Origin of the sequence: Stenotrophomonas sp. GD03819 (assembly GCF_029841665.1) — a bacterium.
Lineage (GTDB): Bacteria > Pseudomonadota > Gammaproteobacteria > Xanthomonadales > Xanthomonadaceae > Stenotrophomonas > Stenotrophomonas geniculata.
This window is the reverse complement of the sequence record NZ_JAOCEW010000013.1, coordinates 1-54,050: the sequence shown is the minus strand read 5'-3', so window position 1 is coordinate 54,050 and position 54,050 is coordinate 1. Positions and strand designations below refer to the sequence as shown.

Sequence of the window (54,050 nt, the reverse complement as noted above, 5' to 3'; positions counted from 1 at the left end):
GCGATGGCAAGTCATGGATCGAAGGCTGGATGGTGTGGGATGACACCAACGGCAATGGCGGCTTCGATGCCGGGGAGGCCGTCCTGCGTTACAGCGAGCCACGCGCAGCGATGTCCGGAGTTGATGTGAACGCGGTGTCGGTGGCGTTCGATCCTCGTGGGCGCAGTCGGGCCGCTACGGCCACCGACATTACTCTTCGCCCGGACAAATGCGGTGACCAGCCACTTCAACGGCGTCTAACGGTGTCCCTGACGGGCCAGCTCAGGTTGCACAAGGAGGCCTGCAAATGAATCGTCGTCGCATCCAGTGGAAGGTGGCGCGCCATGGCGCGCAGAAAGGGTTCAGCCTGATTGAAGTGCTGATCGCCATTCTTGTGCTCGGCATCGGGCTGCTTGGCTTTGCACTGCTTCAGACCATGAACGTACGCTACGTACAGAGTGCGAACTACCGCACCCAAGCCACCAACCTCAGTTATGAGCTGCTCGATCAGGTCCGTATCAATCGCGTAGCTGCCGCGTTGTATGTAGGTGACTACTCAGCGACTACAAGTGAGTGCAATCCGCCGATCGGCAAGGACATTGATCAGGCAGCCTTCATGAAAGATTGGCGTTGCCGGCTGGGCAAAGCGCTCGGCGACAACGCCAGTGCATCAGTTACCCGCAACAACAACGTGGTCACGGTGCGCGTCAGTTGGGGAGATGAGCGCTGGAGTGCAGATGCTGATGACACTACCTTCAGTGCGAGTACACGCCTGTGAGCACGCTTCGTTCCCGTCGTTATCTGGCTGGTGTGTCGATGATCGAGCTCATGATTGCGCTCGCCATCGGCCTGATCATCATGCTCGCCGTGATCCAGGTGTTCGCCGCCTCCCGTGCGGCCTATCAGTTGTCAGAGGGTATGGCGCGCGTGCAGGAAAATAGCCGGTTCGCGATGGATACCCTGCAGCGCGAACTGCGGATGGCCGGCCATTTCGGTTGCGTCAACGACCAGTCGCACGATCTTTCCGGATCGCTGCACAGCACTTTGACTGCCAGCGCGCATCCAACCCTGGACTTCGGCCGTTCCATCCAGGGCTATGAAGCTGTCGGGACCGCGCCCGGCAAAGATGTCACGATCAGCGCAGATCCGCCGACGGGCGGCGTGGACTACCTCCCCGTGCTGCCGAAGGAGATCGCTGATGCCCTGCCGAACCGGGTCAACGGTAGCGATATCGTGGCAATGCGCTACCTGATGCCCGACGGTGTTCCGGTAACCCTGATCGGCGGCACCGCGTCCAAGCCGATCTTCAGTTTCGACGCCAAGCGCGTAGCGGTGCTCAACAGTGGTGTCAGCAATCCGGGATTGTTCGGTGTCGCAGATTGCATTTCCGCGACCACGTTCCAGGCCAATGCAGTGAATGCCGCTGCCGGTACCGTGACCTTTGACACCGCGCCGAACAACACCGGCACTTTCAGCAGCGTCTATACCGAAGGGCAGACCATGTTGCATCGCGCCGAAAGCGTGGTGTTCTACGTCGGTAAAGATGCCGACAGGGAGCAGACCTCGCTGTACCGCGTCCGCTTCGGTGCTGCTCCCAATGGTGCATTCACTGCCAGCGCGCCCGAAGCGCTGGTCGAGGGTGTGGCCAACATGCAGCTGCTGTACGGGCAGGATCGCGGCCTGACGCGGACCGCACCAACCGGTTTCATCGACCGCCAAGGCACCGCTGATGACGTGGAGAAGTCATTGACCGATACCGCGCAGGCCTGGCGGCGTGTGGGTGCCGTGCAACTGGGTCTGGTCATGTCCAGCCCCGACCCGGCCGCAGCTACCCAGGCCAAGGACGGGGCGGCACTCACTGCGCTGGGGGTGACCTTTGCCGCGCCCAGTGATGGGCGCATGCGCTCCACCTACCAGACGACCATCGCAATCCGTAACCGCCTGTTTGGCAACTGAGGCATCCCATGGCTCTACGCGCGCCCCGCTGGCAACCTCCTCGCACTCAACGGGGTGCGGTGCTCTACGTTGCCCTGATCATGCTCATCCTGCTGGCTCTGATCGGCATCGCAGGCATGCAGGTAACAGGCATGCAGGAGCGCATGGCGGCCAATTATCTACGGACCAACCTGGCGTTCCAGAACGCTGAGCAGAATGCCCGTCAGGTTGAGGACACCATTGCCACCACCATCGAAGGTGGTGGGTTGTACGCTGCGGCGCAGGAGGCCTGCAGCCCAACCTACGACCCACTGACCTGGGCTAATGGAGTTTCCGCCAATTCGGCGCAGTACACCCGTCGGATCGACAAGTGCTTCCCATCCTCCAGCCGTCGCGTGGGTGCGAAGTTGAACGAAGACACCGGCAACATCTATCAGGTCACTGCCCTGTCCAGTGATGCCACCACCAACGCTTCGGCCAGCGCCGTCATCGATACGGTTTTCATTCCATGAACACTCCGCGCCGTTTCCTCCGCCTCACTCCGTCCCAGTGGTTGCGATGGGGTACCGCTGGTGCTGTCGTCGCTGCTGTCGCCGCGCTGGTGATCCCGCTACGTGCGGCCATTGGTGACTTCGATATCGCCCAGGAGCCGCTGTACAGCAAGCAGAGCCAGCCACCGCTGATGATGATGGTGATGTCGCGTGACGAACAGCTGTTCAACAAGGCATACAGCGACTACACCGACATCGGTGGCGGTCCTGATGGCAGTGAGGACGGCATCCTCGATACGACCTATCTGGATGCATTCGAGTACGGCGGCTACTTCGACTCCAAACTCTGCTACTCGGTGACAGGAACTGGAGCCAACGCACTGTTCAAGGCTGCCGCGAAGGGCGGTGGCAATAACGGTCACAGCTGCACGGGCCAGTGGTCCGGCAACTTCCTCAACTGGGTCACCATGAGCAGGCTGGACGTCATGCGTAGCGTGCTTTACGGTGGACTGCGCACAACAGACAGCCTGACCCAGACCATCATCGAGCGCGCGCGGATTCCCAATGATCTGCACGCTTGGGTGAAGGTGTATACCGGTTCAGACATCGGCAGCTTCGCACCGCTGACGGCGAACTCCACCGGCTGGTCATTCTGCAATGGCAACACATCTGCCACCAGCGGGTCGCTGATGCGGGTGGCCTCGGGCAACTGGTCCGAGTGGGCAGCGACGGCCAGTTATCAGTGCGGCGTCGGCCGTACCGATACCGACGGCAAGCGGGACGTGCCCGGATCGGCAGCGGACTATGCTGTGCGCCTGGATGTCTGCGCGGGAGGCACTGACGCCTTGCGCGAAAGCTACTGCCGCAAGTACACCAGTGGCAATACCGATCGTTACAAGCCGGCCGGCCTGCTGCAGACCTATGGTGAGAGCGGGCGCCTGCGTTTTGGCCTGATTTCCGGTACATATGCCAATCCGCGTGATGGTGGCGTATTGCGCCGGAACATCGGCAAGCTGGCCGGCAATGGTGACAGCTTCTGCGGCGCGGGTGACGAGATCGATCTCTCCACCGGACAGTTCTGCTACATGAAGTCCGGCGCGACCGCCAATGGCGAAGGGGTGATCAACACGATCTCCAACTTCAGCATCGACCAGTGGAACTGGAAGGATAACTGGACCGACTGCAACCAGTACGGCATTCTTAATCGTGTAGGCACCGATAAATCCAAGATTCTCAACAACCCCGGCTCAGGCAGCCAGAAGTGCAGCGCCTGGGGCAATCCGCTGGCGGAGATGTATGCAGAAGCCCTGCGCTATGTGACGGGTGGAAGCAAGGTTTACAGTGATTCTGGTGATCTCCCTACGCTGCCAACCGGCATTGCCTGGGTCGACCCCTATCGGGACCCGGCCAAGGGCGGCAACTCCTATTGCGCTACCTGCAACATTCTGGTCATGTCATCTGGTCTGCCGTCGTTCGACAGCGACAACATTGGTACGTTGCCCGCTTCGATCAACGCGACTACCGCGACCAACGATATCGGAACCGCTGAGGGCATCGCCGGTAAAAGCTGGATGATCGGTCGCGTGGGTGCGACCCCGAGTCCGAGCGGCACTCCGCTCAATACCCACGAAGATATCTGCCAGGGGCGTACCGTCGACAATCTCAGCCTGGCGCGTGGCATCTGTCCCGACATTCCTTCGATGGAGGGTAGCTATCTGGTGGCAGGCATGGCCAAGGCTGCAGCGGCTACCGATCTGCGCCCAGGCGTACAGAGCAAGCCAGCCAGTTACAAGATCTCCGCCACCACCTATACCGTGGCGATGGCCGAGAACCTGCCGAAGTTCGAGATCAAGGTCGGCGGCAAGACCATCAGTCTGGCGCCGTTGTGCCAGGCCAACAACGACGGTTGGCTGGAAATCAAGGACGCCGGTTGGCGCAGCTGCTTCCTGGGTTCGGTTGGTGTTGGAGTAAAATCCGGTGTCAACAACAACAAGTACGGTCGGCCGTACGCGAATGACGCGAGTTCGGGCAGCTTCTCGCTGGTATGGGAGGACTCATTGTGGGGCAATGACCACGACAATGACGTTGTGGCGATGATGAGCTATTGCGTAGGGGCAGCCTGCAACACTGTGCCGCCGGGTGCCAATGACATGTGCTGGCGTGCTGATCCGACCCGCAGCGTGGTTGCCAATACCACCACCACCCTGTGCAACCGCGATCAGTCCAGCCGTGGTACCACCTTGCGCAGCACCGTGGCGGCCGACGAAGTGTTGATCCGAATCGAGAACCTGTCCGCCTTCGCCGGCAACGCAATGCTGACCGGCTATACCATTTCCGGCTCGAACGCCGCCGATACGGTGCAGCGTCTGACCCTGCGCAAGGGTGATTACCAACGGGGCACCAGCGGTCCTGCGCGCAATGGTTCCGTCATTACCCAGTCCGATGATTTCCCTAGTACGTGGGATCGGCCGGTGGTGATCAAGTACAAGGCCTCAAGTGGTGTGGCAGCCGGCCAGCTGGAAAGCCCGCTGTGGTACGCCGCCAAATACGGCGTGCCGGCTGGCAAGAAGTGGGACAGCAAGAAGCCCGGAGTACCCGACAACTATTTCCTGGCTCGCAATCCTTCCAAGCTGCGCCAGGCGCTGGATGACATCTTTGCCAGTGCTGCCGAGGGCGACGCGCCGGTCGGTGGCAGTGGCTCGGGTGCACGCATCACTACCGGCTCGTTCACGGTAGGCTCGCATTACAAGGTTACTGCCGGCTCAAATGACTGGACGGGTGACGTGGTGGGAACCCAGGTGTTGCCCAGCGGCGCCGATGGTGATGAATTGTGGCGTGCATCGAGCAGGATGGCGGGCGCCAACCGCAAGATCTTCATGGCGACATCCGCCAACATGCAGGACACCAAGGATGTGGTCACGCCTGTAGCTGCAGCTGCGTTCACGGCGTCCGCCATTCCAGGCAGCACCCGCGCGCAGAAGCTGGCGGTGATGGGCTTCAGCACCACCCCGACACCGATCCCGGCCTGGTTCGGTAGCACGACTGTCGACCAACTGGTCAACTATCTCAGCGGCAGCGCAGTGCCTGGGCTTCGGACCCGCACCTCGCCTCTGGGTGACATCATCAACTCCACTACTGAAATCGTGTCCAACCGCGATGATTTTGGCTATGGGGGCTGGACGGCGCAGAGCGTTGCGTGGAAGCAGACGCTCGGCAGTGCCTACAAGACCTTCCTGAATGCAAAGCGTGCGGCCAATGGACCACCAACCATGGTTTATGTCGGTGCCAACGACGGCATGCTGCACGGCTTCAATGCCAGCACCACAGCGGCGGCGGGCAGGGAGGAGTTTGCTTTCATTCCGTCCACATCACTGCAGCACATTGCCGAACTGGCGAACCCGAAGTATGGCCACCGCTACTATGTGGACGGTCCGGTGACATCTTCGGATGTCTATTACGGTGATTCCTGGCATACCGTGGTGGCGGCGACCACCGGCGCCGGTGGCGCGAGCAAGGCGCCGAATGCGGCAAGCGTCGGCAATGGCTCGGTATTCGCTCTGGATGTCAGCGATCCGAGCGGGTTCGACGCCAGCAAGGTGCTGTGGGAAGTATCCGGCAAGAACGAATCAGATCTTGGTTTCGTGCTTGGCAAGCCAGCGATCGTTCCGTTGACCAGCGCCACCAGTGGTGGAGCACCGCGTTTTGTCGCGCTGTTCGGCAACGGTGTGAACTCGTCAGGTGGCAAGGCTGTGCTGTACGTGGTCGATATCCAGACCGGCAAGGTGCTCAAGCGCTTGAGTCCGGCTGATTCCAAGTACGTGGGCCGCAATGGCCTTATGAACATCGTGCCGGTGGCGCTGAAGAATGCGGATGGGGTGACCGATACAGTGTATGGCGGCGACATGAAGGGCAATCTGTGGAAGTTCGATCTGTCCAGCAATGATCCGGCCAACTGGAACGTGGCCTATAGCGGAGCACCACTGTTCACTGCGACCCGCAACAACGTGGCGCAGCCCATCACCGGAAGCATCGAAGTCAGCAGCGGTCCGGCCGGCGGCATCAGTTTGTTCTTCGGTACCGGGCAGTACTTCGCGGCCGACGACAACACCGTCAATGCGAATACCGGCGTGCAGACGCTGTATGGCGTATGGGACGATCTGAAAACACCGATCGCCGACCGCACCAGCCTGGTCCAGCAGAGCGTCTTGGTTGGCACCGACAGCAATGGCTATGAGACCCGCGACATTACCTCCAATCCGGTCAGCTATACGAACAAGCGTGGCTGGTACGTAGACCTGACCGTCGATTCAATCGTTGATGGCGAGCGTTTCATTGCAACGCCGACGATTCAGAGTGGCCGTGTGTTCTTCCTGACCTATGTTCCCGGGAGCGCCATCTGTGGCAGCGGGGGGGTCAACTGGCGCTACGGTGTGTACCTGCTGACCGGCGGGGGAGGCATGTCTGGCCTCAGCGACAAGCCCGGCGGTGATTCGATCTGCACCGGCAATTGTGGCGGAATCAAGCTGACCAAGGGGGGCAAGGGCAGCCAGGGCGGACCGATTACCAACAACAGTGTGTTTGTCCCCAAACTGACACCCTGCGACCCCAGCAAGACCAAGTGCAAGGTGGATGAGTTGCTGGAACCATGCACCTATATGCTTGGTACCCAGGGGGCTGATGGCATGTATCTGCCACGGCCCTGTGGGCGCCAGTCATGGCGGCAGATTCGATGAACTGTTTGCAATCCGGGAAGCCTATGCGCATGAAATCACCATTTCGTACCGTCCGTGGTTTCACTCTGATCGAGCTGATGATCACCGTTGCCGTAGTTGCGATTCTTGCCGCTGTTGCCATGCCGGCTTACACCGAGCACGTGCGCAAGGCCCGGCGCGCCCAGGCCAAGGCCGATCTGGTGGAACTGGCGCAGGTGCTGGAACGCAATCACACCACTCAGAACACCTACGCCGGTTTGACTCTGCCGTTCACCAGCTCGCCGCGTAACGGCACCTCGTTCTATGCGCTGTCCTTGAACGGTGATGCGACTGCGGCCACGTTCGAGTTGCAGGCGGTACCGGAGAATGGTCAGGAAGATGACAAATGCGGGACACTGACCCTGGATCAGGCCGGACGAAAGACGCCGAATGCCAGCGAGGGCCCCGGATGCTGGTGAAGGGCAGGCCGTTTCGCCACATCGCATAAAAGGCTTGCACTCCCCTGCAAACGCTGGCTAAAATGCGCACCCCGCCCGAATAGCTCAGCCGGTTAGAGCACTTGACTGTTAATCAGGGGGTCGTTGGTTCGAGTCCAACTTCGGGCGCCAGATTCGAAAAAGCCGCGAGAAATCGCGGTTTTTTTCGTTTCCGCGATGGCATTTCAGTTTTCAGCAGGGGATCGGCCTGCGCGGGCGCTGGCTCCTGACCCGCCCGGGGACGCTGATGATGACGCGGCTGTGCTCCTGTCCATTCATGCACAGCACGATGGACTGGTTGGTGCCGGCATTGCGGCCGTCGGGCCGGAACCGGATGTCGGGCCGATGATCGCTGGTGCGCAGGTCGACATGACGCCGGCGTGCCCTGTGCACGCGGAGTTCCCTTGCGGCGCCGGTCGCGCTGTTGGCCGGTTCGACCTGCACCCGCCAGCCCTGGCTCCATGCCTGGTCACATCTCATGCCATCCGACGAACCGCAGACCGTCACACGGCGGCGTTCGGTGATGGCGGCGTTGCGTGCCATCGACAGGCTGGCGACCAGTTCGGCGCGCAGCGTTTCCGCCTGGAAGTGCCGCAGCGTGCGTTGCCAGGGACCCCACGCCAAAGCCAGCAGGACCGACAGCACCATGACAGCGATCAGCAGCTCGATCAGATGGAGGCCGCGGTGGAGCCGGGCAGGGCGAAGATGAAGGGACATGCCTCCAGCCTCGTTCCGTGCTCGCGCATTCACCATCGGCCAACGCCGCGGCTGCCTGCCCGGAAACCCCTCAGCCGGCCGTCACCGCTTGCCCCGTATACTCACCCTTCCCGGGAACTGGCAACACCATGAGCGACCGTTTTGAACTCGTCTCGCCGTATTCGCCGGCGGGCGACCAGCCTGATGCCATCGCAAAGCTGACCAGCAACTTCGAAGCGGGCATCGCCAAGCAGACCCTGCTGGGCGTCACCGGCTCGGGCAAGACCTACACCATCGCCAACGTCATCCAGAACGTGCAGAAGCCGACGCTGATCATGGCGCCGAACAAGACGCTGGCGGCGCAGCTGTATGGCGAGTTCAAGGCGTTCTTCCCGCACAACGCGGTGGAGTATTTCGTCAGCTATTACGACTACTACCAGCCGGAAGCCTACGTGCCGTCGTCGGACACCTTCATCGAGAAGGACAGTTCGATCAACGAGCACATCGAGCAGATGCGACTGGCGGCGACCAAGACCCTGCTGTCGCGCCCGGACGCGATCGTGGTGGCGACGGTATCGGCGATCTACGGCCTGGGCGCGCCGGAAGACTACCTGTCGTTGCGCCTGATCCTGTCCAAGGGCGAGCGCATCGACCAGCGCGACCTGATCAACCACCTCACCCAGCTGCAGTACACGCGCAACGAGTACGAGCTGCAGCGCGGTACGTTCCGCGTGCGTGGTGAAGTGATCGACGTGTTCCCAGCCGAGTCGGACAGCGAAGCGCTGCGTCTGGAACTGTTCGATGGCGAGGTCGAGAAGATCACCCTGTTCGACCCGCTCACCGGCGAGACGCTGCGCAACATGCAGCGCTTCACGGTCTACCCGAAGACCCACTACGCCACCACGCGCGAGCGTGTGCTGGCAGCGATCGAGACGATCAAGGTCGAGTTGAAGGAGCGGCTGGAGCAGCTGTACGCGCAGAACAAGCTGGTCGAAGCGCAGCGCCTGGCGCAGCGCACCCAGTTCGACCTGGAAATGATGGCCGAAGTCGGCTTCTGCAACGGCATCGAGAACTATTCCCGGCACCTGACCGGCAAGAATGCCGGCGAACCGCCGCCGACCCTGTTCGACTACCTGCCGGCCGACGCGCTGCTGGTGATCGACGAATCCCACGTGACCATTCCGCAGATCGGTGCCATGTTCAAGGGCGACCGTTCGCGCAAGGAGACGCTGGTCGAATTCGGGTTCCGGCTGCCCTCGGCGCTGGACAACCGGCCGCTGCGCTTCGAGGAGTGGGAGGAGCGCTGCCCGCGCAGCATCTATGTGTCGGCCACGCCGGGCCCCTACGAGTACCGCGAGGCCGGTGACGAGATCACCGAGCTGGTCGTACGTCCCACCGGCCTGATCGACCCGGTGGTGGAGATCCGCCCGGTGGGGACCCAGGTCGACGACCTGATGAGCGAAGCCAACGCGCGCATCAAGGCCGGTGACCGGGTGCTGGTCACGACGCTGACCAAGCGCATGGCCGAGAACCTCACCGAGTACCTGACCGAGCACGGGATACGCGTGCGCTACCTGCACTCGGACGTGGACACGGTCGAGCGCGTGGAGATCATCCGCGACCTGCGCCTGGGCAAGTTCGACGTGCTGGTGGGCATCAATCTACTGCGCGAAGGCCTGGACATGCCGGAAGTGTCGCTGGTGGCGATCCTGGATGCCGACAAGGAGGGCTTCCTGCGCTCGACCGGCTCGCTGATCCAGACCATCGGCCGTGCCGCGCGCAACGTGCGCGGCAAGGCGATCCTGTATGCGGACAAGATCACCCGTTCGATGCAGGCCGCGATCGATGAGACCGACCGTCGTCGCGCCAAACAGGTCGAGTACAACGAGGAACACGGCATCGTGCCGCGCTCGGTGGCGCGCCCGATCGTCGACGTGCTGGAAGGGGCGCGTTCGGACGCCGCCGAGAAGGAAGCAAAGAAGGGCAAGGGCAAAGGCAGGCCCGGCGTTGCCGAGGAGGGGAGTGACTATCGATCGCTCAGCCCGGCCCAGCTGGCGTCCCGTCTCAAGGCACTGGAACAGCAGATGTACCAGCACGCCAAGAACCTGGAGTTCGAGGATGCCGCCCGCGTGCGTGACCAGATCCGGCAGCTGAAGGAAGCGAGTCTGGGCTGAACGCGGCAGTGCAGCATCTTCTTCACAAAAGTGTTGCGCTTCACGGCCGGCATCCGTAATATACGCGGCCTGCACCGACGCAATCGCGGACGTTCAGAAGCAAAAACGGGCGGTTAGCTCAGCGGTAGAGCACTACCTTGACATGGTAGGGGTCACAGGTTCGAACCCTGTACCGCCCACCACGAAGTCTCCGGAAGGGGGCTGTCGTGAACAGCAAAGCCCGGCCCTGGCGCCGGGTTTTTACGTAGCAAGGCCAGCTTTCGGGCGGCAAGAACAAGATGGGCGGTTAGCTCAGCGGTAGAGCACTACCTTGACATGGTAGGGGTCACAGGTTCGAACCCTGTACCGCCCACCACCTGGCTCCCGGCATTGCCGGTGCAGCGGTGGATCACGATGGAAGCCGGCCCTGGGCCGGCTTTTTTCGTTTTAGGCATCGACCATGGTTCCACATGGTCAGCGTTGCACGGCCAGGTCTTCGACGCTGATCATCCGTTGCAACTTCCAGTGGCCGTCCACGCGCTCCCAGAGCTGGGCAACGCGAACCGTCGCACCACGCGTGGGCTGGGCATCGGCGGGTTCGCGTTGCACGGGCTGGTTGGCCAGCCTCAGGACCCGGTCCTGGCGCAGCCGGTAAAGCAGCAGGGAGGGCGAACCGCAATCCTGTCGTACGGCTTCCGGCCGCTGGGTTTCGGCAATCAGGATCTGGCTGCGAAGGGCCTCTTCAGTGGGCTCGTTGCCAGCGCCGAACAGGCTGGAGAGCAGCAGCATCAGGGCAAGCATCGGCATGGCACGGTGCTCCAGCGGGAAAGTGCACGCAGGCTGGCATGACATGTGGGGTGCTGCAGCCGGTCTGCGACGAAGGCCGGAATTGAGCCGCCAAAGACGGCCGGGGGGCGATGAATCCGGGCCGTGCAGGCGTAGACTTCGGTCTACCGCGCGCCGTCACTGCAAGGAGCTGCCGCATGAGCGATCACGTTCCGGTTTCCCGGCCCAATCCCATCCTCGAGCTGCTGTTCGGCGGCAACATGCTGGAGGGTACCTTCAAGGCGGTGATCTGGGTGGCCCTGCTGGCGGCCGTGCTGGCGTGGACCACATTCCGCTGAGTCTTCCCGCTGCCCTGCAGCGCCGGCAGCGTTGCTGGCCTGCGCTCAGGCGCTGAAGGCCTGGCGCAGACTGCGCAGGGTGGCCTGGCGATGTTCCTTTGCGGTTGCTTCGCCCATCTCAAGTTCCTGCAGGCGCAATCCCACCAGCATCATCGACAACGCATAGCCGCGTGCCGCATCGGCAGCACGCGAAAGGCCAAGTGCGCGGCGCGTCAACGCGTTCACGTGTTCCAGGTCCGGCAGCAGCCCCAGGTAGGCGCGCTCGGCGCTGTCCAGGTCCGGGGCACGCAGGATCGCGTGCGCTTCAGCAGCAGGGGAGACGGAGGCCATGGGGGGTCCTTGTCCGTTGCGGGCGCTCGATCAGAACGAGCGCATCAGGGAAATGAAGGCCGACGTCTGCGTGCCGCGACGGGCCATCGGGCTGTCCTCTACGGCATCGCCGAACCACTGGTTGGCGACGACGCCGGTCGCGCGCCACTTCGTGCCCAGGGGCGTGCTGACCGCGATCTGCAGGTTCGGTGATGTCGCGCTGCCCGGGTTGTACGCGGCAAGTCCCGAGCGCAGCGCTTCTTCGTCGGTGATGCCGTAGTAGTAGTCGAGCAGGCGCGCACTGGAGTGCACCACGCCGACCTTGGGCACCCAGGTGAAGCGACCGGCCTGGATCGGATAGCTGTAGTGCAGGCGCGATTCCATGCCACCTCCGTGGCCCGTGACCTCGCGCATCACGCTGGCCTCGACGATGCCCCAGTCGGCGCTGTATTCACCATTGATGCCGGCCATGGCGGACATCTGCCGGCTGTGCAGGCGACGCAGCTGAGGATCGTTCACGTCGTCGGTCTTGAAGCGCAGCGTGTAGGGCGTGACCGCCGCCGACAGGCGCAGGCCTTCGCGCTTGTACAGGTACATGCCCAGCGAGCCCGGGCTGGCGAAGAAGCGCTCGCCCTGCCAGGCAATGGACGGTACGACCAGCGGCTTGACGTCGTAGTGGGCGTAGGCCCCTGAGGTCGCGCCGGCACTGATACCGGCCTGCACCCCCGGGTTCCGGTCGGCGGCGTGGGTGATCAACGGGAGGCCGATGGCAGCGGAGAACAGCAACGGGCGCAGCAGGGTCGGGGACAGCGACGGCATCGATCAGCCACTTTGCGGGGGATGGCTGTGCATGGTGCGGCCACAACATTGTCAGAACATTGCGCCTTGGCATTCGGCACGCGAAGGCGCCCAAAGCCGGCGCCAGGCACTATGATCGGCACCGTTTCCGGTAGCCGAGCCCCTGATGCGCATCCTCCTGGTCGAAGACGATCCCGATCTGTCCCGTGCCCTGCAATCGGGCCTGGAGCGGCAGGGCGTGGTCGCCGACGTGGTCGGCAGCCTGGCCGAAGCCGCGATCGCGCTGCGCGAGCCGGTGCACCAGCTGATGCTGCTCGACCGCCAGCTTCCCGATGGTGATGGCGTGGCTTTCGTCGCCACCGCGCGCGCGCTGCGCCCGAACCTGGCGGTGATCATGCTGACCGCCAAGGGCACGCTGTCGGACAAGGTCGAGGGCCTGGATGTCGGTGCCGATGACTACCTGGTGAAGCCGGTGGCGATCGAGGAACTGATGGCGCGGATCCGTGCGGTCTCGCGCCGGCCCTCGGCAATGGTGACGCCAAGCCTGCATCTGGGCCGGCTGGAATTCGACTTCGAATCGCTGCAGGCGCAGGTGGAGGGCCAGCTGCTGGCGCTGCCCCGGCGCCAGGTACTGGTGCTGCAGGCGCTGGCGATGCGCCAGGGGCGCACGGTCACCCGCAGTGCACTGGAGGCGGCGGTGTACGGTTTTGATGATGAGATCCAGTCCAATGCGCTCGATGCGCACATTTCCAAGCTGCGCAAGGCGTTGCAGCAGGCCGGGGCCGGTGTGGAGATCCACGTGATCCGCGGCGTCGGCTATCTGCTGGCGGAGGCCTGAGATGGCGCGTCCGACACGTCCGATCCGTTCCATCACGTTGGGGTTGGCCTGGCGGTTGTTCCTGGCGCAGGCCTTCACCGTGCTGTTCGCAGTTGTTGCGCTGATCCTGACCTGGGGCGACAAGGACACCTGGGGCATGGACATGTTCATGGCCGAGGCGGTGGCCAAGGCGGTGCACAGCGATGGTGGCCGCCTGGTGCTGGACCAGGCACGCTGGGAAAAGCTCGATGCCAGTGCCGGCGGCAACCTCTGGTTCGCGGCAGTCGACGACAAGGGGGTCTGGTTGGAGCGCGGCACGATTCCGGCGATCCACGCGCCGCTGCTGGCGCGGTTGCCGACGCTGGGCGCGACCGAACTCGGTTCGCTGGTGCCGCCCTACCTGGATGTGGCGCGGGTGATGATCCGCAACGAGGACGGGCGGCGCATCACGGTGATGGTGGGCGGGGCACCGAAGGGCGGGCTGCTGGACGGCGCGCTGATGGTGCTGCGCCTGATCGGCCTGTGGTTCTTCCTGCCGCTGATCGTGGTCACGCTGCTGGTGATGCCGACCGTGATCCACCGCGCGATGCGTGGCGTGCGCCGCTCCGCGCAACAGGCCAAGGAGCTGGATATCGGCCAGCCGGGTGCGCGGCTGGATGCGCAGCTGGTGTCGACCGAGGTCGCGCCGTTGGTCGAAGCCTTCAACGACGCGATCGACAAGGTGCAGCAGGGCTATGCAGCGCGTGACAAGTTCCTTGCCGATGCCGCGCACGAGCTGCGTGTGCCGATTGCAGTGGTGCAGGCGCGCCTGTCGCAGCTGCCGCAGGGCGAGCTGAAGTCGCAGCTGCTGACCGACGTGGCGCGGCTCGGCAACGTCGCCGAGCACCTGCTTGACCTGCAGCGACTTGATCGCAATGTCGGCGCACTGCAGCGGCTGGATCTGGCGCTGCTGGTGCGTGAAGCGGCCGCCGATCTGGCGCCGCTGGTGGTCGGTGCCGGCTACGGCTTCGAAGTGGATGCACCTGAGATGCCGGTGTGGATCCACGGCGACAGCCTGGCGCTGGGCCGGGTGATCGCCAACCTGGTGCACAACGCCATCGTCCACGGCGGTGGACGCGGCACCATCTGCGTGCGCCTGGATGCACGTGGCCTGCTGGAAGTCAGCGATCAGGGCGCCGGTATTCCGGTGAGCGATCGTGAAGCGATCTTCGAGCCGTTCCATCGCCTGCGCGCGGCGGGCAGTGGTAGTGGCCTGGGCCTGCATCTGGTGAAGGAAATCGTGCAGCACCACGGCGGCTCGGTCAGTGTCGGCGAGGCCGCCGGCGGTGGTGCCAGCTTCCGGGTCAACTTCCACCGCGGCACCGTCCGGCGCTGACAGCCACGCAGGGAAAATCCCGATAGGCAACCTGTCGCGCCCGGCGGCAGGCTGCTGGAATGGTTTCCGAACGTTCCGCGCCGGCCCTGTTCGGCCCCGGCTGCGCCGCCGGCCTGGTGCTGGGCGCGCTGGCCTGCGTGCAGATGCCGGCGTTGCTGCCGCTGTGGCTGAGCGTGCCGATGGCGGTTGCAGGCGGCGCGGGCTGGCTGCTGCGCTGGCGAGGCCGCACCTGGGCTGCAGTCATGCACGGCCTGGCATGGGCAACAGTGCACGGGCAGTGGGCCCTGCACGACCAGCTTCCACCCGACGCGCCGCCGCAGGATGTGCAGGTGCGCGGGCGGGTGGCCGATCTTCCGCAGAGAGGCCCCGGTTACACGCGTTTCGTGCTGCACGTGGAGGAGGCCGATACGCTGCCAGTGCTGCGCGGCAAGCGCCTGCAGGTCACCTGGAACGACCCGTGGCGCGGATCGTCAGCGCACGAGGCCGGCGGGCGCCATGCGGTTCGTGCCGGGGCGCATTGGCAGTTGTCGCTGCGCGTGCGTGCGCCACGCTCGCGGATCAATCCCGGCGGCTTCGATGGCGAACGCCATGCATTGCTGCGTGGTATCTCCGGCAATGGCACGGTGCGCGACCCGGGCGCTGCCCGTGAGCAGGCGCCTGCGCAGGGCCTGCCGGCCTGGCGCGAGCGCAGCAGTGATGCCATCGCCACGCAGGTGGCACATCCTGCCGCGCGGTTCGTGCAGGCCTTGGCCCTGGGCGACACCCGCGGCCTGTCCGATGCCGACTGGGAACACCTGCGCGCGCTGGGCCTGACCCATCTGGTCGCCATTTCCGGGTTTCACGTGGGCGTGGTGGCGGGTTTCGGCGTGCTGCTGTGCCGCGTGTCGTGGTGGCTGTGCCCAGTGCTGGGACGGTACTGGCCACGGCCGCAGGCGGCGGCATGGGGCGCGGCGCTGGCCGCAGCCGCCTATGCCGTGGCAGCCGGCGGCGCGCTGCCAACGGTCCGTGCGGCGCTGATGATCGGGCTGGTGGCACTGGCCCGTGCCGGACGTCGCCCGGTGGGTGCGGGGCAGGGGCTGGCCCTGGCCGCGATGGTGATGCTGCTGCCGGCGCCGCTGTCGGTGCTGTCGGCCGGCTTCTGGCTCAGCTTTGGCGGCGTGCTGTGGCTGCTGTGGTGCCTGCCGCGAACCGGGCCGGAGGGCGCCGGTGGGGGCCTGCGTGGCTTCCTGGCCGCGCAGGGCGTGGCCAGCCTCGGCCTGTTGCCGCTGTGCGTGGCCCTGTTCGGCGGCACCGCGCGCTTGGGGCCGCTGGTCAATCTGCCGATCATTCCGTGGTGGACCCTGCTGGTGGTGCCGTTGTCGTTGCTGGGTACCGCGCTGCAGGTGCTGCACGACGGTGCCGGGCGCTGGGCCTGGCGTGCCGCGGCCTGGCTGTTCGAGCTGAGCTGGCAGGCGCTGCAGCCACTGGCGCTGCACCCGCAGGCGATGTGGTGGTTGGCTGAGGCGCCGCGCTGGGCGGTATCGGCGGCACTGGCCGGGGTGTTCTGGTGGCTGCTGCCACGCGGCGCCGGCGGTGGCCTGGCGGGCCTGCTGCTGTGCCTGCCGCTGCTGTGGCCCGCCCGGCATGCACCGGCCGAAGGAGAACTGGAGCTGCTGGTGCATGACGTAGGGCAGGGCACTGCGGTGCTGGTGCGTACGGCGCGGCACGCGCTCTGGTACGACGTGGGGCCGCCGACCGGCGGCGAAGGCAACGAACGGATTCTGGTCCCGGCCCTGCGCGCGCTCGGCCAGGGGCCGCCCCGGCAGGTGATGCTCAGCCACGACCATCTTGATCACACCGGCAGCCTGTCCAGCCTGCGACGGCAGCTGCCCGGACTGCAGCTGCTGGCGTCACCGGGCAGCACCATCGCTGGCGCCACGCCCTGCCAGCAGGGGCTGCGCTGGCAGTGGGACGGGGTAGATTTCCAGGTCCTGCACCCGGCGCCTGGCAGCCGTCAGGCCGAAAACGAGGACAGCTGCGTGCTGCGCATCGCCAGCCGCCACGGCGCGGTCCTGCTGCCGGGTGACATCGGCCGGCCGGCCGAGCGGACGCTGCTGGAGGCGTCTCCGGCAGCGCTGAAGGCGGATGTGGTGCTGGTGCCCCACCATGGCAGCGGCGGCAGCTCCAGCGCGCCGTGGGTCGAGGCTGTGGCGCCACGGCTGGCGGTGGTCTCGGCCGGGCACCGCAACCGCTTCGGGCACCCTCGCCAGGACGTGGTCCAGCGCTGGCAGGCGCAAGGGGCCGAGGTACTGGCCACGGCCGATTCCGGGGCGATCCGCATATGGCTTGGCGCACAAGGGCTGCAGCTGCGTGAACAGCGCATCCACGCATCCCGCTGGTGGGATGCCGCTGGGCGGGCGCGGTCGGCTGCTATCCTATCGCCGATCGAACAAGCGGCCGTTGGGCCGGAGGGTTGAAACGTGTGGGAACTGGTCAAGGCCGGTGGCTGGCCGATGGTGCCGCTGCTGCTGTTGGGCGTACTGGCTTTGGCGATCATCCTGGAGCGTTTCTGGTCCCTGCGGCGTACTGAAGTGCTGCCGCCCGGCCTCGGCCAGGAAGTGCGCAACTGGGCGGCACGCGGCAAGCTCGACCCGGCCCACCTGCAGACCCTGCGCGCGAACTCGCCGCTGGGCGCGCTGCTGGCTGCCGCACTGGAAGCCCGCAACCGCCCGCGCGACCAGATCCGCGAGCGCATCGAAGACACCGGCCGCCACCTGGTGCACCGCATGGAGCGTTTCCTCAACGCGCTGGGCACCATCGCTTCGGCCGGACCGCTGCTGGGGCTGCTGGGCACGGTGATCGGCATGATCCAGATGTTCCTGGGCATCCTCGACCACGGCGTGGGTGATGTGAACCAGCTGGCCGGTGGTATCGGCAAGGCGCTGGTGTGCACCGCCACCGGCATGATCGTCGCCATTCCGGCGCTGATGTTCCACCGCTACTTCAAGGGCCGCATCCACGGTTACGTGGTGGAGATGGAGCAGGAAGCCAGCGCGCTGCTGGATACGCTGGATGGCCGACCCGGGGTGATGAACCCTGCTGCTGCCACGCGCCCGGCCGGCGCGGCGACGGCGAAGGCCTGATCGATGCGTATCGGCAACGACCGATCCCAGGATGAGCCGCATATCGACCTGGTGCCACTGATCGACGTCATCCTGGTGTTGATCATCTTCTTCGTGGTCACCACCACCTTCGACGCGCGCTCGACACTCCAGGTGGAGCTGCCCACGGCCAGCCAGCAGCCCAGCAATGAGCCACCGCGCTCGTTGAGCGTGCTGATCAACGCCGAAGGCCGCTACTTCATCAATGACCAGGAAGTGCTGCGCAACGACGTCGAGTCGGTCAAGCAGACCATCGCGGCCGTTGCCGGCAGCGACCGCACCCAGCCGGTGCTGTTGCGTGCCGATGCCCGCACGCCCTATCAGGCCGTGGTGACCGCGCAGGATGCGCTCGGTCAGCTCGGCTTCCGCCGTATTGCCATTGCAACAGCACCCGAGGTGCGTCCATGAGTTCCAAACACGCGCCGGTGTGGCCGATCTACAAACGTCTGCTGGGATACACCCGTGCCTACTGGGGCATGATGGTCGCCGCTGTCATCGCCATGGCGGTGGAGTCGGTGGCCGGCTACCACTTCACCAAGCTGATGGAGCCGCTGGTCAACCGCGGCTTCGTCAATCCCGAACCGAAAATGGCGGTGATCCTGCCGCTGACCATCCTTGGTTTGTTCCTGATGCGCAGCGCCGCCACCTGGGTGAGCGACTACGCGCTGGCCAAGACCGGTCGCAGCGTGGTGCGTGACCTGCGTGAACAGGTGCTGGCCAAGTACCTGCACCTGCCGTCCTCGCATTTCGATACCGAATCGACGCCGGTGATGGTCAGCCGCCTGAACTTCGATACCGAGCAGGTCACCCAGGCCAGTGCCGATGCGCTCAAGACCGTGGTTGCCGACACCCTGACCATCATCGCCATGCTGGCGGTGATGCTGCAGATGAGCGTCAAGGTGACCGTGGCCATGCTGGTGGTGGTGCCGATGATCGGCGTGATCGTGTCCTACGTCGGTAAGCGCTACCGGCGCATCAGCCGCGGCATCCAGGACGGCATGGGCACGATGGCGCAGACTGCCGAGCAGTCGCTGGCGGCCCAGCAGGAAGTGAAGGTGCACGGCACGCAGCAGCACGAAATGTCGCGCTACTCGCGCCTGGCCAACCGCATGCTGGCGCTGAACATGAAGGTGGAAATCACCCGTGCCGGTGCCTCCAGCGTGGTCCAGTTCCTGGCCGCGCTGGCGCTGGCGGTGATCGTCTGGGTGTCGACCCGCGAAGCACTGGCGGGCCGCCTCAATGCCGGCCAGTTCATGGGCCTGATGATCTCGATGACGGCGATCATCCCGTCGCTGCGCCGCCTGACCAGCGTGCAGTCCTCGATCTCCCGCGGTGTGTCCGCCGCCGAGCGCCTGTTCGACATCCTCGACATGCCGGTCGAGCGCGACGATGGCCGCAACACGGTGCAGCGCGTGCGTGGCGAACTGGCCTTCGAGCACGTCATGCTGCGTTACCGCGAAGACAGTGGCATCGCCCTGGACGACATCAGCTTCGTGGCCAAGCCGGGTACGGTCACCGCCATCGTCGGTCGGTCCGGCAGTGGCAAGACCAGCCTGATCCGGCTGGTGCCGCGCTTCTACGAACCCAGCGGCGGGCGCATCACCCTCGATGGGGTGGCGCTGGATGACTATCCGCTGGCCGACCTGCGTCGCCAGGTGGCGATGGTCGGGCAGAAGGTCATGCTGTTCGATGACACCATTGGCGCCAACATCGCCTATGGCATGGACGCGACCGATGAACAGATCCGAGCGGCGGCCGAAGCCGCAAACGCCTGGGAGTTCATCGCGCGCATGCCGCAGCAGCTGCAGACCCCGGTGGGCGAGAACGGCGCGCTGCTGTCCGGCGGCCAGCGCCAGCGCCTGGCGATCGCCCGCGCGATCCTGCGCGACGCGCCGATCCTGATCCTCGATGAAGCCACCGCAGCGCTCGACAACGAATCGGAGCGCCTGGTGCAGGACGCGCTGCAGCGATTGATGCCCGAGCGCACCACGCTGGTCATCGCGCACCGCCTGTCGACCATCGAGCATGCAGACCAGGTGCTGGTGATGGACCACGGTCGCATCGTCGAGCGCGGTACCCACAAGGAGCTGCTCACCATGGGTGGCCTCTACCAGCATCTGCACAGCATGCAGTTCCGCGAAAGGCAGGACTGATGGCCGGCAAGGGTACCCAGACCCCGCCGTACTGGTACGACGGCAGCCCGGTTCCGTGGGCGATGCGCCTGCTGGCGCCGCTGTATGCCGGCGTCACCGCGCTGCGCCGGCGCGCCTATCGGCGTGGCTGGCGCAAGCGCTACACGCTGCCGGTGCCGGTCATCGTGGTTGGCAACATCACCGCCGGTGGGACTGGCAAGACGCCGCTGACCATCGCGCTGGTGGAGCGCCTGCGTGCCGCCGGCTGGAAGCCGGGCGTGGCCAGTCGTGGCTACGGCCGCGAAGATGCCGACAAACCGCTGTGGGTGAAGGCCGATACGCCGACTGCCAAGGGCGGTGACGAACCGGTGCTGATTGCCTGGAAGACAGGCGTGCCGGTGCGCGTGGACCGTGATCGCGTTGCTGCCGGCAAGGCGCTGATCGAGGCCGGCTGCGATGTGATCGTCTGCGACGACGGCCTGCAGCACTATCGGCTGGCGCGCGACATCGAGATCGAAGTGGTCGATGCGCAGCGTCGCTACGGCAATGGCCGGATGATTCCGGCCGGACCGCTGCGCGAGCCGGTCAGCCGCGCCAGCGAGTGCGATTTCCGCGTGGTGAATCTCGGCCAGGCCGATGAGGAATCTGCGGCCCAGGCCTGTGGTTTCGGCCAGTGGCCGATGGCCCTGCACATCGACAGCGCGCAGCCGCTGGCCGGTGGCCGTGCTCGTCCACTGTCGTACTTCAAGGGCCAGCGTGTGCACGCCGTGGCCGGCATCGCCCACCCGCAGCGCTTTTTCGACATGCTGCGCGCGCGAGGCATCGGCGTGGTGCCGCACGCCTTCGCCGACCATCAGGCCTATCAGCCGCAGGACCTGTCCTTTGGCAGCCAGCTGCCGGTGCTGATGACCGAAAAGGACGCGGTGAAATGCCGGGCGTTCGGCAATGACTGGCACTACGCGGTCCCGCTGCGCGCCGAGCTGCCTGCCGCGTTCTGGGTGGCGCTGACCGACCGCCTGGACAAGCTGCGACCGAACTGAGTGGCACGGCGGCGCTTGCATTCATGCGCCGCCGGCCGCATTCCCGTTGTAACGAGCCTGCCGAGTACCGCCCCATGACCGAATTCGTCGTCGCCATCCCGGCCCGCTATGCCGCCTCGCGGCTGCCGGGCAAGCCGCTGCGCCTGCTGGGCGGTGAGCCGCTGGTGCTGCATGTGGCGCGCCGCGCGCTGCAGGCCGGTGCCGGCGAGGTCTGGGTCGCTACCGACGATCAACGCATTGCCGACGCACTGTCCGGCCTGGCCGAAGTGAAGGTGGCAATGACCGCCACCTCGCATGCCTCCGGCACCGATCGCCTGGCCGAGTGCGCGCGCATCGCCGGCTGGGCCGATGACACCGTGGTGGTCAACCTGCAGGGCGACGAGCCGTTTGCACCCGCTGCGGGTATCCGTGCGGTGGCCCAGGCGCTGGTTGACGGCAATGCGCCGATGTCGACCCTGGCGACCGCCGTGGAGGATGCAGAAACCCTGTTCGATCCGAACGTGGTGAAGCTGGTGCGCAACGTGCGCAACGAGGCGATGTACTTCAGCCGCGCGCCGATCGCCTGGCATCGCGATGGCTTCGCACGCAGCCGTGACACGTTGCCGGCCGGTCACAACTGGCTGCGTCACATCGGCATCTACGGCTATCGCGCCGGTTTCCTGCAGCAGTTCGCGGCGATGCCGCCGGGCCAGCTGGAGCAGGTCGAATCGCTGGAACAGCTGCGCGTGCTGGAAGCGGGCTTCCCGATCAGCGTGGCGATCTCGCCCGAACCGTTCCCGCCGGGCATCGACACGCCCGAGGACCTGGAGCGGGCCGAAGCACTGCTGCAGACGCTGGCGGCACGATGAAGCTGCTGGTCGTCTGCCTCGGCAACATCTGCCGTTCGCCGATGGCCGAAGGTGCGCTGCGCGCACGCCTGGAGGCCTCGCCGCTGGCCGGACGGGTGCAGGTGGATTCGGCCGGCACCGGCGACTGGCATGTGGGCGAGCCGCCGGACCGGCGTGCGATCGCCTGCGCGGCCGGGCACGGCGTGGACATCGGTGGCCTGCGTGCACGCCAGCTGCAGGCTGTGGATTTCGAACGTTTCGACTGGATCCTGTGCGCCGACGAGGCCAACCTGCGTGATGCCGGCCGTATCGCCACGCCGGCCCAGCGCGAACGCTTGGCACTGTACCTGCCATGGTCGGGCGGAGAGGGCCGGGTGGCGATCCCGGATCCCTACACCGGCGGCAGTGATCATTTCGAACAGGTCTGGACATTGGTGGACAATGCTGCAAAACGTGCCGTGGCACGACTGTTGCATGACGCCGACTCCGGCATAATCGGGCCATGAACGTCCAGCCCGTCCCGGACCTGCCCGAGTTCGCCACCTGGCTCAATGCCACCCCCTGCACCCTGACCGAACTGCGCGGTCGGCCGGTGGCGCTGTTGTTCGTCAACGCCGCCTCCGCCTGGAGCGCGCAACGCCTGGCCGAGTTCGGCCAATGGCTGTCGCGCCACCCCGGCAAGCTGCAGCCGCTGGTGCTGCAGGTGCCGCGCTTCGACTTCGAGCGCGACGCCGGTGCCGCACTGAAGCTGTTGCGTCGCCAGGGCCTGACGATGCCGGTCCTGCTCGATGCGGACTGGGATGGCTGGCGCCGCTTCGGCGTCACCGCCTGGCCAACCCTGGTGCTGCTGGATGCGCAGGGCCGCGAACAGCAGCGGCTGGTCGGGCAGGGCGCACCCGGCGAACTGGAGCGTGCCTTGAATGCGCTGTGCGAGGGTGCGCCGTCGGCGCCGCCGCGTGGCGGTAGCGAGCTGCATCCGGAGCCCCGCCAGGCACTGTGCTTCCCGCTCGGCCTGGCGGTCAGTACCGAGCGCCTCTACATCGCCGACAGCGGCCATCACCGCATCCTCGAATGCAGCCATGGCGGCCGCATCCTGCGCCAGTTCGGCCTCGGTACCGCCGATTTCATGGACGGCAACCTCGCCGAAGCGGCGTTCCACCGCCCGCAGGCGCTGGTGCTGGAGCGCGATGCGCTGTACGTGGCCGACACCGGCAACCACGCCGTGCGCCGCATCAACCTGCTGACCGGCATCGTCGACACGCTGTGCGGCAATGGCCGCCCCGGTGCGCCGGTGGAAGGTCCGGTCGCGCAGGCCCGGCAGGTCTCGCTGGACCATCCGGTCGGCCTGGCCATCGCCGACAACCAGCTGCACATCGCCATGGCCGGCGACAACCGCATCTGGAGCTACCACCTGGGCCAGCGCAGCCTGCAATGGCGCGCCGGCAGTGGTTCCATCGACGAGCGTGATGGCAGCGGCCATCTGGCCGCGTTCGCCCAGCCGACTGCGCTGGCCGTAGTGCAGCAGGTGCTGTACGTGGCCGATGCACTGGGTTCCTCGATCCGTGCACTGCAGCTGCGCGGCGACCTGGTGCAGACGCTGGTCGGGCAGGGGCCATGGCGCTTCGGCAGCGAAGACGGCCCGCGCGCGGACGCCAGCCTGCAGTTCCCGCAGGCGATCGCGCTAAGCCCGGATGCGCCGCTGTTGTGGATTGCCGATACCGGCAACGGTCGCCTGCGCACGCTGCGCCTGGGCGGTGGCGAACTGACCACCCAGCCGCTGCCGCGCCGCCTGCATGGCCCGGCTGGACTGGCGGTGGGCGCAGGTGCGGTGTGGATCGCCGAGACCGACGCCCATGCCGTGCTGCGCTTCGATCCCGACAGCGGCGTGCTCAGCGAAGTGCCGATCAGCGAATGACCGACGTTCCCGCTCCGGTCTTCGACGGCAAGGCCTTCGCGGCCCAGCTCAGCACCGCTCCCGGCGTGTACCGCATGTACGCGGCCGACGACACCCTGCTGTACGTCGGCAAGGCCCGTGCGCTGCGTAACCGCGTCGGCAGCTATTTCAACGGCAGCCCGAAGAACGCACGGATCATGTCGATGATCTCACAGATCACGCGCATGGACGTGACCGTGACGCGCTCGGAAGCCGAGGCGTTGCTGCTGGAAAACCAGCTGATCAAGTCGCTGTCGCCGCGTTACAACGTCTCGCTGCGCGACGACAAGACCTATCCGCATGTGCTGCTGACCCGCGAGGACTGGCCGCGCATCGCCCTGCATCGCGGCCCGCGCGCCATTCCCGGTCGCTATTTCGGGCCGTATCCCGGCGTCACTGCGGTGCGCGAAACGCTGAACCTGATGCACAAGCTGTTCAAGCTGCGCAGCTGCGAGGACAGCGTGTTCCGCAACCGCTCGCGGCCGTGCCTGCAGTACCAGATCGGCCGCTGCAGCGCGCCCTGCGTGGAGCTGGTACCGGCGCCGGACTACGCCGAGTCGGTGCGCCGCGCTGCGCTCTTCCTCGAAGGCAAGAGCGACGAACTGACCCGCGAGCTGGGCGAGCAGATGCAGGCCGCCAGCGAGGCGCTGGAGTTCGAGCAGGCCGCGCGCCTGCGCGACCTGATCTCCTCGCTGCGCAGCATGCAGACCCGCCAGTACGTGGACGGCCGCGCCGCAGATCTGGACGTGCTGGCGGTGGCCATGCAAGGGTCTCAGGCCTGCGTGCTGCTGCTGGCCTTCCGCGATGGCCGCAATCTTGGCACCCGCCCATTCTTCCCGCGCACCAACGGTGAGGAGAGCCCGGAGGAAGTGCTGGCCGCCTTCGTCTCGCAGTACTACATCGAATTCGAGCCACCGCGCGAGATCCTGCTGGATCGCGAGATTCCCGACGCCGATCTGCTGGTCGCCGCGCTGTCCGCCTCGGCCGAGCGCAAGGTGCAGTTGAAGTGGAACGTGCGCGGCGAGCGTGCCGGCTACGTGGAGCTGGCCAGTCGCAACGCGCAGCTGACCCTGGCCACCGAGCTCAACAGCCGCAACGCGCAGCACGCGCGCAGCGATGCACTGCGCGACATGCTGGGCCTGGCCGAGCCGGTCAAGCGTGTCGAGTGTTTCGATATCAGCCACACCCTGGGCGAGGCCACCGTGGCCTCATGCGTGGTGTTCGACGCCGCCGGTCCGGTGCGCGCGCAGTACCGCCGTTTCAACATCAGCGGCATCGAGCCGGGCGACGACTATGCCGCCATGCGCCAGGCCATCGACCGCCGTTTCCGCCGCGCGGTGGAAGAGCAGGGCGTGCTGCCGGATGTGCTGCTGATCGACGGCGGCGCCGGCCAGCTGGCACAGGCGCAGGCCGCACTGGCCGACCTGGGCGTGGAGGGCGTACTGCTGGTGGGCGTGGCCAAGGGCGTGGAGCGCCGCGCCGGCCACGAGGCGCTGGTGATGCCCGACGGCCGCGAGCTGCGCCCGGGCGCGGCCAACCCGGCGCTGCAGTTCATCCAGCAGGTGCGCGACGAGGCGCACCGCTTCGCCATCACCGGCCACCGCGGCCGCCGCCAGAAGGCGCGGATGACCAGCAAGCTGGAGGACATCCCCGGTATCGGCCCCCGCCGCCGCGCCAGCCTGCTCAAGCATTTCGGCGGCCTGGTGGGCCTGAAAGCCGCTGGCGAAGCGGAAATCGCCAAGGTGGAAGGCATCAATGACGCCCTCGCGGCACGTATCTACGCTAACCTGCACGGGTTGGCCACGCCTGATGCGGCCGAGTAGAGAGAGAAGCACGCAAGCATGAAGTTGACCCTGCCCACCTGGCTGACGTTGTTGCGGATCGTGATGATCCCGGTGCTGGTGCTGGTGTTCTACCTGCCCTACACCTGGACCAACTTCGCTTCGGCGGCGATCTTCGGCCTGGCCGCGATCACCGACTGGCTCGATGGCTGGATCGCACGCCGTTACCAGCTGGAGTCGGCCTTCGGCGCCTTCCTCGACCCGGTCGCGGACAAGCTGATGGTGGCAGTGGCGCTGTTCCTGATCGTGCAGGGCCACCCGACGCCGTGGATGGCGTTCTGGGCGGCGGTCATCGTCGGCCGCGAGATCGCGGTGTCGGCGCTGCGCGAATGGATGGCCGAGCTGGGCCAGCGCGCGAAGGTGCGCGTGGCGATGATCGGCAAGGTCAAGACCACCGCGCAGATGGTCGCGCTGCTGTGCCTGCTGTATTCGGTGGCCCCGAACGTGCCGGTGGAAGACATCTGGATGGGCTGGCCGGTGTTCCACATCGGTGACTGGACTTTGGCGATTGCCGCCGTACTGACCCTGTGGTCGGGCCTGCAGTACCTGCACGCCGCCTGGCCGAGCCTGCGCGATGACGAGCGCGCCGCGCGCGAGCGTGCGCGGCAGAAGAAGCTGGGCAACTGACCCCATCGATGCGCGTATCCACGCATGGCGCGGATACGCGACGCCGGGCACCTCGTAGATCCTGAAAAAAGCGCTTGACGGCATCCTTGGAATAGGTAAAATTTCGCCTCCCAAGCGGGAATAGCTCAGTTGGTAGAGCGCAACCTTGCCAAGGTTGAGGTCGCGAGTTCGAGTCTCGTTTCCCGCTCCAGATTCAAGAAGGACGCTCCCGCAAGGGGGCGTTTTTCGTTTGCGTAGAACCCGCTTCATCCCCACTTCACCGTCACTCCTTCGCCTCACCACGCGGCAGTTCGAAGCTGCATCTCCGTTCCTCCAGGACGATGCAGCCATGCTCCACACTCCTTCCGCCTACGATCACGACGTGGTCATCGTCGGCGCCAGTTTTGCCGGTGCCGCCTGCGCACTGGCTGCTGCCCAGTACGGCCTGCGCGTCTGCGTGCTGGAACGCAAGGCCGACCCCGGCGAGCGCCTGCACACCACCGGCATCGTGGTGAAAGAGGCGATGGAGCAGACCTGGCTGGGGCGCATGCCCGAACATCTCGTGCAACGCGTCGCAAACGTGCGCCTGTATGCGCCGAATCTGCGCAGCGTGTTGCTGGCCGCGCCGGGCTATTACTTCCTCACCACCGATACGCCGAACCTGATGCGCTGGCTGGCCAGCGAGCTGCGCGCGAACGGTGTCGACCTGCGCCTGCAGCAGTCCTTCACCGATGCACATCGCAATGGTGACGGCTGGCTGGTGGATGGGGCGGGGCGATGTGCCTATCTGGTTGGCGCTGATGGCGCACGCTCACGTGTGGCACAGCGCACCGGGCTCGGCCAGGTGCGTGACAACCTCTACGGCGTCGAACGTGAGTTCGCCGGCCTGCATGTCGCGCAGGGCGACGCGCTGCATTGCTTCGTCAGCAAGCGCTACGCGCCGGGTTACATCGGCTGGGTCGCGCAGAATCCGACCGGCCTGCAGGTCGGGTTGGCGTTGCGTCATGACCCGCAACAGGTGCGGCCGCCGGATATTGAAGGTTTCCTCGGCCACGTGCGCGATGGGGTCGGCATTCCGCCTTCGGCGCGTCCCTCGGCCACCCGCGCCGGACTGGTGCCCTGCGGCCGGCCGGATGGGCCGATCACCGGCCAACGCGTGATCCTGACCGGCGACGCGGCGGGCATCGTCTCGCCGCTCTCCGCCGGGGGCATCCACTCCTCGTGGCGGCATGGCTGGGCGGTCGGCGAGGCGATGGCCCGCCATCTGCGTGGGCAAGGACCGGAAGCGGAACGGGTGGCGCGGCAGGTGGCTCCGGCGTTCCATGGCAAGCGCCTGCTGCGCTGGGCGATGGATCATCTGCAGGCCGATTGGCCGCTCGATGCACTGCTGCATACAGCGGCCATGCGCCGCATCGCCGAACAGGTCTACTTCCATCGCCGCGGGCTGCGCACGTGAAGGGAACAGGCAGGCGCGCCTGAACGCCATCCTTCACGTCACGTGAAAATTCCTGTTGACGCCGTGCATCAATATCGACACAATAGCGCTTCTTCGACGCAGGTCGAACGGAATCTGCGGGAATAGCTCAGTTGGTAGAGCGCAACCTTGCCAAGGTTGAGGTCGCGAGTTCGAGTCTCGTTTCCCGCTCCAGATTCAAGAAGAACGCTCCCGGAAGGGAGCGTTTTTCGTTTGTCACACTGGTTGCACCACCACCGCGCTGGCGTGCCTTGCCGGGCAGGGCGCTGCACCAGGTCCGGGCATTCTGCCGGTCGAAACCGGGGCAGCGGTTGTCCTGCGGGATGTAGACGTAGGGAACGTCATCCTCGTAGGTGAAGTGGTAGTAGTAGGTGCGGTCCTTCCCATACAACCAGTAGTTCGACGAGCCGTCGTTGATCGCATACGGCTCGAAGGTGAGGATCGAGGATTCGGCGGGAATGAAGTTGCTGCGCTCCATCAGTAGCAGCAGGGCGTTCGAGACCAGTGGGGTGGTCAGGACGAGCACGATCACACCGACAGTCGCTGTCGTGATCGAGCCAATCAGCAGCCAGCGGCGAGGGTGTTTCACGGTCGGGCAGCATCGAAGCAAGGAATTGCCGCAATGTGCAATACGCCGTGAAAGTCGTCCAGTGTTCCGTGCTGGGAACGCATTGAAAGCGTAGTGAAAGGCTGGGTCGGCGTTGCCTGAACCGCACGCGTGCTGTGACCTTTTTCGGACCATTTCTCCATGTTCGCTCCACAATCGCACGGTAGCCTTCATGCTCCTTCTACACGTTGGCGGGCTGGTGGTCAGGCGTATCACTTCAGTGGCAGTGCCCAGGACAGGGCGTGGACTCTCCCTGCAGGCAGTGCTGCGCCCCGGCGCGTTGTTGGCAACCCTGGCCTTGGCCGGTTGCATGTCGGTGTCCGTCCCGGACTTGCCTGATCGCACACCCAGCGCCTGGACCCAGGTGCCGCAGGGGCAGGGTGTGGCGGTGGACGCCAGGCAGTGGTGGAAGGTGCTGGCCGACCCGGCGCTGGACGGACTGGTGGACCAGGCCATCGCAGGCAACCTCGACCTGCAGCAGGCCACGCTGCGGCTGCAGGCCGTGCGGATCGTCGCCGGCACCTCCGACTCGCGTTTCCTGCCGGAAATCTCGGCCAGCGCCAAGCAGGTGCAGGACGCCGCCGCCGTCGATACCTACTTCCATGCCGGCATCGAAGCGATCTGGGACCTGGGCCTGTTCGGCGCCGCCGAAAGCGCGCAGCTGAGCGCGCAGGCCTCGGCCGGCAACGCCGAGGCGCTGCGCAATGCCGCACAGGTGGCGGTGATTGCCGACGTGGTGCGCAGCTATCTGGACCTGACCGTGGCACAGGCACAGCAGGACCTGCTGGCCCGGCAGCAGACCGTGGACGACCGCGGTGAACAACTGGCCCTGGTCCGCCATCGCCTGCGCCTGGATGAGCCCGGCGAGCTGGACCGCCTGCGTGCACGCCAGGCCGCCACCCGTGCCGCCATCGCACAGGCTCGGGAAAACGCCGACAACGCGGCTCGCGCGCTGGCATTGCTGCTGGGCCGTGACGGCCCGAATCCGGCCTGGCGCGCGTATCGCACGCCGCCGAAGCTGGGCACGTTCTCGCTGCAGCAGGTTCCCGCGGATCTGCTGCGCCATCGTCCGCAGATCCTGCTGGCCGAGTCGGAGGTGATGCAGGCTGCGGCCAGCAAGGGTTCGGCACGCGCCGCGATGTATCCGCGGGTCAGCCTTGGCGGCTCCATCCTGTATGCCTACAACCTTACCCAGAACGCCCGCTCCAATTCCGATTCCAGTCCGTCGATCGGCCCGTACGTCGATATTCCGCTGTGGGACTGGGGTCAACGCCGCGCGCGTTTTCAGGCCGATGAGAAGCAGCTGGACGCCGCATTGCTCGGTTACCGCAAGGCGGTGCTGGAAGGCGTGAGCGAAGTGGAAGGTGCGCTCGGCAGCCTGGCGCGCCAGGGCAGCAGCATCCAGTCGCTGCGTGTGGCCAATGATGCCGCCGACCAGCAGGTCAAGCGCCATGCGCGGCAGGTGCAGCTGGGTTTGTCCAGCGAGTTCGATGGGCTGGACACGCAGCGTGCGGCAATCGCCTCGCAGGCCGACCTGATCGGCGCGCAGGGTGCACGCGTGCTGGCCTTTGCGTCGCTCTACCGTGCCCTTGGCGGCGCACCGCTGCCGGTCGAGGGGGAGGGCGAGCAGCAATGATCGCGCTGGCCCGCAAGACCCTGGCCTATGAGTGGCGCCGGTTCCTGCCGGTGGTGCTGGCGATGTGTTTCGCCGGCGTGCTGCTGATCGTGCAGGCCGCACTGGTGCTGGGCATCTTCGGTACCGCCGCGATCTATGTGAAGGCATCGTCGGCCGACATCTGGGCCGGTTTCCCCGGCACCCAGAGTGTCAACTACGGTCATGCGATCAGCGCGGATGTGGAAAGCCACCTGCGCATGGATCCGGATGTCGCCCGCGTCGAACCCTACGAGTGGGTGGATGGCGAGTGGCGTTCCAGTGCGCAGGGCACCGGCAATGTGTCGGTGTACCTGTCCGGCATTTCCACCCGCGACGACGCGATGATGTTCGCGCGCATCCTGCCGGCCGATCTGCGCGCGCAGCTGCGCGAGCCGGGTGCGGTGATCGTCGACAGCGCCGATCTGGATACGCTCGGCGTGGACCTGCAGAACAACCGTGCCTGGATCAATGGCAAGGCCGTGCGCGTGGTTGCCGCGCAACCGGGCCTGCGTGGCCTGGGGGGCGTAAACGTGCTGGCCTCACTCGACACCGCGCGCGCCATCGCCGGTACCGACCCACATGAGGGCAGCACCTATTTCGTGGCGGGCCTGCGCTCGCCGGACCTGGCCGATCGCGTGCGTGACCGCTTGTCCGCGTCGATGGGCCGGGCCACGCCGGTCGAGTTCTGGACCGCGCCGGAGTTCGCCAGCCGCTCGCAGCAGTACTGGCTGTTCGATACCGGCGCCGGCATCGCGGTGTTGTTCATGGCCGTCATCGTCTGCTTCGTCGGCGCGGTGATCACCAACCAGTCGTTCGCCTCTGTGGTGGCCGGCTCGGTGCGTGAGTACGCCACGCTCAATGCACTCGGTGCAGGCCGCTATGCGCTGGCGCGGGTGGTGTTCGAGCAGGCATTGCTGATCGGCGGCGTGGGTATGTTGCTGGCGGCGGCCTTCAGCACCGTGGTGCTGTTGATCGCGCAGACCCAGCGCGTTCCGGTGCAGCTGACACCAATGGTGATCCTCGGCTGCGTGGCGCTGGTTGCGGTGATGGCCATGCTCTCCAGCATCATGGCGGTACGCAGTGTCGTCCGCTCCGATCCATCGTTGCTGCTGCGTTGAGGACCGGCCGATGACTTCCATACGCGCCGTCGCTCCGACTCTGCGGGCCGATGCACTGGAAAAGGGCTTCATGTCCGGCGACGTGCAGGTGCCGGTGCTGCGCGGGCTGTCGCTGGACATCTACCCCGGCGAGCTGACCCTGGTATCGGGCCCGTCGGGTTGCGGCAAGAGCACGCTGTTGTCGCTGCTGTCCGGCTTGTCCGCGCCCGATGGTGGCCGTGTGCACGCACTCGGCCAGGATGTGGGCCACATGAGCCGCAGCGAAGTGGAGCGTTTCCGCCTGCACCATGTCGGCTTCGTGTTCCAGGGCTTCAATCTGTTCCCGGCACTGACTGCGCTGGAGCAGGTGCAGCTGCCGCTGGGCTACCGCGGGATGAGCAATCGCGAAAGCGAGCCGCTGGCCCGCCGTGCGCTGGAAGAGGTTGGCCTGAGCCACCGCAGCCACATGCGACCGGCGCAGCTGTCCGGTGGTGAGAAGCAGCGCGTTGCTGTCGCCCGTGCCTTCGCCAAGTCGCCGACGCTGATCTTCGCCGACGAACCCACCAGCGCGCTGGACGCCGAGAACGGCCAGCGCGTGATCGACATCCTGCATCGCTACGCACGTGCGCATGGCGCCACCGTGCTGTGCGTGAGCCACGATCCGCGCCTGATCCGGCATGCCGATCGGGTGATCGCCATGGAAGACGGCATGGTCCGTGACGACCGCCGCCAGAACGAAACTGTAGAGTCCGCCCCATGACCAAGACGTCGCACCTGCTTCCCCTCAGCCTGGCCCTGTCGGCGGCATTGCTGCTCGGTGCCTGCTCCAGGGAGGCGCCCACCCCGGCATCTGCACCCTCAGGCAAGGCGGACACTGCCGTCGCCAGCAAGGTCGCCGTAGCGCGGGGCATCATTGACGTCGAAGGCGGGCTGATCGCACTGGCGCCGCCGGTGGATGGCTCGATCACTGCCGCACCGGTGAAGGAAGGTGCCACGGTGAAGAAGGGGCAGCTGCTGCTGTCGCTGGATGGCGCCCTGCTGCAGCAGGAAGTGGCAATGGCCACCGCCGATCTGGCGTTGGCCAATGACCGCCTGAAAGGCAGCCAAGCGCAGCTGCGCGAACTGGAGCGCAACGCCACCCGCCTGTCCACGGGCGCCAGCGAAGGTGTGTCCTCGAACCAGCAGGCCGACGCGGCCAAGCAGCAGTTGGCCGGTGTGCGCGCCGACGTCGACGTGGCCGGTGCGCAGGTCGACATGGCCCAACACAAGCTGGAACACGCCAGACTGAAACTGCAGCAGATGTCGTTGAGTGCACCGGAAGCCGGCACCGTGGTCGGCCAGGTACCGGGCCTTGGCGCATTCGTGCAGGCCGGCAAGCCGGCGATCTCGCTGTTGCCGGCGCGTCCGCTGCAGGTGCGTGCCGAACTGAGCGCCGCCTATGCCGATGCCGTGCAGGTGGGCATGAAGGCTACCGTCGTGCCGGACAGTGATGGCGCCGAGAACACCGGCACGCTGCCGCCGGCACGCGTGGTGCGCATCAGCCCGGTGTTCGCGCAGGCGCGCCTGCCTGAAGACGCAGGGCGTGGCGCGGCCAAGGTGGTGGAGTGCGTGCTGGAGTTCGACGGGCAAGCCAAGGCGCGCTTCGGCCAGCACGTGCGGGTGGAGTTCCTGAAGTAGGCCGGGCGTTGGGTGGGGCCGTCTATGGGCCCTTTCGATGCCTGAGTGCCCGCCACGCGCTCACCGCCGACACCGCGCACAGCGCCAGTAGCAGGCCCACGTCCAGCAGCAGCAACCACAGCAGGTGCATGCCATGCACCGGCGGCTGGTGCATGGCCGACAGCATCCACGGTACCGACCACGCCAGCAGCAGAACGAAGGCGATCAACAGGCGCAGCCACAGTCGTTTCAGTCTCCACGGCCGCACGATCAAGGCGGCCACCACCAGTTCAACCGTACCCAGCAACGCGAACACGATGACGGTGCTGGTCGGGTAGGGCAGCTCGGCGCCTTCCAGGTGATGCAGCAGCCAGTAGTCCGGGGTGAAGCCGGCATTGACCAGCGCGGCGATCAGCGCCAGCCATGTGAGCGCGACCAGCAGCCAGAACAGGCGGACGTAGCGTCTAGGCATCGGCGGTGCCCGTGGTGGTGGGCAAGTGGCTACGTGATGCATGGCGCACGGATATGGCGATCGCGGCCAGTGCCAGCAGGCCGGGCCCGACCGTGAAGTACAGCAGACGCAGCGGGTGGTTGTGCATCAGTGTCCAGGTTGCGAATGCCAAGGAAATGGCCAGCACCAGCAGCTTGGCGAAGAGCGGCCGCAGCACTGCGATCAGCGGCTGCGCGCCAATGAACATCCAGAACAGATAAAACTGGGCGATGCCCAGGCCGATGTCCCGATGGGAAGTGAAGCCGAAATGGTCGCGATACCCGTTCATTCCCAGTGGTATCAGTGCCCAGTACAGCAGGGCCACCAGCAGATGCAGCAGCAGGGCGATCAACAGGGGCGAGCCGCGAAGGAGCATGGGCGCAAGGGGCTGGGCGGGGCAGCGTACCTCAGTGCGGACGCCTGTGACCGCATGGTGTGAAGACTGTTGACGGCGTGAAGGAATTTGGACACAATAGCGCTCCTTCGACGCAGGTCGAACGGAATCTGCGGGAATAGCTCAGTTGGTAGAGCGCAACCTTGCCAAGGTTGAGGTCGCGAGTTCGAGTCTCGTTTCCCGCTCCAGATTCTACAGGGCCCCGGTAGGGGCCTTGTTTTTCTCTCGCCACGGCAAGGCGGGGCACGTTGAGCCACAAGGCTTTACGCGCAGTCAGAAAAGTGAAATTGCTGGTGTGTTTTCCGGATTTCCGGTAACATATCGGCTTACGCGGGAATAGCTCAGTTGGTAGAGCGCAACCTTGCCAAGGTTGAGGTCGCGAGTTCGAGTCTCGTTTCCCGCTCCATGTTCCGACAGGCCCCATCTTGGGGTTTTGTCTTGTCAGGGCTACGTTCCTGGCGCGCAGTACGTTGGCCTCATGGCAGAGTGGCTATGCACCGGATTGCAAATCCGTTTACAGCGGTTCGATTCCGCTTGAGGCCTCCAATTGAAAAGCCCTGACCTCGGTCAGGGCTTTTTGTTTGCCTGGATACCGGCACGCGCCCGGATCGATACCCGCTACAGCCGGGCCAGCGCCTGCACCGTGGCCTGCGTGAGCGGCTGGGGCAGAGCATCCAGCGCGAACCAGCCCAGCCCGGTCTGAACCCCCGGCTCCTGGATGGAGGCCTCGGCACCCGCAGCTGCCCGAGCCTCGAAGATCGGCGCGACCCAGTGCTGCGCGAGCGCAGGCTCGAAATGATCGGCCACGCACAGCAGGCGCAGCAGCGTCACTTCCAGCGCCGTTTCCTCGCGGATTTCGCGGACCACAGCGGCCTCCACCGTTTCCATCCAGTCGACTTTGCCGCCGGGCAGGCCCCAATGCCCGCGCTCCGGATCGCGTCCGCGCTGGATCAGCAGGATGCGGCCGTCGGCATCACGGACGACGGCGCCGCATCCAACGCGGGGAATCTGCAGTTCAGTCATGGCGGAGAAGGAGAATGAAAAAGGACGTTCCACATTCTTGCATGCACGCCGCATCAGTGGACCCGCGCTACGCTGGGCACCTGTGCATCAACAGCTTCACGAGGGTGTCGCATGCTCATCCGGCAACTCAGCGCTGAAGACGCCGAGATTCTCTGGCAAGCGCGGTTGCAGGCGCTTTGCGAGTCGCCTGCGGCGTTCCTGTCCACGCTGGCCGAGGCGCAGAATGACTCGGCGGAGGTGATGCGCGCCCAGCTTGCTGATCCCGGTACGCGCTACTTCGGCGCTTTCATCGACGGCATGCTTGCGGGCTTCCTGCGTTATGTACGCCCGATGCGAATGGCGCGACGGCATACGGCGGAAGTGCACAGTGTCCACGTGGGCACCGACCATCGTGGCCAGCGTGTCGCCCGCCAGCTTCTTCTTGCAGCGTTCGCGGCTGCGCGCGCGGAAGGCATTGAATCGCTCTCCCTCACGGTGCTGGCGGACAATACTGCCGCGCGCGCGCTGTATGAATCGCTGGGCTTCAGCGTAATTGGCACAGAGCCGCGGGCAGTCAAACGCGCGGGCAGCTACGCGGATATCGTCTCGTACTGGATCTCGCTGCACTGACGGTGAAATGTTGCCGCGGGTACGGTCATGTTTCCGTGGCACGATGAGGCTGCGCACATGTTCCAGGAAGACAGGGCAATGCACGTTCAGGTATCCAGCAGGGAGCGCGTGACGACGGATCACCGTCACCAAGCGGAGGATCTGCTCCGCGAGGCGTTCCCGGACATGCAGGGCGACGGCTATACCATCCCAGGGCCGGTCGCTCTGGTCCTGGCGATGGAAGGTGATCAGGTGGTCTCCCACCTCGCACTGTACGAACGCAACGTATTGCTGGACGGCGAGCCGGAACGCATAGGCTTGATCGGCGGCGTGGTGGTGCGCGTTGACGTTCGCAGGAAGGGCATCGCGTCACGCTTGATCGAAGCTGCGCACGCCGAGTTGCGCCAACGCGGTATCGATTTCGCCGTGCTGTTCGCCCTGGATCATCGGCACTACGCCTCTGCGGGCTATGTGCCAATGCAGAACGAGACCTGCTTCATCGAAGACGGTCACGCGCGCCGTTTCGTCTATCGAGGCGGCATGGTGGCCGCGCTGGGGGAGCGCCGCTGGACCACGGCCTTGCTCGATCTGCAGGGCGAAACGGTCTAGAGAGCTAGACAGAAGCCCCCACGGGCGTCTCCGCGCGGAAGTTGCGCCCGACCGGTTCGCTTACGCCCAGGTAGTGGCGGAACAGGTAGATCAGCGGTTTCCAGTGCGCAACGTCGATGTGCTGGGTGCCCGCCACGGTGATCGCTTCGTGCGCATGCACGCAACGGATCCGTCCCTCAACGATCACGAAGCCCTGGCCGTCATCCTCGCCGGGCGGGTGCATCGCCATCACGCTGACTTCCACCTGCAGCGGGCACTCGGCAATCGCCTCTGGCGCGACGTGGGTGGAGGCGACTGCACTGAATCCACCCAGCGCGAACTTGTCGCGCACGTGCATGTAGCCCATCGCCTGTTTGGCAGCGGGCACCGGATCGCAGCCTGTCGCCCGCGCGATGGCCTCGACCTGTGCGGCCTGCGCGGATGAGGGGAAGTTCAGTACGCACTCGTTGCGCAACTGCAGGTTGCGATAGCCCTGACCCTGCACGCCGAGGCCCAGCACCACCCGGTTGCCCAAGGCCCAGAATGAAGACAACGGACTGATGTTGCTGCTGCCATCGTCGTTCAGCGTGGTCATCAGCAGCACCGGTGTGCCGGGATACAGGACCGAAGGGGTGATGCGGCGGCGGGGGATCGGAGCGGCTTTCACGGCAGGCCTTGCGCTATCGGGGTGTCCACTGTGCCGTGGCAGCGGGTGCCGATGCTTCGGCCTGCATCGAACTGTCGGCGCGCAACGGCGTGCCACAATGCGGGCATGGTCCACACCTCCGGTTCCCTTGTCAGCGTCGGTGCCCTGGTCGGTGACCAGGCGCGCGCGGCCATGCTGCTGCAGCTGATGGATGGGCGTGCGTATACCGCGACGGAGCTGGCTCGTGTGGCCGGAGTGACACCGCAGACGGCGAGCACGCATCTGCGCAGGCTGATTGAGGGCGATCTGCTGGTCGCCGTCGCGCAGGGGCGACACCGCTACCACCGGCTGGCCTCGCACGAGGTTGCCGACATGCTGGAGGGCATCCTGCGCGTTGCCGACCGCACGCCGTCCTGCACGGTTTCCGCATCACGCAGCATGCCGGCGTTGCGTCAGGCGCGGAGCTGCTATCGGCATCTGGCTGGCGTGCACGCAGTGGCGATCACCGACCGCTTGCTGGGGGCAGGACACCTGGTCCCGCACGAGGGGCATTGGCAGGTGAGTGTGGAGGGCGTAGCGTTCCTGCGGGAGCTCGGCCAGCCGCTGACTGAACTGTTGCGGCTTCCGGTGACGGTCAAGCCTGCACGCTATTGCCGAGGATGCCTGGATTGCACCGAGCGGCGCCCGCATCTGGCCGGGCTGGTCGGCGAGGCGATGCTGGACAGCTTCGTGAAGAACGATTGGCTTCGGCGGATTGAGGGCCGACGCGAACTGCGGCTGACGCAGCCGGGGCGGGAAGCACTGTGGAAGCGGTTCGGCCTGGCGACATAAGTGCCCTGCCAGTCTCATTCGCCCACGACATGGCAAGGCGCTATGGTCGAGTTCCAAGTCTTAGGGAGCTGCAATGGCGAGCAAGGACATGAACGATCGCGGCACGCTGGCGGTACGCCGGCAATGAGCAAATCTTCTGTGGAAGTACGTTGGCTGACGTTCCGGCTGATGAACGGCCAGTCGATTGGACCGGATCGACTGAAGGATGGATGGGTGATTGCTTCGCAGACCCGCCACTGCGGGGTGCGCCGCGAGTCCATCGAAGGCGCGGGCGTGGTTTACGCGCTGTATGCACCGGCCAACCTCGCCTCACCGCGGCGCGCGGAGATGCGCATGCGCGAATTCCTGATGAGCTCCGGCTACACCTTCACCATGGGCACACTGGGCGGCTGACGCCGCCCGCTGGGATCACGGGCGCACGGTCAGTGCCTGGCCGAGCATGCCGATCGGACCGCGTGCATCGTGCAGCACGGTGCTGGTCAAGCCGAGACCCTGGTGGCCAAACGACACCGACGTGTCGAAGCCCAGCCACTCGCCTTCGGGCATGCCGAACAGGTGAGCGGTCAGATCGAGGTTGGGGAAGGCGACCTCCTTCGGATCGGCGCGCACGGCCATGCCATTGGACAGATCGAACAGGGTGGCGGCACGGGCCAGTGGACTGACCGGCTCGCCGTCCAGCAGCGCATGCTTCGCGCGCGCCCAGTAGGTGGCACGGCCTGGCCCCTGATCGTGCCGGCGGATCTCTACGCTCTTGATGAATCCGCCTGGCCAGACCGTACCTGGATCCCATGCGGGCATTGATTCCGGCGCTGCAATGACAGCGATCGGCGTGCCGGCGATGGCCTGCGTATCGTTCGGGCGCATCAACCATGCACGCACGCGCAGCGCCGGGCGATCGTCATGACGCAGCGTAGCTTCGACCAGTTCGATGGTGCGACCAGCGCGCAGCACCTGTACGTCGGTCTCCATCGCTTCGATCGGAATGGTGCCAAGGATGTCGTAGGACAGGCGTGCGATCAGGAAACCGTGCCCGCGCGCTGCGGCGTCGCGTTCCAGGTGGTGCGCCAGCAGTCCGATCGCAGGTGCGGTGTGTTGTTCGCGGATGTTCCAGGCGCCGCCAGTGTGTTCGGTCGGCAGGTAGCGGGTGTCGCTCAGTCGTTCGAAGAAGGCCATCTTATGCGTTGTGTCAGCAGGGAAGGGCGGCGGCAGGCATTGCACCGATCCCTGCATCGTAAGCGTTTGGCCGCATGGCGGGCTGAGCCGGCCCCCGAAGGAGCCGGCAGGACACCGGTCAGGGCGACGGGCAGTCCATTTCACGGCACAGCTTGTACTCGGCCAGACACTGCTCGGAGGTCTTTCCCAATGGCCCCTGGGTTGCACGCAGGCACTGTTCGTACCTCAGGGTGCAGAACTCGCAGGAGTCTGCGGCGAAGGCCAGGCCGGTCACGGCCATGCCAAGGAGCATCACGGTCTTCAAGGTCGTCTTGATCATCACGTCAGTCCTTTGTGTGCCCGTCAATGGGCCGGGCCACCATAGCAGCACTTGCTGGATGATCCTGATGCGCTGCGGCACGCGGTGGTCTCAGTGCTGTACCGCCTTCAAGGCGTCGACCACCTGTGCTTCCGAAAAGCCACAATGCCCTTCGCCCACTGGCGGCAGCACGCGCGGCAATGGTCGCGCGCCAGCCCGTGCGGCCATCTGCGGATACACCGCCTGCATGTGCGGCACGATGGTGGGGTCGTTGTGGTTGAACTGGATCGCCAGCGGTCGCTTCACCGCGCCGGTCAATGCGAGCGCATTGCGGACATGCGCCTGCGCCGCAGGCACGGGATCGATGCGTTGCACGCCGGCATTGAACGCGGCGTCGTCACCGAATCCGCTGTACATCACACCAAGGTTGCCGACCGGCATGCCGCCGCTGCGCGTGGCCAGTTCATGCAGGACCAGTGCGTGCAGGCTGATCGTGCCGGCCAGTGCATCAGCGGAGACCTGCAGCCGCTGCGCCAGCAATGCAGCGTGCAACGGATCGTGTTGCAGAGCATTGGCGATGCCCTGGTACAGCTCACCCTGCGGCAGCATGGCGGCTTCGCGCGATACCAACCCGGTGCCCGGTAGCCCCTCCGCCTTGGGGAAGAAGTAATCGAATGCGACCAGCGTGGTCAGCAGATCGGTCGCGATCTGTTCGCCACTGAGATTGGCGCCGCATAGCGACACACCACCGGCGTAGTGTTGCGGGAAGCGCTCGAGGCTGCCAATGGTCACGGCACCGCCCATCGAGAATCCCAGCATCCAGGTGTGGCGTACATGCTTGAGTTCAGCCACTACCTGCTGGCGCAGGCGTTCCGTATCGGTGATCGCATCGGCCACCGCCCAGCCCTGGCTGGCATAGGCACTCTGCGCGACCGCGTAACCTGCTGCCAATAGTGGCGCAGTGCTGTCATTGGCCGCCATGGGTACGGTGCGCGGCACGCCGACCGGTTCATAGCCATGGGCCAGCATCACCAGCTCGCCATTCCAGTTCGCTGGCACATCCAGCCGCCAGGGCGCGCCCTGCAGTTCGCCGCTGAGCATGCGTGCCGCCGTCGGCGGTGCAGCCAGCGATGTCATCCAGGGCAGCAGGCAGAGGGCAACAGCGCATCGAAGCAAGGGACGCATCGGGGTCATTCCATGCGGGAATGGCGCCGAGCATAGATCCCCGAACCACCTTGCGCGCGCTGCACTGCCGCAGGGCATTGCCGGCCGACCGTGCTGCGCTCTACGCTGGCGGCATGGCCCTGCACAGCACCGCGTCGATTATCCGCATTCCCCACGGGAAGGCGGGGTAGCGCGCGGTCGTCACGGCCATGCAGCCCGCCCGGGAAGGCGGGCTGCATGCAGCGCCCTCCCGGGTAGTGGAATCCACCCAGGAGAACGCAGATGCACGACTTTTCATCGAACGACCCTGCGCCGACCCTGCACCTGGTGTGCGGCAAGATCGGTGCCGGCAAATCCACCCTGTCTCAGCAGCTGGCATTGGCACCGCGCCACGTATTGATCAGCGAAGACGCATGGCTGGCGGCGCTGTACCCGGGCGAAATCCATTCCATTGCCGACTATCTGCAGCGCGCAGCTACGTTGCGCACTGTGCTGGCCGATCATCTGCGTGCATTGCTGCAGGCGGGTGTTTCGGTGGTGCTCGATTTTCCATTCAATACGCCAGCCAGCCGCGCGTGGGCACGTGAAGTGTTCTCGCCGGCTGGCGCTGCATATCAACTGCATTTCCTCGATGTTGCCGACGAGGTCTGCAAGGCGCGGCTGCGCGCGCGCAATGCACTCGGCGAGCATCCGTTCCCGGCCAGCGACGAGGAGTTCGAGCAGATCACCCGCCACTTCGTTGCACCAGCTGCGGAAGAGGGCTTTGTGGTGACGCGCTACCCCCAGGCAGGCCCGGCATAGCGCGGTCGGTTCAGTCGACGAAGGCCGGCTTGCCCTCGGTAGCGGTCTGCACCAGCGTCCTGCGGAAGGTCTCGACCAGCGGGCGCAGGTTGATGCGGTGCCAGGCCGCCCACAGCGGTGTGCGGTAGCTGAACCACGGCAGTTCGCGCAGCACCACGCCCGCCGGTGCCTGGTGGTCCAGGCTGCGCTGAATGGTGGTCAGGCCCAGCCCGGCGGCGACCAGACCGAGCGCGGCCAGCGGCTCGGTCGCCTCCATGGCGATGGTCGGGGTGAAACCGGCCTTCGCGCAGGCGGCGATGAAGGTGTCATGGCGCAGCGCGCTTTCCTTGTGCATCACGCCGATCCACTGCTGGCTGGCCAGATCCTCGGGCGTGATGGTCTCTGTGCTGGCCAGTGGGTGGCCGGCCGGCAGCGCCAGCAGCATCGGATCGTTCAGCACCTGCGTGGCGTCCAGGTCCGGATCGTCGAACGCCGGTGGTTCGCAGACCAGGGCGATGTCCAGGCTGCGTTGGCGCAGGCCTTCCAGCTGCATGTCCGACTGCTGGTTGTACAGCGCGATGTGTACCGCCGGGCGGTCGCCGCGCAGTTCGCGCAGGGCGGTGGGCAATACGCCGGAGTGCATCGCGTATTCCAGATAGCCGATGCACAGGCCGCCTTCGTCGCCGCGGCCGAGCCTGCGTGCCAGCGATTCCAGCCGGTTGGCGTGGGTCAGCAGGGCGCGCGCCTCGGCCAGGAAGGTGCGGCCATCGGCGGTCAGCCGGATGCGCTGCTGCGAGCGTTCGAACAACTGCAGTTCCAACCGTTCCTCCAGCTGGGCGATCTGCCGGCTGAGCGGGGATTGGGAGATGTGAAGGCGCTCGGCAGCGCGGCCGACGTGTTCATCTTCGGCGACGGCTACGAAATAGCGCAGTTGGCGGAGATCGAGCATAAGACCTGGGAGGACTCAATATTGAGAAATTATGTCTTGGACAGTCTTATGGGGCAAGCCTAGCCTATGCCTCAACCTCAACAACCTCCCCAAAGGGAACTCCATGAGCATCAACACTCTGCTGGCTGGCAAGACCCTCGGCTTCGGTACCGCGCCGCTGGGCAACATGTTCCGTGACATCCCAGAAGCCGAGGCCCAGGCTACGGTGGACGCGGCCTGGGAACAGGGCACCCGCTACTTCGATACCGCCCCGTTCTACGGCGCCGGCCTGGCCGAGATCCGGCTCGGCGACGCGCTGGCCAAGCGCAACCGCAACGACTTCGTGCTCAGCACCAAGGTCGGCCGCCTGATCCTGGACGAAGTGGAAGACACCAGCGCCCGCGACCTTGGCGAGAAGGGCGGCCTGTTCGTCGCCGGCCGCCCCAACAAGCTGGTCAATGACTATTCGGCCGATGCCACCCTGCGTTCGATCGACGACAGCCTCAAGCGCCTGAAGACCGACCGCCTGGATATCGTCTGGGTGCACGACATCGCCCAGGACTTCTACGGTGATGAGTGGCTGTCGTACTTCGAGACCGCGCGCCGCGGCGCCTTCAAGGTGCTGACCCGCCTGCGCGAGGAAGGCGTGATCAAGGCCTGGGGCCTGGGTGTCAACCGTGTCGAGCCGACCGAGCTGACCTTGGACCTGGACGAAGCCCGTCCGGATGGCTTCCTGCTGGCCGGCCGCTACTCGCTGCTCGACCACGAGCGTGCGCTGCAGCGGGTGATGCCCAAGGCGGCCGAACGCAACACCGGCATCGTGGTCGGCGGTCCGTACAGCTCTGGCGTGCTGGCCGGTGGCAGCCACTACGAGTACCAGAAGGCGTCGCCGGAGATCCTGGCCAAGGTCGAGCGCATCAAGGCCATCGCGGCCGAGTACGGCATCAGCATCAAGGCGGCCGCCCTGCAGTTTTCGCTGGCCAACCCGGCAGTGGCGGCGGTGATCCCGGGCGCCAGCCGCCCCGAGCGCATCGCCGAAGACTACGCCGCACTGAAGGAAATCATCCCGGCAGGGTTCTGGCAGGAGCTGCGTGCCCAGGGCCTGGTCGCTGCCAACGCCCCGCTGCCGATCGACAACATCTGAGTCCCCAAGGAGACCTTCCCATGGCAACTGCTTCTGTATCCATCACCGTACCGACCCCGGCCGACCAGGTCTGGAACCTCATCGGCGGCTTCGATTCGCTGCCCGACTGGCTTCCGTACATTCCCCGGAGCGCGCTCAGTGAAGGTGGTCGCGTGCGCCATCTGGCCAATCCCGATGGCGATGCCATCGTCGAGCGCCTGGAAGCCTTCGACCAGGCCGATCGCAGCTACACCTACTCGATCCTGCAGGCGCCGTTCCCGGTCACGGGCTACCGTTCCACCCTGCGCGTGGTCGAGCAGGGCAGTGGTTCGAGGATCGACTGGTCCGGTGAGTTCACCCCGGTGGGCGTCAGCCACGAAGAAGCGTCCGCGCTGTTCGAGGGCATCTATCGCGATGGCCTGAAGGCACTGGAAACCACGCTGGCCGGGTGAATGCCCGTGTGGTGTTGACCGCATGCAGACGCCCCGGCCGGTCCGGGGCGTTTGCGTGTCAGTGTGTGGGCGCCGGTCCACCGCAGGCGACGCGATGCATGGGAAAGTCCATTGCCTGCTTCGGATTGTCCTGCGCAATCTCGATGCGCGCATGCGCGCGCTGGTCGTCGAGGCGCTGGTAGTGGATACGCTGCGGGAAGTCGTTGGCGGGATTCTCGAACACGGCTTCATTGCCATCGACCCGGGTGGCGTTGAAGTCTGTGGCGTTCTGGCCAGAGGGCAGGGCGGTCAGCACCAGGCGTCCATCATCATGCTGGCGCAGCTGCATGAACTCGAAGCCCACCGTGCGGCCGTCCCGCAGGGTGCGGCTGCTGCCGAACAGGGTGTTGCCAGCCAGGGTGGACCACTGCTCGCCGGCACCGGCCGGCTGGCCATCAAGCTGCCAGCAACCGGCCAGCCAGGCCAGGTGTTCGATCTTCGAGGGTGAGGCGGACAGTGCGTGCGGGGCCGCGAGCAGCAGCGGCAACAGGGCCAGGGCGATGCGGAGCGACATCGGTGCCTCCATGCGCGGGAATGTGCGGCCTGTATAGCGCCCGGGGGATCACGCGGCCAGTGCCGTCCCTTCCAGTGCTGATTCCGATACGATCTGTCGCATTGAGCCATTTTTGATTGACCCGGAGTCCCGCCATGGTCGACCGCCTCGCCATCCTTCTTGAACGCTTCGCGGTCACCGCCTCGGTGTTCCATGCCGGCGCGCTGTGCGGCATCAACACGCTGGAGGGTGAGGATGAGGCGGGTCAGTTGCACCTGGTGCGGCGCGGGCCGCTGCAGGTCAGTCACGGGCAGCAGACCGTGCAGGTCGAAGTGCCGAGCCTGCTGCTGTATCCGCGGCCGATGCCACATCGCTTCAGTACCGACCCGCAGCAGGGCGCCGACATGGCCTGCGCCAACCTGCATTTCGAGGGCGGACGGCTCAATCCGATCAGTGCTGCGCTGCCCGATTTCATCTGCTTGCCGCTGGCCGACCTGTATGGAGGCAACGCGGCGCTGGAACTGCTGTTCGAAGAAGCCTTCGAGCAGCGCTGCGGGCGGGCAGCGATGGTCAACCGGCTGTTCGAGGTGGTGATGATCCAAGTGCTGCGCCAGCTGATGGAAGGTGGCGAGATGCGCGGCGGCCTGTTCGCCGGGCTGGGTCATCCGCGGCTGCGGCTGGCATTGGTGGCGATGCATGAAGCGCCCGCACAGTCCTGGACCCTGGAAGACCTGGCCGAGGTCGCCGGCATGTCACGCAGCGTGTTCGCCGCCAGCTTCCGCGAGGCGATGGGCACCACGCCAGGCCAGTACCTGCAGGGGTGGCGGGTTGGGCTCGCGCAACAGGCGCTGCGGCAGGGGCAGCCGCTGAAGCGGATCGCCGACGATGTGGGCTATGGCAGCGAAGCGGCGTTGTCGCGCGCGTTCAAGGCGCATACCGGGCAGTCGCCACGGGAATGGCGCGGGCAGGCGCGGGCCAGCGCGGCCTGATCGGTCAGCCCAGCACCAGCCGGGCGAGCTTCATGCCACCGAACAGACCGGCCAGGCCCAGCGCCACCGAGCCACCGGCATACAGTGCCGCCAGCCCATGCTGGCCACGCTGCAGCAGCAGGCCGATCTCCAGCGCGTAGGTGGAAAACGTGGTGTAGCCGCCGAGGATGCCGGTGGCCAGCAGCAGGCGCAGCTGCGGCGAGGCGCCATTACGCATGGCGAAGACCTCGACCACCACGCCCATCAGCAGCGCACCGCTGATGTTGATCAGGAAGGTCGACCAGGGCCAGGGACTGCCGACCGCCACCCGCGCGCCGATCAGGTTGCAGGCGTGGCGCAGGCAGGCGCCGATGCCGCCGCCGACGAAGACCAGGAAATAATTGTTCAATGCTTGCATGGCGTGCCTCGAATGCGGGTTCGCAGGGTCAATGGCGAACGCCGAGGGCAGGCACGACCTGCCGTCGACGAACACCGGGTTCGTCCTGGCAGGAGCCATCAGCCTTCTCAGGCGGTTATCGGGGGAGCCCCATCCCCATCGCGGTCCATGCTACCAGCGGCGGTGCATTCACGTCATCGAGGTCGTCAGAACGCGAGCCACCTTGCTGCGGCTGAAGCCATCCATCAGCAGTTCGAACGCGAGCAGATCCAGCGCCGCATGGCGGCGGTGGTCGATCTCCAGCCCGTTCTCGGCCACCAGATGGCTGACCAGCTCGTAGGCGTCCTGCCAGACATCCAGATGGGCCTGGCTGGGGATGTAGGCACTGCCGGGCTCACCGACGCCGAGCCCGCTGACCCCGTACAGCAGCTCGCGGGCGTCCAGCTTGGCCGCATCTGCGATGCGGAACAGCTGTTCGGCTTTCACGTGCGAGGCGCTCACGTGATCGTTGAGCCAGTTGCTGATGGTTGCTGTCGTTGATTTGGCGGCGCGTGCCAGATCGGCCGGGCGTGGGTGCCCGGCTTTCTTCATGGCTGCCGCGAGTCGTTGGCCGAGAGTATTCATCTATGCAAGCCAGCTTAACGCGTGGATTGCGAAGAAGCCTTGTCGCAAGAATCAGTCTGGTTAACAGAAGGACCGACCGTGACCGAATTCTGGAGCAAGCGGCAGGTGCGCACCCGGCTGGGATTCCGCACCGACGCCGAACTGGCACGCTTCTTTGGCATAAGCCGTTCCGCAGTGTCGCAATGGCCGAGGGACTTCCCGATTCCGGCCCTGCGGCAATACATCCTGCATCAGCGCTATCCGAACCTGTTCCCCACGACAGAAGCGTCGGCGGGCGAATCCATCTGACTTGCGCCGCCTTTTGTCGCATCTAGCACGCTAAGCGCCTTTTGCTAAGTATGCTTAGCAAAATAGGTAAGATCGATCGATCTGAGAATCACAATCGGCGCCATCTACTGGAGGTGTCGGTCCCTGGGTCCCGCTTACTGTCGGCTTCACCCCATCCGGGGGGGCCGGGTCCCCGTATGTAGTTTCGTGAACGATTAATAATTTCAATCACGAAAGTCGCTGCATGTAATTGACCTGTCGTGAAATCTATGACTAATTGGAGTCAACCAAGCGTGAAGCCTGGGAGTCTTTCAGTAGCACGCAAGTGAGTCGGTAGACCGTCAACAATGCAGAACAAGTCCAACGGAGGTCGTATGGAATACGGCATGCATGGCTTGGCTGAACGGGTACGCCGCGAACTGGAAGCCAGTTACCACAAACACGGATGCGGTCCGGCGTTCTGGGATACCTACCAGCAGGTGCTGGACCGTCTGGTCCCGCAGGGGACCGAGCGTACCGATGTCACCAACGAAATGGCGCTGATCATCGAACAGCTGGGCATCGTCCGGCGTGCGCAGCTTGTACCGCCGCACGCCAACGGGGCGCGTTGATTCAGAGCAGGCGCCAGGCGCCGCAGGCAAGCAGCGCCAGCAACAAGGACAGCAGGGCCAGGGTCCGGGGTCGCCACAGGCGCTTCGGTTGTCCAGCCATCGCCTGCGGACTGCAGTAGCGCACCAGCCCCGGACCGAAACCGGCCCGGTGCTGTTGTTGTGCGCAGGCCTCCAGACAGGCGCCGCAGGCCAGGCAATCGGCCTGCGGCCCCTGGCGGATGTCCAGCTGCATCGGGCAGGCGCTGACACAAGCAGCGCAGTCGGTGCAGTCACCGAGGCGGTCGGCGCTGAAGGTCGGCATCGGTCCGGCCAGCAGCGGATGCGCGGCGCGGAATACGTAGTCCTGCGCAGTGGTCGGGTCGAGCAGGCCGCGGCCACGGCCCAGTACTCCGCCAAGCCCGGACGGACGTGGCCCGCGCGGCTCACCGCGACGGGCGTCGTACAGCATGCGCGGTGTGTGCGGATCGGTCAGCAGCGGCTGCATGCGTGCGAACGGGCACAGCGAACGGCAGACCTGCTCGCGCAGGAAACCGGCATTGCCCCAGGTCGCGGCTGCATAGAACAGCACCCAGAAGGTTTCCCAGCGGCTCCAGCCGGCGTGGGGCGCAGCGGTCACCAGTTCGGCGATGGGGCTGAACAGGCCGACGAAGGTGATCCCGGTCCACAGCGACAACAGCCCCCAGGCCAGCTGGGTGGCCGGGCGTACAGCAGGTGCAGGCAGCATGCGGGCCGCGCTGCGGGCGATCCCGTCGAAGGCGCGCCGCCACAGGGTCTGCGGGCAGGCATGGCCGCACCAGATGCGCCCGGCGAGGTGGGTAAGCAGCGCAAGGCCCACCGCCAGCACCGCCAGCAGTCCGATCAGCACGCCGGCGTCGCTGGGCCACAACGTCCAGCCAAACAGGTCGAATCGCCGCGCGTTGATGTCCAGCAACAGCGCCTGGCGACCCTCCCAGCGCAGCCACGGCAGTGCGTAGAACAGCGCCAGCAAGGCGGCGCTGAGCGTGCCGCGCCAGTGCCAGGGACGAGGGATCCGGGTGCAGGACGTACTCATCCCAGCGGCAGCTCGTCGTCGTCATCGCTCGGCATCGGCCGCTGCAGGTACCAGGTGACCGCGCTGGACAGTGCCGTCACCGACCAGAACATGAAGAATCCCGCCGTATAGCCCAGTTCGCGACTGATGGCCGTGCCCGGGAAACTGATGGCCTGCAGGCGCAACGGATCGACGAAGGCGAAGAACACCACGCTGGCAACGCCGGCGGCGATGAAGCTGGGCCAGAGGATGGCGCCCCACTGCTGGATCAGCCTCTGGCGGCGGTTGGGAGAAGGTCTGTTCATGCTGTCCCGGATCGAGAAGTGGGCGGCGCGTATACTTCGCCAAGGCTGGCGCGGCATCCGCAGGGCATGCTTCCTGCAAGCGTGCCAGCCTAGGTGCAGCGGACTGCGCCGACATTGATCTGGATCAACGGCGCTGCCGCCTGGGTGCGGCACACTGCCGGCACGCTTTGGGTACCCCGATGAACGCAACACCGCCGCCTGTCCTCCCCGTCGCCTCGCCCGGGTTGTGCACCGAGCAGGAAGTGACCCGCCTGGTTCACGATTTCTATGCCCGCGTGCGTGAGGAAGAACGGCTGGGACCGGTGTTCGAGGCGCACGTCCACGATTGGCCTGAGCATCTGGCGCAGCTGGTCGACTTCTGGTCGGCGATGCTGCGCGGTACCCGCCGCTTCAAGGGCTCGCCGATGTCCAAGCACATGGCCATCGAGCTGGACAAGGACCTGTTCGACCGCTGGCTGGTGCTGTTCCGGATCACCACTGCCGAATGCAACAACCCGCCGATGCAGGAACTGGCCAACGACGTGGCCGCGCGCATCGGTGACACCTTCTGGAAGCGCTACCAGATGCTGCGCTGGCCGCAGGTGGGCCTGCCGGTGCTGGGGATCCCCGGCAAGGATTGATCTGGGTCAAGGCGGCGCAGGCCGCCCGGCGCGATGCTGGCGGCATGGACACGTTCTCTCCCGCCGCCGGTGGCCTGGCCTGGACCTTCGACCCCGACCTTCTGCGCCGGCACGACCAGCCGGGCCCGCGCTACACCTCGTATCCGACCGCGCCGCATTTCCATGATGGCTTCGACGCGCCGGCGCTGCGCCAAGCGATCTCCGACAGCAACCAGCTGGCCCGCGCGCTGTCGCTGTATGTGCATGTGCCGTTCTGTTCCAGCCCCTGCTTCTACTGCGGCTGCAACCGGGTGATCACCCGCGATCGCGGTCGTGGCCACAGTTACGTCTCGCGCGTGCTGGCCGAGGCCGACCTGTTGGCGCCGCAGTTCGATGACGGCCGCGAGGTGATCCAGCTGCACCTGGGCGGTGGTACGCCGAACTTCCTCGATGCCGAGGCGATGACCACGCTGGTGGAAGGGTTGCGCCGGCGCTTCGATTTCAGTGATTCGCCGCAGCGCGATTTCTCGATCGAACTCGATCCGCGCTTCATCGACACCCGCGACGTCGCCATGCTGGCGCGGCTGGGCTTCAACCGGGCCAGCCTCGGCGTGCAGGATTTCGACCCGCAGGTGCAGGAATCGATCAACCGCATACAGGGTGTGCAGCAGACGCTGGACATCCTGCGCGCCTGCCGCGACAGCGGCATGCGTTCGGTCAACGTCGACCTGATCTATGGCCTGCCGGGGCAGAGCCTGGAAGGATTCGGCCGCACCCTCGAACGGGTGCTGGCGCTGCGCCCGGATCGCCTGGCGGTGTATGGCTACGCGCATCTGCCGCATCTGTTCCGCGCGCAGAAGCAGATCGACGAAAGCCGCTTGCCTTCGCCGGAAGACAAGCTGGCGCTGCTGGGCCTGGCGGTGGAGAAGCTCTCCGCGGCTGGCTACCAGTACATCGGCATGGATCACTTCGCACTGCCGGAAGAGGATCTGTCGCGCGCACAGCGCGCCGGCCAGCTGCATCGCAACTTCATGGGCTATACCACCCACGCCGATACTGATCTGCTTGGCCTGGGCGTGAGTGCGATCAGCCACATCGGTGCCACCTACAGCCAGAATCCGCGCGATCTGCCGTCGTGGGAGGATGCGGTGGACCAGGGCCAGCTGCCGGTCTGGCGCGGCGTGGCGTTGAGTGCCGACGACCAGCTGCGTGCGGAACTGATCCAGCAGCTGATGTGCCAGGGCGAGGTGGATGGCGTGCTGCTGGGGCAGCGTCACGGTGTGGATTTCGAGCAGTACTTCGCCGAGGACGTGCGTTCGGTGCAGCGGCTGCAGGAAGACGGCCTGGCCGAATACCGCGATGGCGTGGTGCGTGCCAGCGAACCTGGGCGGCCATTGCTGCGGTTGCTGGCGATGTGCTTCGACCCGTACCTGCGTGCCGCACATGAGCAACCGCGTTACTCGCGGGCGATCTGAAGGTAGCGTGTGCTGCGTTCGTGTGGTGCCCGGAGCCGGAATCGAACCGGCATGGGGTTGCCCCCGGCGGATTTTAAGTCCGATGCGTCTACCAGTTTCGCCATCCGGGCCTGCAGCGCGGCGCCGATTGTAGCCCACCTGCGGTGCCGCGACCGGATTGCATCACGGCGGCGGCGTGCTTAACTGTCGATCGCATTCATGTCATAGTCCCTGCCATCGTTCCCAGGGGGGGAGCCACCTGATGTCGCTGCACGCGATTGCCTATGCCAGTGAGGCCCGCGCCGATCTGCAGACAACCGATCTTGACCGCCTGCTGGCCGACGCCACGGCATTCAATCGTGTAGCCGGTGTCACCGGTGTCCTGATGTTCGACGGAGCACGCTTCCTGCAGTATCTCGAGGGCCCGGAGGACGGCATCGATTCGGTGTTCCAGCGCATTCTCAACGCGCGCAGCCACGTGCAGCTGAAAGTGCTGTGCCGTGCACCCGTGGTGCAGCGCGCATTTCCGCGCTGGTCGATGGGCACGCGGCGGATCGAGCCGGAGCTGCTGGCGCAGATTGTCGATGCCGCGTGGCCCGGCTTCCTGCTTGGCAGTGGTGGATTCGAGCGCCTGCTGCAGGCCTGGACCGGCGCCGACGGTGAACTGGAACCGGCCGCGGTGGCGTTGGGGTCCTGAGCCCGCCTTGGCGGCAGGGCGCCGGGGCCGGTAGGCTGTAGCCTTTCTGGCGCAGGTTTTCCGGAGTGGTGCAGCAGATGAGTGTGTTGGCCGAAGCCATGGCAGCGTATGTGCGATCGCATCCGTTGCACGGGATGTGCCGATGAGTGCGCCGGTTGCGGCGGCCAGCGCCCCCCGGTTTGCGGTGATCGGCCTGGGTTATGTCGGCCTGCCTTTGGCGGTGGCGTTTGGCCGGCAGTGGCCGACGTTGGGCTTCGATATCGATGCCGGTCGCATCGCCGAGCTGCGCAGCGGCCAGGACCACACGCTGGAAATGGAAGCCGACGAGCTGGCCAGTGCGCAGCTGCTGCAGTTCGGCAGTGATCCGGCATTGCTTGATGCCTGCAATGTCTACATCGTCACCGTGCCGACCCCGATCGATGCATACGAGCAGCCCGACCTGGAGCCCCTGCGTTCGGCGACACGACTGATTGCCAGTCATCTTCGCGCCGGCGATCTGGTGATCTACGAGTCCACGGTGTACCCCGGCACCACCGAGGAAGTGTGCGTGCCGCTGCTGGAGCAGGGGTCGGGCCTGCGCTTCAACGAAGACTTCTATTGCGGCTACAGCCCGGAACGGGTCAGTCCCGGCGACCGCCAGCGGCGCCTGGCCGACATCCGCAAGATCACGTCCGGCTCGACACCGGAAGTCGCTGCGGTGATTGATGGTCTGTACCAGCGCATCATCGCCGCCGGTACGTTCCCGGCGCCTTCGATGCGCGTGGCTGAGGCGGCCAAGGTGGTCGAGAACATCCAGCGCGACGTCAACATTGCGCTGGTCAACGAGCTGGCCCTGATATTCGATCGGCTCGGCATCGATACCCAGGACGTGCTCGACGCCGCTGGCAGCAAGTGGAATTTCCTGCCGTTCCGGCCGGGGCTGGTCGGCGGTCACTGCATCGGCGTCGATCCGTATTACCTGCTGCACAAGTCCGAGAGCGTGGGCTACCACCCGGACCTGATCCACACCGCACGGCAGGTCAACAACCGCGTCGGCGAGCATGTGGCGGCGCGGGTGCTGGCGATGCTGGCCGAGCGTGGCCGTGCGCCGGCGGACGCACGCATCCTGGTGCTGGGCGTGACCTTCAAGGAGGATTGCCCGGACCTGCGCAACAGTCGCGCGCTGGAACTGGCGCAACGGCTGCGCGATGCCGGCGCGCAGGTAGAGGTCAGCGACCCGTGGGTCGGCCCGGCGGCATTGACCGGCGAGGGCCTGGATTGGCTGGCCGAGCCCGGGGCAGGGCGCTATGACGCAGTGGTGCTGGCGGTGGCCCACGCCCGTTTCAAGGCGATGGATGAATCCGCAATCCGGGGGCTGTTGGCGCCGGGTGGCCTGGTCTACGACGTGAAATCGGCCTGGCCGCGCAACGTGGTTGACGATCGCTTGTAAGCCCGGGCAGTGAACGGCGCGGTAGACTCGGGGGCAGTTGCAACCGAGGAAAGCCATGCACCGGTATATCGTCTACCTGCTCGCCATCCTGATGTTCCCGATATGCCTGTGGCTGGCCACGATCTGGCCGGCCTGGTATTGGGGCGTCGGCCTGACTGCCGCGATGGTGGCGCTGGGGACCTGGGATCTGCTGCAGAAGCGCAGCACGCTGCGCCGCAACTATCCGGTGATGGCGCACTTCCGCTACGGGCTGGAATCGATCGGCCCGGAGATCCGCCAGTACTTCGTGCAGAGCGACCTGGAAGACGTGCCGTTCTCGCGCCAGCAGCGGGCACTGATCTACCAGCGCGCCAAGAACGAGATGGACACGGTGCCGTTCGGCACTCTGCGCAGCACCTATGCGGTGGACTACGAGTGGATCAATCATTCGCTGGCACCGACCGCCATCGCCAAGCATGACTTCCGCGTGTTGATCGGCCCGAACTGTGCCAAGCCCTATTCGGCCAGCGTGTTCAACATCTCGGCGATGAGCTTCGGTTCACTGTCGGCCAATGCCATCCGCGCGCTGAACGAAGGCGCGCGCCAGGGCGGCTTCTATCACGACACCGGCGAGGGTTCGATCTCGCCCTACCACCGCGAGATGGGCGGTGACCTGGTATGGGAGATCGGCTCGGGCTACTTCGGTTGCCGTGACGAGAAGGGCGGTTTCAGCGAGGAGCGCTTTGTTGCCAATGCCACCCATGACCAGGTCAAGATGATCGAGATCAAGCTGTCGCAGGGCGCCAAGCCGGGCCACGGTGGCGTGCTGCCGGCGCCGAAGGTGACCGCCGAGATCTCGGTGACGCGTGGCGTGCCGATGGGGGTGGACTGTGTGTCGCCGTCGCGTCACTCGGCGTTCTCGACGCCGGTCGAGCTGCTGCAGTTCGTCGCCCGCCTGCGCGAGCTGTCCGGTGGCAAGCCGGTTGGTTTCAAGCTGGCCATTGGCCACCCGTGGGAGTGGTTCGGCATCGCCAAGGCGATGCAGGAAACCGGGTTGCTGCCGGATTTCATTGTGGTCGACGGCGCCGAGGGCGGCACCGGCGCAGCACCGGCGGAATTCGTCGACCATGTGGGTGTGCCGATGCACGAGGCGCTGCTGCTGGTGCACAACACCCTGGTCGGCCTCGATCTGCGCGATCGCATCCGCATCGGTGCGGCTGGCAAGATCACCAGTGCGTTCGACATCGCGCGGACCATCGCGCTGGGGGCTGACTGGTGCAATGCCGGCCGAGGCTTCATGTTCGCGCTGGGCTGCATCCAATCACTGAGCTGCCATACCGACAAGTGCCCGACCGGCATCGCGACCCAGGATCCCGCACGCTGGAAGCATCTGGATGCACCGGACAAGGCCACTCGTGTGTACAGCTACCACGAGCACACGCTGCATGCCTTGAAGGAACTGCTGTGTGCCGCGGGCCTGAACGACCCGGCTGAACTTGGGCCGGAGCACATCCTGCGTCGTGTTTCGCCGGTGGAGATCCGTTCGCTGGCCTCGCTGTACCGTTACCTGGAACCGGGCGAGCTGCTGCACAAGGTGCCCGACCATGCTGTGTTCCATGCGTTCTGGGCCGATGCACGCAGCGATTCCTTCCAGCCGCCGCCGAAGATCCAGGCACTGCGCGCCAGCAAGTCGCGATAACGTGTTGTGTTGTAGAGCCGAGCCCATGCTCGGCTGATCTTCGTTCCAACATCGCGATGCGTGATCGAGAAGCAGCCGAGCCTGGGCTCGGCTCTACAAGGAGATGTCA

Annotated in this window: 57 protein-coding genes, 9 tRNA genes and 1 riboswitch (1 of these 67 running past the window's edge); of the genes, 48 read left to right on the top strand and 18 right to left on the bottom strand. The window is 65.8% G+C overall.

Translation table 11 applies throughout. From position 1 onward, the window contains the following. The 7 genes from N5D45_RS09695 to N5D45_RS09665 all read left to right on the top strand — a co-directional run. Positions 1-290 carry the 3' portion of a Tfp pilus assembly protein FimT/FimU gene (locus N5D45_RS09695; protein WP_057503593.1) on the top strand. The gene continues 229 nt to the left of window position 1, outside the view, so only the last 290 of its 519 coding nucleotides appear in the window; its start codon lies off the left edge, out of view; it ends in the stop codon at positions 288-290. Beyond that, the gene (gene pilV, locus N5D45_RS09690) at positions 287-757 is read left to right on the top strand and encodes a type IV pilus modification protein PilV (RefSeq protein ID WP_057503594.1); all 471 of its coding nucleotides are present in this window, start codon (positions 287-289) and stop codon (positions 755-757) included. Before N5D45_RS09695 ends, pilV begins: the two co-directional genes overlap by 4 nt. A 32-nt stretch (positions 758-789) precedes the next feature. Further along, the gene (locus N5D45_RS09685; RefSeq protein WP_269213948.1) at positions 790-1,935 is read left to right on the top strand and encodes a PilW family protein; all 1,146 of its coding nucleotides are present in this window, start codon (positions 790-792) and stop codon (positions 1,933-1,935) included. Positions 1,936-1,943: 8 nt separating this feature from the next. After that, positions 1,944-2,426 carry a PilX N-terminal domain-containing pilus assembly protein gene (locus tag N5D45_RS09680; protein WP_049436553.1) on the top strand — a complete coding sequence of 161 codons (483 nt, stop codon included), beginning with the start codon at positions 1,944-1,946 and terminating at the stop codon, positions 2,424-2,426. Continuing rightward, complete coding sequence (locus N5D45_RS09675) at positions 2,423-7,138, top strand: PilC/PilY family type IV pilus protein (RefSeq protein WP_228355202.1); 4,716 nt, start codon at positions 2,423-2,425, stop codon at positions 7,136-7,138. The genes N5D45_RS09680 and N5D45_RS09675 overlap by 4 nt, the downstream gene beginning before the upstream one ends. A 23-nt stretch (positions 7,139-7,161) precedes the next feature. Further along, on the top strand, positions 7,162-7,575 hold the full coding sequence (locus N5D45_RS09670) for a type IV pilin protein (protein WP_019337164.1): 414 nt from the start codon (positions 7,162-7,164) through the stop codon (positions 7,573-7,575). Positions 7,576-7,648: 73 nt separating this feature from the next. Beyond that, positions 7,649-7,725, top strand: a tRNA-Asn gene (locus N5D45_RS09665). Between the two features lie 60 nt (positions 7,726-7,785). Here the strand turns inward: N5D45_RS09665 and N5D45_RS09660 are convergent. Then, the gene (locus N5D45_RS09660) at positions 7,786-8,346 is read right to left on the bottom strand and encodes a GspH/FimT family pseudopilin (RefSeq protein WP_258306690.1); all 561 of its coding nucleotides are present in this window, start codon (positions 8,344-8,346) and stop codon (positions 7,786-7,788) included. Positions 8,347-8,438: 92 nt separating this feature from the next. Here N5D45_RS09660 and uvrB point away from each other — a divergent pair, with 92 nt between their 5' ends. The 3 genes from uvrB to N5D45_RS09645 all read left to right on the top strand — a co-directional run bounded on the left by uvrB (position 8,439) and on the right by N5D45_RS09645 (position 10,818). Then, a complete protein-coding gene (gene uvrB, locus N5D45_RS09655) occupies positions 8,439-10,463 on the top strand; it encodes an excinuclease ABC subunit UvrB (protein ID WP_057503595.1) in 2,025 nt (674 codons plus the stop codon). A gap of 107 nt (positions 10,464-10,570) precedes the next feature. Continuing rightward, positions 10,571-10,645, top strand: a tRNA-Val gene (locus tag N5D45_RS09650). A 98-nt stretch (positions 10,646-10,743) separates the two neighbouring features. Then, a tRNA-Val gene (locus N5D45_RS09645) sits at positions 10,744-10,818 on the top strand. Positions 10,819-10,916: 98 nt separating this feature from the next. Here N5D45_RS09645 and N5D45_RS09640 read toward each other — a convergent pair. Beyond that, positions 10,917-11,249 carry a hypothetical protein gene (locus tag N5D45_RS09640; RefSeq protein ID WP_049482933.1) on the bottom strand — a complete coding sequence of 111 codons (333 nt, stop codon included), beginning with the start codon at positions 11,247-11,249 and terminating at the stop codon, positions 10,917-10,919. A gap of 176 nt (positions 11,250-11,425) precedes the next feature. Here N5D45_RS09640 and N5D45_RS09635 point away from each other — a divergent pair, with 176 nt between their 5' ends. Next, complete coding sequence (locus N5D45_RS09635) at positions 11,426-11,566, top strand: hypothetical protein (protein WP_010486087.1); 141 nt, start codon at positions 11,426-11,428, stop codon at positions 11,564-11,566. Between the two features lie 45 nt (positions 11,567-11,611). On the opposite strand, the gene N5D45_RS09630 is transcribed toward N5D45_RS09635, so the two are convergent. Both N5D45_RS09630 and N5D45_RS09625 read right to left on the bottom strand, forming a co-directional pair. Beyond that, a complete protein-coding gene (locus N5D45_RS09630) occupies positions 11,612-11,896 on the bottom strand; it encodes a hypothetical protein (RefSeq protein ID WP_010486086.1) in 285 nt (94 codons plus the stop codon). A gap of 30 nt (positions 11,897-11,926) precedes the next feature. Then, positions 11,927-12,694 carry a MipA/OmpV family protein gene (locus tag N5D45_RS09625; RefSeq protein ID WP_134958926.1) on the bottom strand — a complete coding sequence of 256 codons (768 nt, stop codon included), beginning with the start codon at positions 12,692-12,694 and terminating at the stop codon, positions 11,927-11,929. Positions 12,695-12,839: 145 nt separating this feature from the next. Here N5D45_RS09625 and N5D45_RS09620 point away from each other — a divergent pair, with 145 nt between their 5' ends. The 19 genes from N5D45_RS09620 (at position 12,840) to N5D45_RS09530 (ending at position 32,893) form a co-directional block, all read left to right on the top strand. Next, entirely contained in the window at positions 12,840-13,511 is a 672-nt protein-coding gene (locus tag N5D45_RS09620) for a response regulator transcription factor (RefSeq protein ID WP_010486084.1), read from the top strand. A gap of 1 nt (position 13,512) precedes the next feature. After that, a complete protein-coding gene (locus tag N5D45_RS09615) occupies positions 13,513-14,865 on the top strand; it encodes a HAMP domain-containing sensor histidine kinase (RefSeq protein ID WP_228355204.1) in 1,353 nt (450 codons plus the stop codon). Positions 14,866-14,924: 59 nt separating this feature from the next. Then, on the top strand, positions 14,925-17,321 hold the full coding sequence (locus N5D45_RS09610) for a DNA internalization-related competence protein ComEC/Rec2 (RefSeq protein WP_279938822.1): 2,397 nt from the start codon (positions 14,925-14,927) through the stop codon (positions 17,319-17,321). A 3-nt stretch (positions 17,322-17,324) separates the two neighbouring features. Then, the gene (locus N5D45_RS09605; RefSeq protein ID WP_019337175.1) at positions 17,325-17,987 is read left to right on the top strand and encodes a MotA/TolQ/ExbB proton channel family protein; all 663 of its coding nucleotides are present in this window, start codon (positions 17,325-17,327) and stop codon (positions 17,985-17,987) included. 3 nt (positions 17,988-17,990) lie between these two features. After that, positions 17,991-18,413, top strand: coding sequence for a biopolymer transporter ExbD (locus N5D45_RS09600; RefSeq protein ID WP_010486080.1), 423 nt, complete (start codon positions 17,991-17,993; stop codon positions 18,411-18,413). Beyond that, positions 18,410-20,158, top strand: coding sequence for a lipid A export permease/ATP-binding protein MsbA (msbA, locus tag N5D45_RS09595; protein WP_010486079.1), 1,749 nt, complete (start codon positions 18,410-18,412; stop codon positions 20,156-20,158). The genes N5D45_RS09600 and msbA overlap by 4 nt, the downstream gene beginning before the upstream one ends. After that, on the top strand, positions 20,158-21,177 hold the full coding sequence (gene lpxK / locus N5D45_RS09590) for a tetraacyldisaccharide 4'-kinase (RefSeq protein ID WP_049412598.1): 1,020 nt from the start codon (positions 20,158-20,160) through the stop codon (positions 21,175-21,177). The genes msbA and lpxK overlap by 1 nt, the downstream gene beginning before the upstream one ends. 74 nt (positions 21,178-21,251) lie before the next feature. Then, on the top strand, positions 21,252-22,025 hold the full coding sequence (gene kdsB / locus N5D45_RS09585; RefSeq protein ID WP_019337177.1) for a 3-deoxy-manno-octulosonate cytidylyltransferase: 774 nt from the start codon (positions 21,252-21,254) through the stop codon (positions 22,023-22,025). Next, positions 22,022-22,510 carry a low molecular weight protein-tyrosine-phosphatase gene (locus tag N5D45_RS09580; RefSeq protein ID WP_019337178.1) on the top strand — a complete coding sequence of 163 codons (489 nt, stop codon included), beginning with the start codon at positions 22,022-22,024 and terminating at the stop codon, positions 22,508-22,510. Before kdsB ends, N5D45_RS09580 begins: the two co-directional genes overlap by 4 nt. Further along, the gene (locus N5D45_RS09575) at positions 22,507-23,919 is read left to right on the top strand and encodes a hypothetical protein (protein WP_057503600.1); all 1,413 of its coding nucleotides are present in this window, start codon (positions 22,507-22,509) and stop codon (positions 23,917-23,919) included. Before N5D45_RS09580 ends, N5D45_RS09575 begins: the two co-directional genes overlap by 4 nt. Then, complete coding sequence (uvrC, locus tag N5D45_RS09570; RefSeq protein WP_010486074.1) at positions 23,916-25,760, top strand: excinuclease ABC subunit UvrC; 1,845 nt, start codon at positions 23,916-23,918, stop codon at positions 25,758-25,760. The genes N5D45_RS09575 and uvrC overlap by 4 nt, the downstream gene beginning before the upstream one ends. A gap of 18 nt (positions 25,761-25,778) precedes the next feature. Further along, positions 25,779-26,405, top strand: coding sequence for a CDP-diacylglycerol--glycerol-3-phosphate 3-phosphatidyltransferase (gene pgsA, locus N5D45_RS09565; protein WP_012510614.1), 627 nt, complete (start codon positions 25,779-25,781; stop codon positions 26,403-26,405). 114 nt (positions 26,406-26,519) lie between these two features. Next, positions 26,520-26,595: transfer RNA gene (locus tag N5D45_RS09560), tRNA-Gly, on the top strand. 138 nt (positions 26,596-26,733) lie between these two features. Continuing rightward, a complete protein-coding gene (locus N5D45_RS09555) occupies positions 26,734-27,840 on the top strand; it encodes an NAD(P)/FAD-dependent oxidoreductase (protein ID WP_197656378.1) in 1,107 nt (368 codons plus the stop codon). Positions 27,841-27,956: 116 nt separating this feature from the next. Continuing rightward, positions 27,957-28,032: transfer RNA gene (locus N5D45_RS09550), tRNA-Gly, on the top strand. Positions 28,033-28,637: 605 nt separating this feature from the next. Then, positions 28,638-30,101 carry an efflux transporter outer membrane subunit gene (locus N5D45_RS09545; protein ID WP_197656387.1) on the top strand — a complete coding sequence of 488 codons (1,464 nt, stop codon included), beginning with the start codon at positions 28,638-28,640 and terminating at the stop codon, positions 30,099-30,101. Further along, positions 30,098-31,237 carry an ABC transporter permease gene (locus N5D45_RS09540; protein ID WP_049455304.1) on the top strand — a complete coding sequence of 380 codons (1,140 nt, stop codon included), beginning with the start codon at positions 30,098-30,100 and terminating at the stop codon, positions 31,235-31,237. Before N5D45_RS09545 ends, N5D45_RS09540 begins: the two co-directional genes overlap by 4 nt. Positions 31,238-31,247: 10 nt before the next feature. Then, positions 31,248-31,976 carry an ABC transporter ATP-binding protein gene (locus N5D45_RS09535; RefSeq protein ID WP_197656388.1) on the top strand — a complete coding sequence of 243 codons (729 nt, stop codon included), beginning with the start codon at positions 31,248-31,250 and terminating at the stop codon, positions 31,974-31,976. Continuing rightward, positions 31,973-32,893, top strand: a complete 921-nt coding sequence (locus tag N5D45_RS09530; protein WP_197656389.1) for an HlyD family efflux transporter periplasmic adaptor subunit — start codon at positions 31,973-31,975, stop codon at positions 32,891-32,893. Before N5D45_RS09535 ends, N5D45_RS09530 begins: the two co-directional genes overlap by 4 nt. A 22-nt stretch (positions 32,894-32,915) precedes the next feature. On the opposite strand, the gene N5D45_RS09525 is transcribed toward N5D45_RS09530, so the two are convergent. Beyond that, positions 32,916-33,344 carry a hypothetical protein gene (locus N5D45_RS09525; protein WP_010486062.1) on the bottom strand — a complete coding sequence of 143 codons (429 nt, stop codon included), beginning with the start codon at positions 33,342-33,344 and terminating at the stop codon, positions 32,916-32,918. Then, on the bottom strand, positions 33,337-33,738 hold the full coding sequence (locus tag N5D45_RS09520) for a hypothetical protein (RefSeq protein WP_057503605.1): 402 nt from the start codon (positions 33,736-33,738) through the stop codon (positions 33,337-33,339). The genes N5D45_RS09525 and N5D45_RS09520 overlap by 8 nt, the downstream gene beginning before the upstream one ends. Before the next feature lie 130 nt (positions 33,739-33,868). On the opposite strand from N5D45_RS09520, the gene N5D45_RS09515 reads away from it, so the two are divergent. From N5D45_RS09515 to N5D45_RS09505, 3 genes are all read left to right on the top strand, one after another. Then, positions 33,869-33,944 (top strand) — tRNA-Gly (locus tag N5D45_RS09515). A 142-nt stretch (positions 33,945-34,086) separates the two neighbouring features. Continuing rightward, positions 34,087-34,162: transfer RNA gene (locus N5D45_RS09510), tRNA-Gly, on the top strand. A gap of 66 nt (positions 34,163-34,228) precedes the next feature. Next, positions 34,229-34,302 (top strand) — tRNA-Cys (locus tag N5D45_RS09505). 72 nt (positions 34,303-34,374) lie between these two features. Here the strand turns inward: N5D45_RS09505 and N5D45_RS09500 are convergent. Beyond that, positions 34,375-34,833: an NUDIX domain-containing protein gene (locus tag N5D45_RS09500; protein ID WP_029380061.1), complete on the bottom strand. Its 459-nt coding sequence runs from the start codon at positions 34,831-34,833 to the stop codon at positions 34,375-34,377. A 57-nt stretch (positions 34,834-34,890) separates the two neighbouring features. Here N5D45_RS09500 and N5D45_RS09495 point away from each other — a divergent pair, with 57 nt between their 5' ends. After that, complete coding sequence (locus N5D45_RS09495; protein WP_057503606.1) at positions 34,891-35,388, top strand: GNAT family N-acetyltransferase; 498 nt, start codon at positions 34,891-34,893, stop codon at positions 35,386-35,388. Between the two features lie 57 nt (positions 35,389-35,445). Next, a complete protein-coding gene (locus N5D45_RS09490) occupies positions 35,446-35,976 on the top strand; it encodes a GNAT family N-acetyltransferase (RefSeq protein ID WP_279938820.1) in 531 nt (176 codons plus the stop codon). 4 nt (positions 35,977-35,980) lie between these two features. On the opposite strand, the gene N5D45_RS09485 is transcribed toward N5D45_RS09490, so the two are convergent. Further along, positions 35,981-36,622, bottom strand: coding sequence for a flavin reductase (locus N5D45_RS09485; RefSeq protein ID WP_057503608.1), 642 nt, complete (start codon positions 36,620-36,622; stop codon positions 35,981-35,983). A 105-nt stretch (positions 36,623-36,727) separates the two neighbouring features. Here N5D45_RS09485 and N5D45_RS09480 point away from each other — a divergent pair, with 105 nt between their 5' ends. Further along, positions 36,728-37,432 carry a winged helix-turn-helix domain-containing protein gene (locus N5D45_RS09480; RefSeq protein WP_197656390.1) on the top strand — a complete coding sequence of 235 codons (705 nt, stop codon included), beginning with the start codon at positions 36,728-36,730 and terminating at the stop codon, positions 37,430-37,432. A 123-nt stretch (positions 37,433-37,555) separates the two neighbouring features. Continuing rightward, positions 37,556-37,825 carry a hypothetical protein gene (locus N5D45_RS09475; RefSeq protein WP_197656391.1) on the top strand — a complete coding sequence of 90 codons (270 nt, stop codon included), beginning with the start codon at positions 37,556-37,558 and terminating at the stop codon, positions 37,823-37,825. 15 nt (positions 37,826-37,840) lie between these two features. Here the strand turns inward: N5D45_RS09475 and N5D45_RS09470 are convergent, their stop codons facing one another. The 3 genes from N5D45_RS09470 to N5D45_RS09460 all read right to left on the bottom strand — a co-directional run bounded on the left by N5D45_RS09470 (position 37,841) and on the right by N5D45_RS09460 (position 40,088). Then, positions 37,841-38,605, bottom strand: a complete 765-nt coding sequence (locus N5D45_RS09470; RefSeq protein WP_279938818.1) for a thioesterase family protein — start codon at positions 38,603-38,605, stop codon at positions 37,841-37,843. Between the two features lie 118 nt (positions 38,606-38,723). After that, a complete protein-coding gene (locus tag N5D45_RS09465) occupies positions 38,724-38,924 on the bottom strand; it encodes a hypothetical protein (protein ID WP_197656392.1) in 201 nt (66 codons plus the stop codon). Between the two features lie 90 nt (positions 38,925-39,014). Further along, on the bottom strand, positions 39,015-40,088 hold the full coding sequence (locus tag N5D45_RS09460) for a hypothetical protein (protein ID WP_057503611.1): 1,074 nt from the start codon (positions 40,086-40,088) through the stop codon (positions 39,015-39,017). Between the two features lie 261 nt (positions 40,089-40,349). Here N5D45_RS09460 and N5D45_RS09455 point away from each other — a divergent pair, with 261 nt between their 5' ends. Beyond that, a complete protein-coding gene (locus N5D45_RS09455) occupies positions 40,350-40,868 on the top strand; it encodes an ATP-binding protein (protein WP_197656393.1) in 519 nt (172 codons plus the stop codon). A 10-nt stretch (positions 40,869-40,878) separates the two neighbouring features. Here N5D45_RS09455 and N5D45_RS09450 read toward each other — a convergent pair whose 3' ends face one another. Then, the gene (locus N5D45_RS09450; RefSeq protein WP_197656394.1) at positions 40,879-41,796 is read right to left on the bottom strand and encodes a LysR substrate-binding domain-containing protein; all 918 of its coding nucleotides are present in this window, start codon (positions 41,794-41,796) and stop codon (positions 40,879-40,881) included. Positions 41,797-41,899: 103 nt separating this feature from the next. Between N5D45_RS09450 and N5D45_RS09445 the strand changes: the two genes are divergently transcribed. After that, a complete protein-coding gene (locus N5D45_RS09445; protein WP_279938815.1) occupies positions 41,900-42,919 on the top strand; it encodes an aldo/keto reductase in 1,020 nt (339 codons plus the stop codon). A gap of 20 nt (positions 42,920-42,939) precedes the next feature. Next, on the top strand, positions 42,940-43,350 hold the full coding sequence (locus tag N5D45_RS09440; RefSeq protein ID WP_164192588.1) for an SRPBCC family protein: 411 nt from the start codon (positions 42,940-42,942) through the stop codon (positions 43,348-43,350). Positions 43,351-43,408: 58 nt separating this feature from the next. Here N5D45_RS09440 and N5D45_RS09435 read toward each other — a convergent pair whose 3' ends face one another. Further along, on the bottom strand, positions 43,409-43,903 hold the full coding sequence (locus tag N5D45_RS09435; RefSeq protein WP_057503616.1) for a DUF6265 family protein: 495 nt from the start codon (positions 43,901-43,903) through the stop codon (positions 43,409-43,411). Positions 43,904-44,037: 134 nt separating this feature from the next. Between N5D45_RS09435 and N5D45_RS09430 the strand changes: the two genes are divergently transcribed. Beyond that, on the top strand, positions 44,038-44,871 hold the full coding sequence (locus N5D45_RS09430; RefSeq protein ID WP_164192591.1) for an AraC family transcriptional regulator: 834 nt from the start codon (positions 44,038-44,040) through the stop codon (positions 44,869-44,871). 4 nt (positions 44,872-44,875) lie between these two features. Here N5D45_RS09430 and crcB read toward each other — a convergent pair whose 3' ends face one another. Next, a complete protein-coding gene (gene crcB, locus N5D45_RS09425) occupies positions 44,876-45,268 on the bottom strand; it encodes a fluoride efflux transporter CrcB (protein ID WP_005412844.1) in 393 nt (130 codons plus the stop codon). An 82-nt stretch (positions 45,269-45,350) separates the two neighbouring features. After that, positions 45,351-45,414, bottom strand: a riboswitch (Fluoride riboswitch). Between the two features lie 22 nt (positions 45,415-45,436). Continuing rightward, entirely contained in the window at positions 45,437-45,838 is a 402-nt protein-coding gene (locus tag N5D45_RS09420) for a transcriptional regulator (RefSeq protein ID WP_010486043.1), read from the bottom strand. Between the two features lie 111 nt (positions 45,839-45,949). Here N5D45_RS09420 and N5D45_RS09415 point away from each other — a divergent pair, with 111 nt between their 5' ends. Both N5D45_RS09415 and N5D45_RS09410 read left to right on the top strand, forming a co-directional pair. Beyond that, complete coding sequence (locus tag N5D45_RS09415) at positions 45,950-46,159, top strand: hypothetical protein (protein ID WP_010486042.1); 210 nt, start codon at positions 45,950-45,952, stop codon at positions 46,157-46,159. Positions 46,160-46,512: 353 nt separating this feature from the next. Beyond that, positions 46,513-46,749: a hypothetical protein gene (locus N5D45_RS09410; RefSeq protein ID WP_164192594.1), complete on the top strand. Its 237-nt coding sequence runs from the start codon at positions 46,513-46,515 to the stop codon at positions 46,747-46,749. A gap of 1 nt (position 46,750) precedes the next feature. Here the strand turns inward: N5D45_RS09410 and N5D45_RS09405 are convergent, their stop codons facing one another. Beyond that, positions 46,751-47,800, bottom strand: a complete 1,050-nt coding sequence (locus tag N5D45_RS09405) for a 4Fe-4S dicluster domain-containing protein (RefSeq protein WP_228355213.1) — start codon at positions 47,798-47,800, stop codon at positions 46,751-46,753. Further along, a complete protein-coding gene (locus N5D45_RS09400; protein ID WP_010486039.1) occupies positions 47,797-48,084 on the bottom strand; it encodes a hypothetical protein in 288 nt (95 codons plus the stop codon). The genes N5D45_RS09405 and N5D45_RS09400 overlap by 4 nt, the downstream gene beginning before the upstream one ends. A gap of 179 nt (positions 48,085-48,263) precedes the next feature. Here N5D45_RS09400 and N5D45_RS09395 point away from each other — a divergent pair, with 179 nt between their 5' ends. Both N5D45_RS09395 and hemN read left to right on the top strand, forming a co-directional pair. After that, positions 48,264-48,704, top strand: a complete 441-nt coding sequence (locus tag N5D45_RS09395) for a group III truncated hemoglobin (RefSeq protein WP_109813828.1) — start codon at positions 48,264-48,266, stop codon at positions 48,702-48,704. A 44-nt stretch (positions 48,705-48,748) separates the two neighbouring features. Next, positions 48,749-50,158, top strand: coding sequence for an oxygen-independent coproporphyrinogen III oxidase (gene hemN / locus N5D45_RS09390; RefSeq protein ID WP_279938811.1), 1,410 nt, complete (start codon positions 48,749-48,751; stop codon positions 50,156-50,158). A gap of 23 nt (positions 50,159-50,181) precedes the next feature. Here hemN and N5D45_RS09385 read toward each other — a convergent pair. After that, positions 50,182-50,268 (bottom strand) — tRNA-Leu (locus tag N5D45_RS09385). Between the two features lie 131 nt (positions 50,269-50,399). Between N5D45_RS09385 and N5D45_RS09380 the strand changes: the two genes are divergently transcribed. The 3 genes from N5D45_RS09380 to N5D45_RS09370 all read left to right on the top strand — a co-directional run bounded on the left by N5D45_RS09380 (position 50,400) and on the right by N5D45_RS09370 (position 53,941). Further along, positions 50,400-50,834: a BLUF domain-containing protein gene (locus N5D45_RS09380; protein ID WP_010486035.1), complete on the top strand. Its 435-nt coding sequence runs from the start codon at positions 50,400-50,402 to the stop codon at positions 50,832-50,834. Positions 50,835-50,976: 142 nt separating this feature from the next. Beyond that, complete coding sequence (locus N5D45_RS09375; protein ID WP_057503621.1) at positions 50,977-52,263, top strand: nucleotide sugar dehydrogenase; 1,287 nt, start codon at positions 50,977-50,979, stop codon at positions 52,261-52,263. A gap of 55 nt (positions 52,264-52,318) precedes the next feature. Further along, a complete protein-coding gene (locus N5D45_RS09370) occupies positions 52,319-53,941 on the top strand; it encodes an FMN-binding glutamate synthase family protein (protein WP_043402155.1) in 1,623 nt (540 codons plus the stop codon). Positions 53,942-54,050: the final 109 nt, after the last annotated feature.

Bases quoted from the DNA above. Each gene is read 5' to 3' on its own strand.
- pilV (WP_057503594.1), top strand. From the start codon at position 287: ATGAATCGTCGTCGCATCCAGTGGAAGGTGGCGCGCCATGGCGCGCAG.
- N5D45_RS09680 (WP_049436553.1), top strand. From the start codon at position 1,944: ATGGCTCTACGCGCGCCCCGCTGGCAACCTCCTCGCACTCAACGGGGT.
- N5D45_RS09675 (WP_228355202.1), top strand. From the start codon at position 2,423: ATGAACACTCCGCGCCGTTTCCTCCGCCTCACTCCGTCCCAGTGGTTG.
- N5D45_RS09670 (WP_019337164.1), top strand. From the start codon at position 7,162: ATGCGCATGAAATCACCATTTCGTACCGTCCGTGGTTTCACTCTGATC.
- N5D45_RS09660 (WP_258306690.1), bottom strand. From the start codon at position 8,346: ATGGTGAATGCGCGAGCACGGAACGAGGCTGGAGGCATGTCCCTTCAT.
- uvrB (WP_057503595.1), top strand. From the start codon at position 8,439: ATGAGCGACCGTTTTGAACTCGTCTCGCCGTATTCGCCGGCGGGCGAC.
- N5D45_RS09640 (WP_049482933.1), bottom strand. From the start codon at position 11,249: ATGCCGATGCTTGCCCTGATGCTGCTGCTCTCCAGCCTGTTCGGCGCT.
- N5D45_RS09635 (WP_010486087.1), top strand. From the start codon at position 11,426: ATGAGCGATCACGTTCCGGTTTCCCGGCCCAATCCCATCCTCGAGCTG.
- N5D45_RS09630 (WP_010486086.1), bottom strand. From the start codon at position 11,896: ATGGCCTCCGTCTCCCCTGCTGCTGAAGCGCACGCGATCCTGCGTGCC.
- N5D45_RS09625 (WP_134958926.1), bottom strand. From the start codon at position 12,694: ATGCCGTCGCTGTCCCCGACCCTGCTGCGCCCGTTGCTGTTCTCCGCT.
- N5D45_RS09620 (WP_010486084.1), top strand. From the start codon at position 12,840: ATGCGCATCCTCCTGGTCGAAGACGATCCCGATCTGTCCCGTGCCCTG.
- N5D45_RS09615 (WP_228355204.1), top strand. From the start codon at position 13,513: ATGGCGCGTCCGACACGTCCGATCCGTTCCATCACGTTGGGGTTGGCC.
- N5D45_RS09610 (WP_279938822.1), top strand. From the start codon at position 14,925: ATGGTTTCCGAACGTTCCGCGCCGGCCCTGTTCGGCCCCGGCTGCGCC.
- N5D45_RS09600 (WP_010486080.1), top strand. From the start codon at position 17,991: ATGCGTATCGGCAACGACCGATCCCAGGATGAGCCGCATATCGACCTG.
- msbA (WP_010486079.1), top strand. From the start codon at position 18,410: ATGAGTTCCAAACACGCGCCGGTGTGGCCGATCTACAAACGTCTGCTG.
- lpxK (WP_049412598.1), top strand. From the start codon at position 20,158: ATGGCCGGCAAGGGTACCCAGACCCCGCCGTACTGGTACGACGGCAGC.
- kdsB (WP_019337177.1), top strand. From the start codon at position 21,252: ATGACCGAATTCGTCGTCGCCATCCCGGCCCGCTATGCCGCCTCGCGG.
- N5D45_RS09580 (WP_019337178.1), top strand. From the start codon at position 22,022: ATGAAGCTGCTGGTCGTCTGCCTCGGCAACATCTGCCGTTCGCCGATG.
- N5D45_RS09575 (WP_057503600.1), top strand. From the start codon at position 22,507: ATGAACGTCCAGCCCGTCCCGGACCTGCCCGAGTTCGCCACCTGGCTC.
- uvrC (WP_010486074.1), top strand. From the start codon at position 23,916: ATGACCGACGTTCCCGCTCCGGTCTTCGACGGCAAGGCCTTCGCGGCC.
- pgsA (WP_012510614.1), top strand. From the start codon at position 25,779: ATGAAGTTGACCCTGCCCACCTGGCTGACGTTGTTGCGGATCGTGATG.
- N5D45_RS09555 (WP_197656378.1), top strand. From the start codon at position 26,734: ATGCTCCACACTCCTTCCGCCTACGATCACGACGTGGTCATCGTCGGC.
- N5D45_RS09545 (WP_197656387.1), top strand. From the start codon at position 28,638: ATGCTCCTTCTACACGTTGGCGGGCTGGTGGTCAGGCGTATCACTTCA.
- N5D45_RS09540 (WP_049455304.1), top strand. From the start codon at position 30,098: ATGATCGCGCTGGCCCGCAAGACCCTGGCCTATGAGTGGCGCCGGTTC.
- N5D45_RS09535 (WP_197656388.1), top strand. From the start codon at position 31,248: ATGACTTCCATACGCGCCGTCGCTCCGACTCTGCGGGCCGATGCACTG.
- N5D45_RS09530 (WP_197656389.1), top strand. From the start codon at position 31,973: ATGACCAAGACGTCGCACCTGCTTCCCCTCAGCCTGGCCCTGTCGGCG.
- N5D45_RS09525 (WP_010486062.1), bottom strand. From the start codon at position 33,344: ATGCCTAGACGCTACGTCCGCCTGTTCTGGCTGCTGGTCGCGCTCACA.
- N5D45_RS09520 (WP_057503605.1), bottom strand. From the start codon at position 33,738: ATGCTCCTTCGCGGCTCGCCCCTGTTGATCGCCCTGCTGCTGCATCTG.
- N5D45_RS09500 (WP_029380061.1), bottom strand. From the start codon at position 34,833: ATGCGGCGTGCATGCAAGAATGTGGAACGTCCTTTTTCATTCTCCTTC.
- N5D45_RS09495 (WP_057503606.1), top strand. From the start codon at position 34,891: ATGCTCATCCGGCAACTCAGCGCTGAAGACGCCGAGATTCTCTGGCAA.
- N5D45_RS09490 (WP_279938820.1), top strand. From the start codon at position 35,446: ATGTTCCAGGAAGACAGGGCAATGCACGTTCAGGTATCCAGCAGGGAG.
- N5D45_RS09480 (WP_197656390.1), top strand. From the start codon at position 36,728: ATGGTCCACACCTCCGGTTCCCTTGTCAGCGTCGGTGCCCTGGTCGGT.
- N5D45_RS09475 (WP_197656391.1), top strand. From the start codon at position 37,556: ATGAGCAAATCTTCTGTGGAAGTACGTTGGCTGACGTTCCGGCTGATG.
- N5D45_RS09470 (WP_279938818.1), bottom strand. From the start codon at position 38,605: ATGGCCTTCTTCGAACGACTGAGCGACACCCGCTACCTGCCGACCGAA.
- N5D45_RS09465 (WP_197656392.1), bottom strand. From the start codon at position 38,924: ATGATCAAGACGACCTTGAAGACCGTGATGCTCCTTGGCATGGCCGTG.
- N5D45_RS09460 (WP_057503611.1), bottom strand. From the start codon at position 40,088: ATGCGTCCCTTGCTTCGATGCGCTGTTGCCCTCTGCCTGCTGCCCTGG.
- N5D45_RS09455 (WP_197656393.1), top strand. From the start codon at position 40,350: ATGCACGACTTTTCATCGAACGACCCTGCGCCGACCCTGCACCTGGTG.
- N5D45_RS09450 (WP_197656394.1), bottom strand. From the start codon at position 41,796: ATGCTCGATCTCCGCCAACTGCGCTATTTCGTAGCCGTCGCCGAAGAT.
- N5D45_RS09445 (WP_279938815.1), top strand. From the start codon at position 41,900: ATGAGCATCAACACTCTGCTGGCTGGCAAGACCCTCGGCTTCGGTACC.
- N5D45_RS09440 (WP_164192588.1), top strand. From the start codon at position 42,940: ATGGCAACTGCTTCTGTATCCATCACCGTACCGACCCCGGCCGACCAG.
- N5D45_RS09435 (WP_057503616.1), bottom strand. From the start codon at position 43,903: ATGTCGCTCCGCATCGCCCTGGCCCTGTTGCCGCTGCTGCTCGCGGCC.
- N5D45_RS09430 (WP_164192591.1), top strand. From the start codon at position 44,038: ATGGTCGACCGCCTCGCCATCCTTCTTGAACGCTTCGCGGTCACCGCC.
- crcB (WP_005412844.1), bottom strand. From the start codon at position 45,268: ATGCAAGCATTGAACAATTATTTCCTGGTCTTCGTCGGCGGCGGCATC.
- N5D45_RS09420 (WP_010486043.1), bottom strand. From the start codon at position 45,838: ATGAAGAAAGCCGGGCACCCACGCCCGGCCGATCTGGCACGCGCCGCC.
- N5D45_RS09410 (WP_164192594.1), top strand. From the start codon at position 46,513: ATGGAATACGGCATGCATGGCTTGGCTGAACGGGTACGCCGCGAACTG.
- N5D45_RS09405 (WP_228355213.1), bottom strand. From the start codon at position 47,800: ATGAGTACGTCCTGCACCCGGATCCCTCGTCCCTGGCACTGGCGCGGC.
- N5D45_RS09400 (WP_010486039.1), bottom strand. From the start codon at position 48,084: ATGAACAGACCTTCTCCCAACCGCCGCCAGAGGCTGATCCAGCAGTGG.
- N5D45_RS09395 (WP_109813828.1), top strand. From the start codon at position 48,264: ATGAACGCAACACCGCCGCCTGTCCTCCCCGTCGCCTCGCCCGGGTTG.
- hemN (WP_279938811.1), top strand. From the start codon at position 48,749: ATGGACACGTTCTCTCCCGCCGCCGGTGGCCTGGCCTGGACCTTCGAC.
- N5D45_RS09380 (WP_010486035.1), top strand. From the start codon at position 50,400: ATGTCGCTGCACGCGATTGCCTATGCCAGTGAGGCCCGCGCCGATCTG.
- N5D45_RS09375 (WP_057503621.1), top strand. From the start codon at position 50,977: ATGAGTGCGCCGGTTGCGGCGGCCAGCGCCCCCCGGTTTGCGGTGATC.
- N5D45_RS09370 (WP_043402155.1), top strand. From the start codon at position 52,319: ATGCACCGGTATATCGTCTACCTGCTCGCCATCCTGATGTTCCCGATA.